48 protein-coding genes and 6 pseudogenes (1 of these 54 cut by a window edge) are annotated in these 56,857 nt (G+C 71.0%); 26 read left to right on the plus strand and 28 right to left on the minus strand.

Going from position 1 to position 56,857, the window contains the following annotated elements:
- Positions 1-38: 38 nt before the first annotated feature.
- The 6 genes from QMK28_RS06260 to QMK28_RS06285 all read right to left on the minus strand — a co-directional run bounded on the left by QMK28_RS06260 (position 39) and on the right by QMK28_RS06285 (position 8,006).
- Positions 39-1,070, minus strand: coding sequence for a BMP family lipoprotein (locus QMK28_RS06260; RefSeq protein ID WP_326435990.1), 1,032 nt, complete (start codon positions 1,068-1,070; stop codon positions 39-41).
- Between the two features lie 143 nt (positions 1,071-1,213).
- Positions 1,214-2,440, minus strand: a complete 1,227-nt coding sequence (locus QMK28_RS06265) for an amidohydrolase (RefSeq protein WP_326436061.1) — start codon at positions 2,438-2,440, stop codon at positions 1,214-1,216.
- A 213-nt stretch (positions 2,441-2,653) separates the two neighbouring features.
- The gene (locus QMK28_RS06270) at positions 2,654-3,790 is read right to left on the minus strand and encodes a hypothetical protein (RefSeq protein WP_326436062.1); all 1,137 of its coding nucleotides are present in this window, start codon (positions 3,788-3,790) and stop codon (positions 2,654-2,656) included.
- A gap of 255 nt (positions 3,791-4,045) precedes the next feature.
- On the minus strand, positions 4,046-4,972 hold the full coding sequence (locus QMK28_RS06275; protein WP_326435991.1) for an N-acetylneuraminate synthase family protein: 927 nt from the start codon (positions 4,970-4,972) through the stop codon (positions 4,046-4,048).
- Positions 4,973-5,079: 107 nt separating this feature from the next.
- The gene (locus QMK28_RS06280; protein ID WP_326435992.1) at positions 5,080-6,498 is read right to left on the minus strand and encodes an acylneuraminate cytidylyltransferase; all 1,419 of its coding nucleotides are present in this window, start codon (positions 6,496-6,498) and stop codon (positions 5,080-5,082) included.
- Between the two features lie 167 nt (positions 6,499-6,665).
- Entirely contained in the window at positions 6,666-8,006 is a 1,341-nt protein-coding gene (locus QMK28_RS06285) for a DUF6716 putative glycosyltransferase (RefSeq protein WP_326435993.1), read from the minus strand.
- Positions 8,007-8,193: 187 nt separating this feature from the next.
- Between QMK28_RS06285 and QMK28_RS06290 the strand changes: the two genes are divergently transcribed.
- From QMK28_RS06290 to QMK28_RS06300, 3 genes are all read left to right on the plus strand, one after another.
- Positions 8,194-9,171, plus strand: coding sequence for a glycosyltransferase family 2 protein (locus QMK28_RS06290; protein ID WP_326435994.1), 978 nt, complete (start codon positions 8,194-8,196; stop codon positions 9,169-9,171).
- A gap of 161 nt (positions 9,172-9,332) precedes the next feature.
- Positions 9,333-10,811 (plus strand): polysialyltransferase family glycosyltransferase, encoded by a 1,479-nt coding sequence (locus QMK28_RS06295; RefSeq protein WP_326436063.1) that lies wholly within the window; start codon positions 9,333-9,335, stop codon positions 10,809-10,811.
- Positions 10,808-12,115, plus strand: coding sequence for an acyltransferase family protein (locus QMK28_RS06300; protein ID WP_326435995.1), 1,308 nt, complete (start codon positions 10,808-10,810; stop codon positions 12,113-12,115). Before QMK28_RS06295 ends, QMK28_RS06300 begins: the two co-directional genes overlap by 4 nt.
- Positions 12,116-12,136: 21 nt before the next feature.
- Here QMK28_RS06300 and QMK28_RS06305 read toward each other — a convergent pair whose 3' ends face one another.
- Together QMK28_RS06305 and QMK28_RS06310 are read right to left on the minus strand one after the other, a co-directional pair.
- Entirely contained in the window at positions 12,137-13,534 is a 1,398-nt protein-coding gene (locus tag QMK28_RS06305) for a GntT/GntP/DsdX family permease (RefSeq protein WP_326435996.1), read from the minus strand.
- Positions 13,535-13,646: 112 nt separating this feature from the next.
- Positions 13,647-14,177 (minus strand): gluconokinase, encoded by a 531-nt coding sequence (locus QMK28_RS06310; protein ID WP_326435997.1) that lies wholly within the window; start codon positions 14,175-14,177, stop codon positions 13,647-13,649.
- A gap of 147 nt (positions 14,178-14,324) precedes the next feature.
- Here QMK28_RS06310 and QMK28_RS06315 point away from each other — a divergent pair, with 147 nt between their 5' ends.
- Positions 14,325-15,026 carry a FadR/GntR family transcriptional regulator gene (locus QMK28_RS06315; protein ID WP_326435998.1) on the plus strand — a complete coding sequence of 234 codons (702 nt, stop codon included), beginning with the start codon at positions 14,325-14,327 and terminating at the stop codon, positions 15,024-15,026.
- A 30-nt stretch (positions 15,027-15,056) separates the two neighbouring features.
- Here the strand turns inward: QMK28_RS06315 and QMK28_RS06320 are convergent, their stop codons facing one another.
- Complete coding sequence (locus QMK28_RS06320) at positions 15,057-15,737, minus strand: TetR/AcrR family transcriptional regulator C-terminal domain-containing protein (RefSeq protein WP_326435999.1); 681 nt, start codon at positions 15,735-15,737, stop codon at positions 15,057-15,059.
- Positions 15,738-15,836: 99 nt separating this feature from the next.
- Here QMK28_RS06320 and QMK28_RS06325 point away from each other — a divergent pair.
- Positions 15,837-16,931 (plus strand): annotated as a pseudogene (locus tag QMK28_RS06325) (FAD-dependent monooxygenase); the annotation flags it as partial.
- A 43-nt stretch (positions 16,932-16,974) separates the two neighbouring features.
- Here the strand turns inward: QMK28_RS06325 and QMK28_RS06330 are convergent.
- Both QMK28_RS06330 and QMK28_RS06335 read right to left on the minus strand, forming a co-directional pair.
- Positions 16,975-17,523, minus strand: a pseudogene (locus tag QMK28_RS06330) (amidase family protein); the annotation flags it as partial.
- A gap of 197 nt (positions 17,524-17,720) precedes the next feature.
- Positions 17,721-19,328, minus strand: coding sequence for an acyl-CoA mutase large subunit family protein (locus QMK28_RS06335; protein ID WP_326436001.1), 1,608 nt, complete (start codon positions 19,326-19,328; stop codon positions 17,721-17,723).
- A gap of 277 nt (positions 19,329-19,605) precedes the next feature.
- On the opposite strand from QMK28_RS06335, the gene QMK28_RS06340 reads away from it, so the two are divergent.
- Positions 19,606-20,505, plus strand: coding sequence for a L,D-transpeptidase family protein (locus QMK28_RS06340; RefSeq protein ID WP_326436002.1), 900 nt, complete (start codon positions 19,606-19,608; stop codon positions 20,503-20,505).
- A gap of 325 nt (positions 20,506-20,830) precedes the next feature.
- On the opposite strand, the gene QMK28_RS06345 is transcribed toward QMK28_RS06340, so the two are convergent.
- The 4 genes from QMK28_RS06345 to QMK28_RS06360 all read right to left on the minus strand — a co-directional run bounded on the left by QMK28_RS06345 (position 20,831) and on the right by QMK28_RS06360 (position 25,561).
- Positions 20,831-22,027: a hypothetical protein gene (locus QMK28_RS06345; protein ID WP_326436003.1), complete on the minus strand. Its 1,197-nt coding sequence runs from the start codon at positions 22,025-22,027 to the stop codon at positions 20,831-20,833.
- Positions 22,027-22,746, minus strand: a complete 720-nt coding sequence (locus QMK28_RS06350) for an RNA polymerase sigma factor (protein ID WP_326436004.1) — start codon at positions 22,744-22,746, stop codon at positions 22,027-22,029. The genes QMK28_RS06345 and QMK28_RS06350 overlap by 1 nt, the downstream gene beginning before the upstream one ends.
- Before the next feature lie 379 nt (positions 22,747-23,125).
- Positions 23,126-23,671 carry a hypothetical protein gene (locus QMK28_RS06355; protein ID WP_326436005.1) on the minus strand — a complete coding sequence of 182 codons (546 nt, stop codon included), beginning with the start codon at positions 23,669-23,671 and terminating at the stop codon, positions 23,126-23,128.
- A 171-nt stretch (positions 23,672-23,842) separates the two neighbouring features.
- The gene (locus tag QMK28_RS06360; RefSeq protein ID WP_326436064.1) at positions 23,843-25,561 is read right to left on the minus strand and encodes a family 20 glycosylhydrolase; all 1,719 of its coding nucleotides are present in this window, start codon (positions 25,559-25,561) and stop codon (positions 23,843-23,845) included.
- A gap of 238 nt (positions 25,562-25,799) precedes the next feature.
- Here QMK28_RS06360 and QMK28_RS06365 point away from each other — a divergent pair, with 238 nt between their 5' ends.
- The 7 genes from QMK28_RS06365 (at position 25,800) to QMK28_RS06395 (ending at position 31,819) form a co-directional block, all read left to right on the plus strand.
- Positions 25,800-26,540, plus strand: a complete 741-nt coding sequence (locus QMK28_RS06365; protein WP_326436006.1) for a 2-oxo-4-hydroxy-4-carboxy-5-ureidoimidazoline decarboxylase — start codon at positions 25,800-25,802, stop codon at positions 26,538-26,540.
- Positions 26,541-26,894: 354 nt separating this feature from the next.
- A complete protein-coding gene (gene sdhC, locus QMK28_RS06370) occupies positions 26,895-27,275 on the plus strand; it encodes a succinate dehydrogenase, cytochrome b556 subunit (protein WP_326436007.1) in 381 nt (126 codons plus the stop codon).
- Positions 27,276-27,278: 3 nt separating this feature from the next.
- Complete coding sequence (locus QMK28_RS06375) at positions 27,279-27,773, plus strand: succinate dehydrogenase hydrophobic membrane anchor subunit (RefSeq protein ID WP_326436008.1); 495 nt, start codon at positions 27,279-27,281, stop codon at positions 27,771-27,773.
- A 21-nt stretch (positions 27,774-27,794) separates the two neighbouring features.
- The gene (gene sdhA / locus QMK28_RS06380) at positions 27,795-29,549 is read left to right on the plus strand and encodes a succinate dehydrogenase flavoprotein subunit (protein WP_326436009.1); all 1,755 of its coding nucleotides are present in this window, start codon (positions 27,795-27,797) and stop codon (positions 29,547-29,549) included.
- Entirely contained in the window at positions 29,549-30,322 is a 774-nt protein-coding gene (locus QMK28_RS06385; protein ID WP_326436010.1) for a succinate dehydrogenase iron-sulfur subunit, read from the plus strand. The genes sdhA and QMK28_RS06385 overlap by 1 nt, the downstream gene beginning before the upstream one ends.
- A gap of 316 nt (positions 30,323-30,638) precedes the next feature.
- Complete coding sequence (locus QMK28_RS06390; protein ID WP_326436011.1) at positions 30,639-31,199, plus strand: GNAT family N-acetyltransferase; 561 nt, start codon at positions 30,639-30,641, stop codon at positions 31,197-31,199.
- A gap of 95 nt (positions 31,200-31,294) precedes the next feature.
- Positions 31,295-31,819, plus strand: coding sequence for an HD domain-containing protein (locus QMK28_RS06395; RefSeq protein ID WP_326436012.1), 525 nt, complete (start codon positions 31,295-31,297; stop codon positions 31,817-31,819).
- Between the two features lie 22 nt (positions 31,820-31,841).
- Here QMK28_RS06395 and QMK28_RS06400 read toward each other — a convergent pair whose 3' ends face one another.
- Entirely contained in the window at positions 31,842-32,258 is a 417-nt protein-coding gene (locus QMK28_RS06400; protein ID WP_326436013.1) for a MerR family transcriptional regulator, read from the minus strand.
- A gap of 72 nt (positions 32,259-32,330) precedes the next feature.
- On the opposite strand from QMK28_RS06400, the gene QMK28_RS06405 reads away from it, so the two are divergent.
- The 4 genes from QMK28_RS06405 (at position 32,331) to QMK28_RS06420 (ending at position 35,146) form a co-directional block, all read left to right on the plus strand.
- Positions 32,331-33,179, plus strand: a complete 849-nt coding sequence (locus QMK28_RS06405) for an alpha/beta fold hydrolase (protein ID WP_326436014.1) — start codon at positions 32,331-32,333, stop codon at positions 33,177-33,179.
- A gap of 162 nt (positions 33,180-33,341) precedes the next feature.
- Positions 33,342-33,794, plus strand: coding sequence for a hypothetical protein (locus QMK28_RS06410; RefSeq protein ID WP_326436015.1), 453 nt, complete (start codon positions 33,342-33,344; stop codon positions 33,792-33,794).
- Between the two features lie 5 nt (positions 33,795-33,799).
- The gene (locus QMK28_RS06415; protein ID WP_326436016.1) at positions 33,800-34,390 is read left to right on the plus strand and encodes a thiol-disulfide oxidoreductase DCC family protein; all 591 of its coding nucleotides are present in this window, start codon (positions 33,800-33,802) and stop codon (positions 34,388-34,390) included.
- 9 nt (positions 34,391-34,399) lie between these two features.
- Entirely contained in the window at positions 34,400-35,146 is a 747-nt protein-coding gene (locus QMK28_RS06420) for a TetR family transcriptional regulator (protein WP_326436017.1), read from the plus strand.
- Positions 35,147-35,205: 59 nt separating this feature from the next.
- Here the strand turns inward: QMK28_RS06420 and QMK28_RS06425 are convergent, their stop codons facing one another.
- Entirely contained in the window at positions 35,206-36,531 is a 1,326-nt protein-coding gene (locus QMK28_RS06425) for a metallophosphoesterase (RefSeq protein ID WP_326436018.1), read from the minus strand.
- A gap of 210 nt (positions 36,532-36,741) precedes the next feature.
- A pseudogene (locus QMK28_RS06430) lies at positions 36,742-36,978 on the minus strand (SCO4848 family membrane protein); the annotation flags it as partial.
- Positions 36,979-37,153: 175 nt separating this feature from the next.
- On the opposite strand from QMK28_RS06430, the gene QMK28_RS06435 reads away from it, so the two are divergent.
- Positions 37,154-38,386, plus strand: a complete 1,233-nt coding sequence (locus tag QMK28_RS06435; protein WP_443050558.1) for a D-alanyl-D-alanine carboxypeptidase family protein — start codon at positions 37,154-37,156, stop codon at positions 38,384-38,386.
- A gap of 400 nt (positions 38,387-38,786) precedes the next feature.
- Here QMK28_RS06435 and QMK28_RS06440 read toward each other — a convergent pair.
- The 3 genes and pseudogenes from QMK28_RS06440 to trpS form a co-directional block, all read right to left on the minus strand.
- Positions 38,787-39,627, minus strand: a pseudogene (locus QMK28_RS06440) (YihY/virulence factor BrkB family protein); the annotation flags it as partial.
- 215 nt (positions 39,628-39,842) lie between these two features.
- On the minus strand, positions 39,843-40,466 hold the full coding sequence (locus QMK28_RS06445) for a 2'-5' RNA ligase family protein (RefSeq protein WP_326436020.1): 624 nt from the start codon (positions 40,464-40,466) through the stop codon (positions 39,843-39,845).
- A 202-nt stretch (positions 40,467-40,668) separates the two neighbouring features.
- Complete coding sequence (trpS, locus tag QMK28_RS06450; protein ID WP_326436021.1) at positions 40,669-41,682, minus strand: tryptophan--tRNA ligase; 1,014 nt, start codon at positions 41,680-41,682, stop codon at positions 40,669-40,671.
- A 307-nt stretch (positions 41,683-41,989) separates the two neighbouring features.
- Between trpS and rocD the strand changes: the two genes are divergently transcribed.
- From rocD to QMK28_RS06465, 3 genes and pseudogenes are all read left to right on the plus strand, one after another.
- Positions 41,990-43,192: an ornithine--oxo-acid transaminase gene (rocD, locus tag QMK28_RS06455; protein ID WP_326436022.1), complete on the plus strand. Its 1,203-nt coding sequence runs from the start codon at positions 41,990-41,992 to the stop codon at positions 43,190-43,192.
- Between the two features lie 142 nt (positions 43,193-43,334).
- Positions 43,335-44,150 (plus strand): annotated as a pseudogene (locus QMK28_RS06460) (hypothetical protein); the annotation flags it as partial.
- A 106-nt stretch (positions 44,151-44,256) separates the two neighbouring features.
- Positions 44,257-44,844, plus strand: a complete 588-nt coding sequence (locus QMK28_RS06465) for a carboxymuconolactone decarboxylase family protein (protein ID WP_326436023.1) — start codon at positions 44,257-44,259, stop codon at positions 44,842-44,844.
- A gap of 131 nt (positions 44,845-44,975) precedes the next feature.
- Here QMK28_RS06465 and QMK28_RS06470 read toward each other — a convergent pair whose 3' ends face one another.
- From QMK28_RS06470 to QMK28_RS06490, 5 genes are all read right to left on the minus strand, one after another.
- The gene (locus QMK28_RS06470) at positions 44,976-45,941 is read right to left on the minus strand and encodes an ABC transporter substrate-binding protein (protein WP_326436024.1); all 966 of its coding nucleotides are present in this window, start codon (positions 45,939-45,941) and stop codon (positions 44,976-44,978) included.
- 127 nt (positions 45,942-46,068) lie between these two features.
- Entirely contained in the window at positions 46,069-48,105 is a 2,037-nt protein-coding gene (locus QMK28_RS06475) for an ABC transporter permease subunit (RefSeq protein WP_326436025.1), read from the minus strand.
- Positions 48,102-49,178: a quaternary amine ABC transporter ATP-binding protein gene (locus QMK28_RS06480; protein WP_326436066.1), complete on the minus strand. Its 1,077-nt coding sequence runs from the start codon at positions 49,176-49,178 to the stop codon at positions 48,102-48,104. The genes QMK28_RS06475 and QMK28_RS06480 overlap by 4 nt, the downstream gene beginning before the upstream one ends.
- Before the next feature lie 293 nt (positions 49,179-49,471).
- A complete protein-coding gene (locus tag QMK28_RS06485; RefSeq protein ID WP_326436026.1) occupies positions 49,472-51,106 on the minus strand; it encodes a GMC family oxidoreductase in 1,635 nt (544 codons plus the stop codon).
- A gap of 107 nt (positions 51,107-51,213) precedes the next feature.
- Complete coding sequence (locus QMK28_RS06490) at positions 51,214-52,716, minus strand: aldehyde dehydrogenase family protein (protein ID WP_443050560.1); 1,503 nt, start codon at positions 52,714-52,716, stop codon at positions 51,214-51,216.
- 389 nt (positions 52,717-53,105) lie between these two features.
- Here QMK28_RS06490 and QMK28_RS06495 point away from each other — a divergent pair.
- A pseudogene (locus QMK28_RS06495) lies at positions 53,106-53,252 on the plus strand (Uma2 family endonuclease); the annotation flags it as partial.
- Positions 53,253-53,263: 11 nt separating this feature from the next.
- Here the strand turns inward: QMK28_RS06495 and QMK28_RS06500 are convergent.
- Together QMK28_RS06500 and QMK28_RS06505 are read right to left on the minus strand one after the other, a co-directional pair.
- The gene (locus QMK28_RS06500; protein WP_326436028.1) at positions 53,264-53,656 is read right to left on the minus strand and encodes an SET domain-containing protein; all 393 of its coding nucleotides are present in this window, start codon (positions 53,654-53,656) and stop codon (positions 53,264-53,266) included.
- Positions 53,657-53,676: 20 nt separating this feature from the next.
- On the minus strand, positions 53,677-53,940 hold the full coding sequence (locus tag QMK28_RS06505; protein ID WP_326436029.1) for a hypothetical protein: 264 nt from the start codon (positions 53,938-53,940) through the stop codon (positions 53,677-53,679).
- A 345-nt stretch (positions 53,941-54,285) separates the two neighbouring features.
- Between QMK28_RS06505 and QMK28_RS06510 the strand changes: the two genes are divergently transcribed.
- The 4 genes from QMK28_RS06510 to QMK28_RS06525 form a co-directional block, all read left to right on the plus strand.
- Positions 54,286-55,197, plus strand: a complete 912-nt coding sequence (locus QMK28_RS06510; protein ID WP_326436030.1) for a helix-turn-helix domain-containing protein — start codon at positions 54,286-54,288, stop codon at positions 55,195-55,197.
- A 67-nt stretch (positions 55,198-55,264) separates the two neighbouring features.
- Positions 55,265-56,053, plus strand: a complete 789-nt coding sequence (locus QMK28_RS06515; protein WP_326436031.1) for a TIGR04255 family protein — start codon at positions 55,265-55,267, stop codon at positions 56,051-56,053.
- Complete coding sequence (locus tag QMK28_RS06520; RefSeq protein ID WP_326436032.1) at positions 56,043-56,693, plus strand: hypothetical protein; 651 nt, start codon at positions 56,043-56,045, stop codon at positions 56,691-56,693. The genes QMK28_RS06515 and QMK28_RS06520 overlap by 11 nt, the downstream gene beginning before the upstream one ends.
- 3 nt (positions 56,694-56,696) lie before the next feature.
- Positions 56,697-56,857, plus strand: partial view of a hypothetical protein gene (locus QMK28_RS06525; RefSeq protein WP_326436033.1) — the beginning only. Its footprint extends 547 nt past the window's final position; only the first 161 of its 708 coding nucleotides appear in the window; the start codon lies at positions 56,697-56,699; its stop codon lies beyond the right edge, outside the window.

The raw sequence follows: 56,857 nt of genomic DNA on the forward strand, positions 1-56,857 counted from the left end.
CGCCCCCGCCCGCGCGGTCGGTCAGGGGCGCTGCGGGGTCACGGGGTGTCGCTGACCTTGACGTCGCCGTCCGCGATCTTCTTCTTGACCGCGTCGATCTTCGGCTTGATGTCGTCGATGAAGCCGCCCGAAGTGGAGAGGCTGACGCCGTCCTTGTCGAGGCTGTACGCGGTGGTGCCGGTGAGCGGCTTGTCGTCCTTGACGCTCTTGATCAGCTCGTACACCGCGACGTCGACGTTCTTCACGACCGAGGTGAGGATCGAGTTCTTGTACTTCGCCAGTGCCGTCTGGCGGTACTGGTCGGAGTCCACGCCGATCGCCCAGGCGCCCTTCTTGGCGGCCACGGCCTCGATCGAACCCGCACCGGACAGGCCCGCCGCGGTGTAGATCACGTCGTTGCCCTGGTCGAGCATTCCCTTGGCCTTCTCCTTCGCAGCGGCAGGGTCGTTGAAGCCCTTGTCGTTGTTCGGGTAGAGGTACTGGGAGGTGACCTTCGCCTTCGGGTCGGTCGCCTTGACGCCCTGCTCGAAGCCGGCCTGGAACTTCTGGATCAGGGCGTTGTTCACGCCGCCGATGAAGCCGACCTTGTGGCTCTTGGACTTGAGCGCGGCGGCGACGCCTGCGAGGTACGAGCCCTCGTGCTCCGCGAAGACCATGCTGTTGACGTTCTTGCCCGCGACCACCGAGTCGACGACGCCGAACGAGGTCTTCGGGAAGTCCTTGGCGACCTTGGCGACGGACTTGCCGTAGTTGAAGCCGACCCCGATGACCGGGTTGTAGCCGGCCTCGGCGAGGGAGGTGAGCCGCTGCTCGCGGTCCGCCTCGGTCTCGTTGTTGCGGGCGGTCATCATCTTGCCGCCGACCTTGAGCTCCTTCTCCGCCTTGTCGAGGCCACGGGCCGCCGACTCGTTGAAGGAGTGGTCACTACGGCCGCCCACGTCGAACGCGAGGCCGACGCCCTTGGACTTGCCGTCGGAGGAGTCGGTCGAACTCTCCCCACAGGCGGTTGCGGTGAATGCGAGAGCGGCGGTGGCGACACTCGCGGCTGCGATCTTGGATACCCGGCGCAAGAGGACTTCCCCTTCAATGAAAGCGCCTCTTACGGCGCTGGCTTCGCCGCATCGTAACGCGCGTAGATGTCAGATAAAGGGCTGCTCTGAAGCCGTTATCGGATCGACGCGAACCTGTCTTGACCGTGATCCCGACGGCGTCTTTACAGACGGTGGCCATCGAGCAACGCAGCGGCGGTGAAGAGCTCCACGCCCACCTTGATCGCGCCCTCGTCGACGTCGAAGTCACCGCAGTGCAGATCCCGCCGGGCCGCCTCGCCGACCGCGTGCACCGCTCGTACGCCGAGCCGGGCCATCGCGCCGGGGACGTGCTCCAGATACCAGGAGAAGTCCTCGCCGCCCAGGCTCTGCTCGGTGTCCTCGATCGAGTGCTGGCCGAGTCTGGCGGCCATCGCGTCGCGCAGCAGCTCGGTGGCGGCCGGCTCGTTGACCACCGGCGGGACGCCCCTGATGTAGTTGATCTGCGACTTCGCGCGGTGCAGCGTGGCGACCTCGTCGATCGCCGCGTGCACCAGATCGGGGGCGGCGCGCCAGGCGGGCAGGTCCAGGCAGCGGACCGTTCCGGACAGCTCGGCGTGCTGCGGGATCACATTGCAGGCGTGCCCGGCCTCCAGCCGCCCCCAGGTCAGGGCCAGCCCGGCGCGCGCGTCCACCCGGCGGGCGAGCAGCGCGGGCACCTCGGTCGCCACCTTGGCGGCGGCGGTCACCAGGTCGGTGGTCAGGTGGGGGCGCGCGGTGTGGCCGCCCGCGCCGTCCAGGGAGACTTCGAGCCGGTCGCACGCGGAGGTGATCGGACCGGGGCGCAGCCCGATCCGGCCGACCTCGACCCGGGGGTCGCAGTGCACCCCGACGATCCGGCCCACGCCTTCCAGCACCCCGGACTCGATCGCGTCGGGCGCACCTCCCGGCAGCACCTCCTCGGCCGGCTGGAAGATCAGCCGGACCGGCTGCGGCAGCAGGCCCTCGCGCGCCAGCCCGGCGAGGACCAGGCCCGCGCCGAGCACGACGGTGGTGTGCACGTCGTGGCCGCAGGCGTGCGCGCGGTTCGCGACGGTGGAGCGGTACGGGACGGACTTGGTGTCCGGGATGGGCAGCGCGTCGATGTCGGCCCGGAGGGCGAGCATGCCGCGGGCGGGGGTGGCTGGGATGGCGGGGACGGGCTCTCCCTCTCCTGCCGAGCCGGTGCCGATGTCGCAGATGAGGCCGGTGCCGATCGCGAGGACCCGGGGTTTGAGGCCCGCCCGCTCCAGCCTGGCCTTCAGGGCCGCGGTGGTGCGGAACTCGCAGTTGCCCAGCTCGGGGTGCATGTGCAGGTCCCGGCGGAACGAGATGAGTTCGGCGCGCAGCTCATCGGGCAGCGCGCCCGGCATTTCCGCGGCGCTGTCGTCGGCTTCGGTCTCGCGGGACGTCAATTGCTTCACCCTCTGAAGGGTAGAGCGCACCGGTGGGCAACCGGGCCTCGATCAATAAAACTTCAGCCCGTTAGGGGAAGGGAAAGTGGGTTGCGCGGCGCATGACCTCTCGCACAGATGGGTATGCGTGTCCGAATCGCCACTCTCTGTATGCGGCCCGCGCGCGGGCCTTCAGCTCGCCGAGGCCGGTACGGACGACAGCCGGGTGATGTCGCGGGCCGAGCCCGTGACGCCGGACAGGAACCCCTGGGCGCGGGGCGAGGCCGTGTCCGTCAGCCACTCGGGGTCGATGTCGCAGACGGCGACCTTGACCTCGGTGCCGGCGAGTGCCAGCGGCAGGGTGTGCACGACGGTGGACGGGAAGCTCAGGATCGTCCGGCCTATCGGGCCGCGCCGCGCGATGAGTTCGAGGGGCAGGTCGGGCCGCACGATCTCCAGCCCGGTGCGGGTGGTGATCCGGTGCAACTTGTCAGGGCTCTCCCTGCGGTGCGCGAAGTAGCGGGTCGCGCCGTGGTCGCGGGCCAGCGTGGCGACCGCGTCGAGGTAGTGGTCGAGATCGACGACTCCGGTCTCCACCAGCGAGGTGCCGACCAGGTCGGTGCCGCGGGTCAGCCGCGGCGGGCCGAACCGGGCGCGGGTCCAGGCGAAGTCGTTCGCGGTCACCTCTATACCGGGCGGCGGCTCGACGGGCATCGAGGTGAAGACCTCCCCCCGGTGGCGCGGCGTCGGGGTGAGCCGACGGCGCGCGATGGCGGACACCGGCGCGTACAGCAGTCCGAGCGCCCCCCGGCCGCCGCGCCCGACCCGGTGCCAGCGCACCAGCCGTTCGCCCTTGGCCAGTTGGGAGACGAACTCCATGGTGGCGGTGCCGTCGTCGACCACGACGAGGTCGTGCGCGGTGGTGAGGGTCAACAGGAGTTGAACGTAACGGGAGAACGGGTCGCCGATGACCACCCGGCGCGCACGGCGCAGGGCGGGCGTGAGCCCCTTTATCGTGCCCAGCGGCGCACTCGCTCCGCCGCGCGCCTCCTCCCAGCGGACCGTGATCCCCTCGTCCCTGGCGAGTTCCACCATGCGGCGGAGCTGGCCCCGGGTCATCGGGTCGTGCGGTGAGAGCACCACCACAGTGAGGTCCGCGCCGGTTCCGGTGCCGGTGCTGGTCCGCGCGGCGTCCGGCCCGTACACGTCCTCGCGGCTCGCCCGCTGGGCGTCCGCGTACGCCCACTCCAGGACGTTGAGCAGTTGCACCGGGCTCTCGACGAACGCGAGGGTGCCCCCCGCGGCCCGGGGCTCACCGCGCCCGGACAGTCCCCGGAAGCGGCGCGCGGCAGTCGATGAGAGCTGCTCGCGCGACGCTTCCGGGAGCGGGCCCGCGGGCCCGTCAGGTGTGCTCACCGAGATCCACCTCGTGTTCTCGTTCGTAGCCTTGTCTTTGCGGCCTTCGCCTTGTCTTCACAGCCCTGCCGGGTCGGACGCGGCGGATCGGACGCGGCCGGGTCTGACCGGATGCGACCGGACCCAGGTCGGTCCTGGGCGGACCGCCGCAGGTCTGACCGCAGCCGGTCAGACCGCCGCCGGCTCGCGGTCGTTGCCCTCGGCGACGACGCCGGCGACGCGGCGCAGCTTCTTCATCGGGCCGAGCTCGCTCTCGTAGACCTTCTTGACGCCGTCGCCCAGCGACTCCTCGACGACGCGGATGTCGCGGACGAGCCGGACCAGGCCCTGCGGCTCGACCGAGGCGGCCTGGTCGGAGCCCCACATGGCGCGGTCCAGGGTGATGTGCCGCTCGACGAAGGCGGCCCCGAGGGCGACCGCGGCGAGGGTGGTCTGCAGGCCGGTCTCGTGGCCGGAGTAGCCGATCGGGACGTTCGGGAACTCGGCCTGCAGGGTGTTGATCACGCGCAGGTTGAGCTCCTCGGCCTTCGCCGGGTACGTGCTGGTGGCGTGGCAGAGCAGGATGTTCTCGCTGCCCAGCACCTCGACCGCGTGCCGGATCTGCTTCGGGGTGGACATGCCGGTCGAGAGGATGACCGTACGGCCGGTGGCGCGCATGGCGCGCAGCAGCTCGTCGTCGGTGAGGGAAGCCGAGGCGACCTTGTAGCAGGGCACGTCGAACTTCTCCAGGAAGGCGACCGACTCGACGTCCCACGGGGAGGCGAACCAGGCGATGTCGCGCTTCTTGCAGTACTCGGCGATCGCGCGGTAGCCGTCCTCGTCGAACTCGACGCGGTGGCGGTAGTCGATGTACGTCATCCGGCCCCAGGGGGTGTCGCGCTCGATCTGCCACTGGTCGCGCGGGGTGCAGACCTCGGGGGTGCGCTTCTGGAACTTCACCGCGTCGCAGCCCGCGTCGGCGGCGGCGTCGATCAGCGCGAAGGCGTTCTCCAGGTCGCCGTTGTGGTTGATGCCGATCTCGCCGGTGATGTAGACGGGGTGGCCAGGACCCGCGGTCTTCGTGCCGAGGGTGCGCAGGCGGGTGGCGTTGCTCATCAGGGAGGTTCCTTTTCCTGGAGGTACTGGAGATATCCGGGTGGCGCTGGTGATGTGGGTTGGGTCGAGGGGTTCCGGGACGGGGCCGGGAAGCCGGCCCGGCCGGGCTACAGGGCGGGCCCGAGAATCCACGCGGCGATCTCGCGGATCGCGCCGTCGCCACCGGGAGTGGAGGTGACGGCGCGGGCGGCGCCGCGCACGATGTCGTGCGCGTCGGCGACCGCGACGGGCCAGCCCACGAGGCCGAAGCAGGGCAGGTCGTTGACGTCGTTGCCGACGTAGAGCACCCGCTCCGGCGCGATGCTCTGCTCCTCGCACCACTGCTTGAGTGCGAGGTCCTTGCGGTCGATGCCATGGAGCACGGGAACCCGCAGCTTGCGGGCGCGTGCGGCGACGACCGGGTTCTGTTCCGTGGACAGGATCAGCAGCGCCAGCTCCGCACGGCGGAGGGCTGCGATGCCGAGTCCGTCGCCGCGGTGCACGGCGACCATTTCCCGTCCATCGGAGTCGACCAGCACCCTGTCGTCGGTCTGGGTGCCGTCGAAGTCGATTACCACCGCGTCGATGTCGTCACGGGTGGGGAGCGCGCCGGGGCGCGGGGCGTCCAGCAGGGGCGCGAGGACGCGGGCGCGGGCCAGGTCGCCGGGCTCGTCGATCTCCAGGACCCTGGCCGGGTCGGTCCGTACGAGCTCGGTGCGGCCGAAGAAGCGGTGCCGCGCGTCGCGGAAGCCGTCGGCCCGCATCGCGTAGGCCGCGCCGGTCTCCAGGAGGTCCTGGGGGCGGTCCTGCCTGCGCGGGCGGTACGACTTGTCGTGGTTGACGCCCATGCCGCCGCTGACCGGCGCGACGGGTGCGACCGCTGCCGGGGCGGGCGCCGGGGCGGTTCCACTCGGCTCGGGGACGCTTCCGGCCGGGACGCTTCCACTCAGCGCGGGGACGGCGCTCAGGGCCGGGGCGATGTGCGCGGCCGGAGTGTGCGCTGCCGGGGCGAGGGCCTCGTCGGCGTTCAGGTCGTCCAGGCCGTCGTCCGCGTCGCGCCAGACGAAACCGTGGAAGGGGGCCACCGTCAGGGCCGTGTCGGCGCCGGCTTCGAGGACGGCGGCGGCCACCCCGTCGATGTCCTCGCGGACGATGAAGGGGCTGGTGCACTGCACCAGCAGGACGACGTCCATGACCGCGCCCTGCAGCGCCTCGTGGGCTTCCATGGCGTGCAGCACCGCGGCCTCACTGGTCGCCGTGTCCCCCGCGATGGCGGCGGGGCGCATGACCACATCGGCTCCCGCGCCGCGTGCGGCGGCGGCGATGCCGGGGTCGTCCGTGGAGACGACGACGTCCGTGACGAGCCGGGTAGCGCGGCATTCCCGTACGGCGCGCGCCACGAGCGGCACGCCCCCCACCGCGGCCAGGTTCTTGGCGGGCACGCCCTTCGACCCGCCGCGGGCCGGGATCACCGCGAGGACGCGGCCGGCCCTGGGTGCGGTGGCTGTCGGGACACTCCCTCGCCCGGAGGACTCCGTGCTGGACATGGCGGCTCCATCGGTAGGGGCGCTGAGCGCCGGCCGTGAACGTGCGGACTGTGCGGAACGTGCGGGCTGGGCGGACTGGACGGACTCCGCTACAGCGCCGCCGGGAGCGCGCGCTGCGGCGCCGGAAGCGGGCGCGCGCACGGCGGCGCCGGGCGCGGGGACGGCGCTCACAGCTCCCCCATCCGGCGGATGACGGGGGCCACGCGCTGGACGCCGTGCCGGTAGGTGCCGCGCGCCGCCTCCCGCAGGGCGTTGCGGACGGCCAGCCGGACCCCGGAGACCTCGGCGGCCGAGGTGTCCGAGCCGGGGCGCGGCGCGCCGTCCGGGCCGAGGCCGTGCCGGGCCAGTACGCCGGGGAGGTAGCCCGGCGCGGTGACGGGTGTGTAGTAGGGAGCCGGCGGCGGGAGTTCGGCGGCCGCGGCCAGTTCGGCGACCCGGTCGCGGGCCACGTCGAACGCCGTCTCGTATCCCCCGCTCTCCGAATGGGCCGCGACGCCCTGCCTGCTCAGCCATTCGGCGGCCGGGTGCGGCCGGTGCCCCGCGTCGAGCTGGTCCCAGGAGGCGAGGCAGCCGGAGCCGAGGAAGTGGTGGTTGCCGAGCGTCTCGCGCACGCCCAGGTCGGTCAGGACAGCGGTCGGGATGCCCCGGTGCAGCGATTCGAGGGCGGCTGTGGAGCTGACGGTGACCAGCAGGTCGGTGCGGTCGAGGACGTCGCCCATGTGTCCGTAGACCAGTCGGCAGTTGGCCGGCAGGCCGTCCGGCAGCTTGGCGGTGAGCTTCTGGTAGGGCAGTTCCTCGATGTGCGTGGTGTGCTCGCCGGGCTTGCTGCGCAGCTTGATCAGGACTTCCCGGTCCGGGTGCCGGCGGGCGTGCTCGACGGCCCGGCGCAGCAGGTACGTACGGTCGGCGCGGCGGTCCGGCACGGAGGGCTGGGCGGCGAAGACGACGGTGTGCGGACGGCCCTCGCGCGCCCCCTCGTCGTACGGCGCGCCCCCCAGGAAGGGCAGCGCGCACTCGACGACGCTCTCCGTCCCGGCCCCTACACCCGCGTAGACCTCGCGGAAGCGGTCCGCGTCGTGCCGGCTGTTGGCGAGCACCAGGTCCGCGCCGTGCCGCAGCAGCAGCCCGTCGGCGAGTTTTTCGTAGACGACCCCTACATAGCCGGTCGCGACGACGGGCCGCCGCCCGGCGGCCTCCCGCCAGGCGTGTCCCAGCCCGTGCAGCATCGCCTGGACGGCGCCGCCGACACAGGAGAGCACGAGCAGGTCGCAGTTCGTCCGGTCCAGGGACCGGACGAACTCGACGCCTGTGACCTCGCGCAGAGAGTCCGCCCCCACCCCGACCTCGTCGAGTTGGCGGACCGTTGGCGTGGCGCGGCCGCGTAGGAGGTACCCGTCGAGCCGGGCCCCCGGTGCGAGGCGGCGCGCGGTGAGCGCACCCCATTTCCACCGGGTGTCCGAATCGGCGAGTACGGCTACTCGCAGCTGAGAAGTGGTACGTGATGGCACATCGAAGACGCTAGAAAGCGATTCCGAGTGACGGCCCAACTCAGCCGCAACAGCGGGTTAACAACAGGTCGACGATTAACGATTCGAGCCATCGGAAGGGCTGGTTAACCATTCCGCCATTCGTCGTTCACCCACGAGACCCCTACCGGCCAAGACGAATCACGGCCGGACACCTAACGTCACCCAGGTGGTTAAGCTCTCCGTCATCGTGCCGTTCTACAACGTGCAGACATACGCCCCTGACACGCTCAGAAGCCTGCGTGCGAACGCGCGACAGGACTTCGAATTCATTCTCGTCGACGACTGTTCGACCGACGGGACTCCGGAGATTCTGGACCGCGCCGCGCGGGACCTGCCGGGCGCCGTCGTCGTACGGCACGAACAGAACGGCGGTCTCGCCACCGCCCGTAATACCGGCCTCGACGCGGCTCGCGGCGAATACATCACCTTCCTCGACGGCGACGACTGGCTCGCGCCCGGATATTACCGGGAACTCCTCTCTTCCATAGAGGAGTTGGGGTGCGACTTCGTGCGCACGGACCATGTCCAGTGCATCGGCAGGACCCGTACGATCCACCGCGTCCCGCACGGCAGGCGCGGGGTCGTGATGCGGCCGCGCGAGGTGATCCTGCCCGCCGACCGCAGCACCCCCGTCGACTACGCCTACGCCTGGGCCGGCATCTACCACCGCCGGCTGCTGGACGACGGGCTGCTGCACTTCCGGCACGGCCTGCGCACCGCCGAGGACCGGCCGTGGATCTGGCGGCTGCACCGCGAGGCGGAATCCTTCGCCGTCGTCGGGCTGCTCGGCGTCTTCTACCGGCGCGGGGTGGCATCCTCGCTGACCCAGATCGGGGATGTGCGCCAACTCGATTTCATTCGCGCCTTCGATCAGGTGATCGAGGAAACCGCGCGGGACGTGGACGCCGATCAATTGCTGCCCAAGGCCATCCGCACCTACTGCGCGATCATTTCCCACCATCTCGGCAGCACGGAGAGGTTTGAACCAGCCGTGGCACGTAAGTTGCGCGCGATGAGCGCGGCCGCCCTGAAGCGAATGCCACAGGGCGTACTCAATGACGCGCTCGATTCCATGGACCTGGAACGCGCCGTGCGGCTGCGCCGCCTGCGCCGCCGTCCGACCACCGGCGAGGTGGCGGCCTGATGACCGCCCGCGCGCCCGACCCAGCACCCGGCTCCACGCCCGACTCCACGCCCGATCCCGCACACGGCACCGCGAATAACAGCACCCCGAACAGCGGCGCCCCGGACGACACCCCGGGCGGTGGCGCACAGGACGCGCCGCGCGCCCTCCCGCGCGCCACCCTGCGCGGGCGCGGGCGCACCCAGATCTTCTTCGCCTCGACCCTCTACGGCGTGGCGACGCTCGCCGCAGCCCTCGACGCGGACTGCTTCCCGGCGGCCGACCGTCGGCTGCTGCTGGTCAGCAACAACTCCACGACGCCCGAGACGACGCCCGGCCTGGAGGAGATGCCCGGCTTCGAGCGGCTGCGTCCGCGCTTCGACCGGGTGTTGTCCTGGAACGAGACGATCAGCCCCTTCCACCCCGGCGGCTGGGGCCCGCGCCTCAACGACGCCCCGCTGTGGGAGCGGCACCTGCGGCTGCTCTGGGGCCTGGGCGACGACGAGATCGAGATCGCCGTCGAATCCATCCAGGTCAACCCGGCACTCGCCCTCGTCCAGCTCTTCCCCTCCGCACCCATCGACGTCTACGCCGACGGCCTGATGAGCTACGGGCCGACCCGCAACAAACTCGACCCGCTGGTCGGCACCCGCATCCGCCGCCTGCTGCACCTCGACCTCGTACCGGGGTTGCGCCCCCTGCTGCTCACCGAGTTCGGCGTCGAGGCGCAGATCGTGCCCACCGAACGCTTCACGGCGGTGCTGGCCGAACTGGCGGAGCTGCCCGAAGCGCCTGAATCGCGCGAAACGCAGGAATTGCCGGAAACGCGGGAAGCGGACGCGCCGGCGGGGGCAGCCGGGGCGGACCGGGCAGCACGCCCCGACGCCGGCTACCCGGACCTCCCGGAGATCGACTCGCCCGCGCTGCTCATGGGCCAGTACCTCTCCGCGCTCGACATCCTGAGCGCCGAGGAGGAGGAGCGGCTGCATGTCACGATGCTGCGCGGCGCGGTCGACCTCGGCCACCGCCGGATCGTCTTCAAGCCGCACCCCACCGCCCCCGCCCGCTGGTCGCGGATGCTGGAGCAGGAGGCCGTGACGCTGGGGGTCGAGCTGACCGTCGTCGACTCCCCCGTGCTCGCCGAAGTGCTCTACCAAAGGATGCGGCCCGCCCTGGTGGTCGGCTGCTTCTCCACCGCGCTGCTGACCGCGACCACGCTCTACGCCCTGCCGGTCGCCAGCACCGGCACCGGACTGCTGCTGGAGCGGCTCAGCCCGTACCAGAACAGCAACCGCGTCCCGGTCACCATCGTGGACGCGCTGCTCCCGCAGCTGGACGACCGTGCGGCCGTCCAGAGCTGGACCGGGGAGACCGTGGCGCAGACGGGCCGGCAGCTGTCCGGCCTGATCGCCGCCGTCGGCTTCGCGATGCAGCCGCAGATCTACCCGAACCTGCGTCCCGCCGCCGAGCGCTATCTCACCACCAGCCTCGACGCCCGCACCTGGCACTACTTCAAGCGCCGCAGGCTCACCGCACTCGCCCTGCCCGGCGCGGTCCCCTCGCAGCTGGCCTTCCTGCCGCGCAACGCCACCGTCCGCCGGGTCGCCCGGCGTGCGCGCGCCGTACAGCGCACTCTCAAGAAGAGGGCCGCTTTCGGATGACGGTCGGCAACACCGCGCTCCAGCCGCCGCCCGAACCGGACGTTTCCGGACCGCAAGGCCCCTGTGACACCCGCGCTCCCCTGTCCACCCGTACCGCTGTGAACAGCCGCGATTCCCCCACCGGCGGCACAGGAACGGCTACCGCCACCGACCCCGCCACCGACCCCGCCACCGACCAGCACAGTGACCGCGCGCAGCTCACTCCCGGGGCGCCCGGGACCCGCCGCACGCCCCCCGTCCGGCTCCGCGCGCTGGACGGGCTCCGGCTCCTCGCCGCCCTCATGGTGGCCGCGTACCACTACGGGGGCCGCGACGGGGAGATCAGCGAAGCCTGGGGCTCCTCCCCCGGCCGGCAGTTCCCCTCCCTCTCCCAGCTCTTCGCCTACGGCTGCCTCGGCGTCCAGATCTTCTTCATCATCAGCGGCTTCGTGATCTGCATGAGCGGCTGGGGCCGGCCGCTGCGCCACTTCTTCGCGTCCCGCGTCTCGCGCCTCTTCCCCGCCTACTGGGCGGCGGTCATCCTGGTCACAGCCGTCTTCGCGCTGCCCTGGATCGCGTACGAAGCGGTGTCGCCCAGCGACGCGCTCGTCAACCTGACGATGCTCCAACAGCCGCTGGGCGTGGACCGGGTGCTGGGCGTGTGCTGGACGCTCTGGGCGGAGGTGCGCTTCTACGCCCTGTTCGCGCTCTTCGTCGTGCTCCCCGGCGCGAGCCGGCAGCGCGTCGTGCTCTTCTGCGCCCTGTGGACGCTGGGCGCGGCCATCGCCGCGACCGCGGACCTGCCGGTCCTCGACATCGTCCTGATGCCGGAGTACGCCCCGTTCTTCATCGGCGGCGTCGGCCTCTACCTGATCCACCGGTTCGGCCATGACGTGACCGCGTGGGGCATCGTCGGCTTCAGCTGGCTGCTCGGCCAGCATTACGCGGTGGACCGGCTCTGGCACCCGCCGGACCCGGACTACTTCTCCTACCGCTCCTCGCTCACCATCGTCGCCGTGGTCACCCTGGGCTTCGCGGCCGTCGCCGCCGTGGCCCTCGGCAAGCTGCGGTGGGCCGACTGGCGCTGGCTGACGGTCGCGGGGGCCCTGACCTACCCGTTCTATCTGGTGCACGAGCACCTGGGCTGGGTGACGGTCGCAGTACTGCACCGCGGCCTCGGCCTGCCCGCCTGGCTGGTCTTCCCGCTGACGATCGGCACGATGCTGCTGCTCGCCTGGCTGCTGCACCGCTTCGTGGAGCGGCCCCTGGCGCCGAAGGTCAGGAACGGGCTGCTGCGTTCGGCGAAGACGAGCGGTTCTGGGTAACGGGGGCTGCCCCGGCTGGAGCTAGAGGATGAGCGAAAGCAGCAGGACGAAGACCAGCGAGACCACCGAGATGATCGTCTCCATCACCGACCACGTCTTGATCGTCTGCCCGACGTCCATCCCGAAGTACTCCTTGACCAGCCAGAAGCCCGCGTCGTTGACATGGCTGAAGAACAGCGAACCCGCACCGACCGCGAGGACCAGCAGCGCGACATGGGTCGTGCTCATGTCGGCGGCGAGCGGCGCGACGAGTCCGGCGGCCGAGATGGTGGCCACCGTCGCCGAGCCCGTGGCGAGCCGGATGCCGACCGCGATCAGCCAGGCCAGCAGCAGCGGGGAGACGGCCCAGCTCTCGGAGAAGTCCAGGATCATCTGGCCCACGCCGACATCGATCAGCGTCTGCTTGAAGCCGCCGCCGGCGCCGACGATCAGCAGGATGCCGGCGATCGGGACGAAGGACTTCTCGACGGTGATCGCGAGCCGGTCCTTGCGGAAGCCGGCCGCCCTGCCGAGGGTGAACATGGCGACGATCACGGCGGCGAGCAGCGCGATCAGCGGCGATCCGATGACGTCCGTGACCCGCTGAACGGTGTTCTTCGGGTCATCGATAACGATGTCGACGAGAGCCTTGGCGAGCATCAACACGACCGGCAGCAGCACCGTCGAGACGGTGGCGGCGAAGCTCGGGCGGTGCTTGAGGTCCTCCGAGGGGCGCTCGGGGACCAGGCCCTCCGGCGGGGCGATGTCCACCCAGCGGGCCGCGACGCGCCCGAAGAGCGGTCCGGCGATGATCGCGGTCGGCACCGCGATCAGCACGCCCAGCGCCAGCGTGACGCCCAGGTTGGCGTCGACCGCGGAGATCGCGGCGAGCGGGCCGGGGTGCGGCGGCACCAGGCCGTGCATGACGGACAGGCCCGCCAGCGCGGGGATGCCGACGCGCATCAGCGAGTAGTTGCCGCGCTTGGCGACCAGCAGGACGACCGGAATCATCAGCACGATGCCGACTTCGAAGAACAGCGGCAGACCGATGATGCCCGCGATCAGCACCATCGCCCAGGGCATCGTCCGGTCGGATGCCTTGGCGAGGATGGTGTCGACGATCTGGTCCGCGCCGCCGGAGTCGGCGAGCAGCTTCCCGAGGATCGCGCCGAGCGCGATGAGCACGCCGACGCCGGCGACCGTGGAGCCGAGGCCGCCGGTGAAGCTCGCGATGACCTTGTCCAGCGGCGCGGACGCGACGGCTCCGAGCGCCAGCGAGCCGATGGTCAGGGAGAGAAAGGCGTGCAGCTTGAACTTGGTGATGAGAAGAACGATGACGGCGATACCGACGAGGACGGCGATACCGAGCTGCGCATGACCTGCCGAAGTGATCGGTTCGGCGGTGTCCGCTGCCAGCATCTCGACGCTGAGACGTGTCACGGCGGGTTCCTTAGTACGGGAAGGAGCACGGGAAGGAGTACGGGAATGCGGGGGCGCGCGGGGGCGCGTGTGCGGGGGTGAGCGGCGCGGAAGCGCGCGGTACGGGGACCGGCTACGCCGGGCGGGCGGACGGCTCGGGGTCAAGCCGGCGCAGCGCGGCGACAGCGCGCTCGGCGATCTCCTCGGGGGTGCCCGTCACGTCCACGGCCACGCCCGCCTCGTCCGGCCCGAGCGGCTGGAGCGTGGCGAATTGCGAGTTCAGCAGGGCGGACGGCATGAAGTGGCCCTTGCGCTCCGCCATCCGGCCGGCGATCAGTTCCCGGTCGCCGGTGAGGTGGAGGAAGAGCAGGTCAGGGGCGGCGGCGCGGAGCCGGTCGCGGTAGATCCGCTTGAGCGCGGAACTGCTCGCCACACCGCCTTGCCCGGCCCGGTTGTGCGCCCAGGCGCCGATGGCGTCGAGCCAGGGCTCCCGGTCGGTGTCGTCCAGCGGGATGCCCGCCGACATCTTCGCGATGTTCGCCGGGGGGTGGAAGTCGTCGCCTTCGGCATACGGGACTCCGAGTTCGGCCGCCACCAGCGGACCGATCGTGGTCTTGCCGGTGCCGGCGACTCCCATCACCACGATGACGTGGGGGGTACTCATCGCTACCTCGCTGTCTTCGTTGACATCGGTGTTTCGTTGACATCGGTGTGTCGCCCCACTGAAACCTATTGAGTACGACGTGTTCAAGAGGCTGTGACGCAAACGTCATACTTAATATTTCCCAGCGGCGGACCATAGGGTGAGGCCATGACAATCCAGCGGCAAGGACTCCACGCGCGCGTGCTGGAATCCCTCGGGCCCTCGATCACCGCCGGCGAGTACCCACCGGGGACCGTTCTGCGCACCGACGAGCTCGAACAGCGCTTCGAGGTCTCGCGCACGGTCATCCGCGAGGCGATCCGCGTCCTGGAGTCCATGCACCTGGTCGAGTCCCGGCGGCGGGTCGGCGTGACCGTCCGCCCCACCGAGGAGTGGAACGTCTACGACCCGCAGGTCATCCGCTGGCGGCTGGCCGGCGCCGACCGGCCCCGGCAGCTCCGCTCGCTGACGACGCTGCGCTCGGCGGTCGAACCCGTCGCGGCCGGCCTGGCCGCCGAGCTCGCCACCCCGCAGCAGTGCGCCGACCTCACCGAACACGCGCTGGGCATGGTGTCCACGTCACGCGGACAGCAGTTGGAGGCGTACCTGCGCCACGACATCAAGTTCCACCGGGTGATCCTGCGGGCGTCCGGCAACGAGATGTTCGCGCGGCTCGGCGATGTCGTCGCCGAGGTACTGAGCGGCCGAACCGAACACCACGTCATGTTCACCGACCCGGACCCGGCCGCCGTCACCCTGCATGTGCGGGTCGCGGAGGCGATCCGGTCGCGGGACGCGGAGCGCGCGGAGCGGCTGACCCGCGAGATCGCGGTCGGGGCGCTGCACGAACTCGACGTCCTGGCCCCGTAGGGCCGCCGGCCGGCACTGTAGGGCCGCTCGCTAACGGGGGGCCAAGGTCGCCGCGATGCCCGCGACGACGACCCGCAGCCCTTCCGCGAACCCCTCGTCGTACCCCGCGAACAGCTGCCGCCCCGCCCCGGCGAGCAGCGGATACCCGGCGAGCCGCAGCTCGCGCTCCTCCAGGTCGATCCCCGGGGCGTCGCTGCCGGGGAGCGGCTTCGAGGACTGCTCTTCGATGACGAAGCCGATGGTGTAGCTGTACGCCGTCGACCAGGCGCGGACCGACGCCTCGGGCGTGAAACCGGCGTCGGTGAGCATCCGCAGATAGGCGTTCATCGGCTCGGCGTAGCTGTTGCCGGTGAAATGCGTTCCGCTGTAGACCCGAGCGCCGTCCCGGTACTGGAGCAGGTTACGGCGCATCGTGTGCAGCATCGCGGTGAAGACGCGCTGCCAGTCCTGCCCGGCGGCGGCAGGGTCCGCCGCTTCGCCCGCACCGGTCAAGGACTCCGGAACGCCCGCGTCGGCCGTCATGCGGCGCAGCATCTCGGTCGCCATCTCGTCGAGCAGCGCCTGCTTGTTCTTGAAGTGCCAGTAGAGCGCCGGGGCCTGCACGTTGAGCTCCTTGGCGATACGACGCAGGGACAGCCCTTCGAGGCCCACCTCGTTCAGCAGCCGCAGCGCGGTGTCCGCCACCTGCGCCCGGTCCAGTCGTGTCGCCATGCGGCCATCCTCCCAGTCGGCGTCCGACGCTTGACTATTTAACACCGTTAAGGAGACTCTGGAGACATCGGGCTTAACAACGTTAAGGAGCAGGGAGGGATGACAACTGCGACAACCCCCTCGACCGGGGCAGACACGACTGCCACGACTGCCACGCCTGGCGCGCCGGACACGACCGCTCCGGCGGGCGCGCCGGCCGTGCTGATCGTCGGCGCCGGGCCCACCGGGCTGACGCTGGCCTGCGACCTCGCCCGCAGGGGCGTCCCGTTCCGGCTGGTGGACGCGGCGGCGGGCGGCTTCCCCGGCTCACGCGGCAAGGGCATCCAGCCGCGCACCCAGGAGGTCTTCGACGACCTCGGCCTGATCGAGGCGGTGCGCGCGGCGGGCTGCCCGCTGCCGATGATGCGCGGCTGGAAGGACGGCAGGACGACCGGCGACTGGTACATGAACGAGCGCGGCGAACCGACGCCCGGCATCCCGTACGCCGAGGGGTGGATGGTCCCGCAGTCCCGCACCCAGGAGATCCTGCGCGAGCGGCTGGCGGCGTTGGGCGGGGCGGTCGAGTTCGGCACCGCGCTGAGCGGATTCGCCCAGGACGGGACGGCGGTCACGGCCGCCCTGACCCACGCCGGCGCCGCCGGAACCGCGCGGTTCCGCTACCTGGTCGCGGCGGACGGCGGGCGCAGCACCGTACGCAGGGTCCTCGGCACCCCCTTCACCGGGCAGACCGTGGACACCCAGCCGATGCTGGTCGCGGACCTCGACATGCCCGGACTCCCGCGTACGCACTGGCATGTCTGGCCGGAGGCTCCTGGCGGCGCGGTCATGCTGTGCCCGCTGCCCGGCACCGAGGCGTTCCAGCTGTTCGCGCGCTTCGACGGCGACGCCGAGCCCGACCCGGATCCGGCGGCCGTACGGGCCCTGGTCGCGGAGCGGGTCGGGCTGCGGGCGGGGACGGTGCACTGGTCGTCGCCGTTCCGGGTGCGCGCGGCGATGGCCGAGCGCTTCCGCGACGGCCGGGTCTTCCTGGCGGGCGACGCGGCGCACATCCACTCCCCGGCCGGCGGCCAGGGCCTCAACACCAGCGTGCAGGACGCGTACAACCTGGGCTGGAAGCTCGGCCAGGTGCTGCTGCACGGCGCGCCGGAGGGCCTGCTGGACTCGTACGAGAGCGAGCGGATGCCGGTCGCGGCGGACGTGCTGGGCCTCAGCACCCGGCTGCACCGGGGGAACAACGAAGATGCGTCCAGGCGGCGGGGATGCGGACCGAACCGGCGCCGTCGGAGCCGAGGGCGGCCGGTACGAGTCCGGCGGCGACGGCCGCCGCCGCGCCGCCCGAGGAGCCGCCCGGCGTGTGCCCGTGGTGCCAGGGGTTACGGGTGTCGCCGAAGGCCGGCCCTTCGGTGAAGGGCCACTGGCCGATCTCCGGGCTGTTGGTCTTGCCGACGATGACCGCTCCGGCGGCCCGCAGCCTGCGGACGGCCTCGCCGTCCGCGGTCTTCGGCGGGAACGCCCCGGTGCAGCCGAAGGCCGTCGGTTCGCCCGCCACATCCGTGTCGTCCTTGACGGCGATCGGCACGCCGAGCAGCGGCGACCGCTCGCCGGCCGCCAACCGCCGGTCCGCCGCGTCCGCTTCGTCGAGCGCGGCCTCGACCCGCACCCGGCGGAAGGCGTTGAGCGTCGGCTGGGCGGCCTCGATGCGCGACAGCGCCCGCTCGACGAGTTCCCGCGAGGACACCTCGCCGTCCGCCAGCGCCTTGGCCTGGCCGTTCAATCCCCTGGTCATCGTGTGCCCCCCCTTGCCTCGATGCTCTCTCCGGGCCGCTGAGGCCCGCTCAGCCACACCCAGCCCCGCTCGGCCACGCGCCGGCGGGACGGCGCACTCCCCGCGCCACACCCTCGCGCCGCGCGCCGGGCGCGAGCGCCCCGAGCCACCCCGCCACGCGCGCCCTCCGCGCCCGCCCCCTGCGCCCACCCGACGCGTCAGAACACGTCGGTCGGCACATACGTCCCCCACACCTCCCGCAGCGCGCCGCACACTTCGCCGACCGTCGCCCGCGCGGCCAGCGCGTCCTTCATCGGGTAGAGGACGTTGGCGCTCTCCCCGTCGCTCTCCGCCGCCTTCTTCAGCTCGGCCAGGGCCGCGTCCACCGCCTCCTGGTCGCGCTCGGCGCGCAGCGTCGCGAGCCGGGCGGCCTGCTGCGCCTCGATGGCCGGGTCGACGCGCAGCGGCTCGTAGGGCTCCTCCTCGTCCAGCCGGTAGCGGTTGATGCCGACGACGACGCGCTCGCCCGCGTCCGTCTCCAGCGCGATGCGGTAAGCGCTGCGCTCGATCTCGCCCTTCTGGAAGCCGCGTTCGATGGCGTTGACCGCGCCGCCCATGTCCTCGACCCTGGTCATCAGCGCGACGGCCGCCGCTTCGACCTCGTCGGTCATCGACTCCACGACGTACGAGCCCGCGAAGGGGTCGACAGTCGCCGTCACATCGGTCTCGTAGGCGAGCACCTGCTGCGTCCGGAGCGCGAGCCGCGCGGACTTGTCGGTGGGCAGCGCGATGGCCTCGTCGTAGGAGTTGGTGTGCAGCGACTGGGTTCCGCCGAGGACGGCGGCGAGGCCCTGTACCGCGACGCGCACCAGGTTGATCTCGGGCTGCTGGGCGGTGAGTTGCACGCCCGCGGTCTGGGTGTGGAAGCGCAGCATCAGCGACTTGGGGTTTTGCGCGCCGAACTCGTCGCGCATCACCCGGGCCCAGATCCGGCGCGCGGCGCGGAACTTGGCGACCTCTTCGAGGATGGTGGTGCGCGAGACGAAGAAGAAGCTCAGCCGGGGCGCGAAGTCGTCGACGTCCATGCCGGCCGCGACGGCGGTGCGGACGTACTCGATGCCGTCGGCGAGGGTGAACGCGATCTCCTGCGCGGGTGTGGCCCCGGCTTCCGCCATGTGGTAGCCGGAGATCGAGATGGTGTTCCACTTCGGGATCTCGGCCTTGCAGTACTTGAAGATGTCGGCGATCAGCCGCAGCGAGGGCTTGGGCGGGAAGATGTACGTGCCGCGGGCGATGTACTCCTTGAGCACGTCGTTCTGGATGGTGCCGGTGAGCTTGCCGGCCGGTACGCCCTGCTCCTCGGCGACGAGTTGGTACATGAGCAGCAGCAGCGCGGCGGGCGCGTTGATCGTCATCGAGGTGGAGACCTTGTCCAGCGGGATGCCGCCGAACAGAATCCGCATGTCGTCGATCGAATCGATGGCGACCCCGACCTTGCCGACTTCGCCGGAGGCGATGGCCGCGTCCGAGTCGTGGCCCATCTGGGTCGGCAGGTCGAAGGCGACCGACAGACCCATGGTTCCGTTGGCGATCAGCTGCTGGTAGCGCGCGTTCGACTCGACGGCGGTGCCGAAGCCCGCGTACTGCCGCATCGTCCAGGGGCGGCCGGTGTACATCGACGGGTACACGCCCCGCGTGTAGGGGTACGCCCCGGGCTCGCCCAGCTTCTCTTCGGGGTCCCAGCCGGCGAGCGCGTCGGGGCCGTAGACCGGCTCGACGGGGAACCCCGACTCGGTGGATCGGCCACTGCCCGGTTCGCGCGCCATCGTTCCATCCTCCGGTGTATCGCCGCCGCCGTGTCCCCTGCGGGACCGGTCCGCCCCGGAACCGTTCCGGAAACAGGAACCGTTCCGGGACCCGGCCGACGTGTTACTGACAAGTAGTCGGTCAACCTGGCCACGGACTGTAGCGGCGGGCGGGCACGCCGTGGAGACCGGCGCGCTGGGACCTTGCTCACAGCATGACTCGCCGCCCCCGAGGTTCGCCGGACGGCGGCGCCGGGAAGCACTGGGAGGGGAACAACAGCGATCCGGGGGCACCGTCATGAGGCAGCAGTCCACGCGTGGGTCCGCGAAGGAACCGTCCGGCATACGCACAGCGACCGCCGCGGTCGCGCTCTTGGCCGTACTGGCGCTGGTCGCGGGCTGCGAGACGCAGGTGACGGCGGCGAGCGGCTCGCCCACTCCGGCGCGTACGCCGACGAGTGCGCCCCCGTCGCACGCCAGGAGCGCGACACCGAAGCCCACGCCCAGCCGCGAGCGGCCCACCACCCACTCCGCGCCCCCGCCGCGCTCGAAGCCGTCCCCGCGCCCCGCGCCGGCCGTCATGGCGACCGGCGCGCGCAGCGAACAGGTCCGCGAGCTACAGGCCCGGCTGCGTCAGCTGAGCCTCTTCGACCGCAATCCGACGGGCTTCTACGGCTCGATCACCGCCGCCGCGGTCTCCTCCTTCCAGCGCGACCGCGGCCTGCCGCGCAGCGGGCGGACCGACGCCGCCACCTGGCGCACACTGCGCGGCCTGACGAAGCAGCCGTCCCGCGCGGCCCTGCGCCCGCCGACCAGCCTGCCCGTCACCAAGCCCGACCCGCGCTGCCTGCACGGCCGCGTGCTGTGCGTCAGCAAGAACAGCCGCACCCTTTCCTGGATGAAGAACGGCAGGACGGTCTCGTCGATGGACGTGCGCTTCGGCTCGCAGTACACGCCGACCCGCGAGGGCGCCTTCCAGGTGGACTTCAAGAGCCGCCACCACGTCTCGACGCTCTACGACACCCCGATGCCGTACGCGATGTTCTTCAGCGGCGGCCAGGCGGTGCACTACTCGGCGGACTTCGCGGCCCGTGGCTACAACGGCGCCTCGCACGGCTGCGTCAACGTCCGGGACCTCGGCAAGATCTCCGCGCTGTTCCAGCAGGTACGGGCCGGGGACAAGGTCGTCGTGTACTGAGCCCGGCCGGGGGCCGGGTCGGGCCGGGAAACCCGGCGGAGAAAGAGGCGCGGGCAGGGCCGGGGGAACGTACCCCGCCCGCGCCATACGCGCGAGCCCGAAGGTACGGGGGGAACCCCGGGCTCAGCGCTGCCGATGACCAGTCGGCACATTCCCTTCAGCGCCGGGGCCGCCAAAAACGTCACACCTGAGGACGAAGAGTTGGTTCATCGATCAACTTCACACGGGGAATCGCGCTCCGCCCGCGTGCCCGAGCGGTCTCGATCACGGCTCGGGGCTCAGCGCGCAGGCCTTGTTCTCAGGGCTCAGGTACGGCACTCAGGGCTCAGCAGAGCGCTGTGGCGTGGCCTGCGTGAGTGACCCGGGTGACGCCATGAGTCGCGGGAGCCGCCGGAGTGCCGCTCGGGGGAAGGGCCGTCGCGGAAGCCGTGGGCGAGGCCGGAGCGGAACCGCCCGAGCCGCCCGAACCCCCGGAGCCGGAGCCGCCCGAGCCGCCGCTGTCACCCCCGCCGTCACCGCCGCCCGGCAAATGCCCGCCGTCTCCGTGGCCCCCGTCTCCGCCGCTTCCGCCGCCGCTGTCCGCGCTGCCGCCGCCACCGCCGGCGACCCGGCCGCAGAACCGGCGCACTCCGTCCGAGCCGCCCGCCAGCCGCTCAAGTCTTCGCTTCGCCTTCGGCTCGACCGAGCTTCCGTCTTCGTACGTCCCGGTCGGGTACGCGCGGCACAGCTCCAGCACCAACTGGCGTCGTTTCGCCTTGTCCGCACCACCCCAGGACGGGCCGTCGCCCTTGTCCCAGTCTCGCCCGGCGTCCCCGTCGTCGTGCTTCCCGCCGTCCGGCGAGGCGCTCGCGCCGGGAGCGCCGCCGGCCGTGTCCCGGTCCTGATCCTGCTCGTCGTCCCGGTCGCTGTCCGGTCCGGCGGAGCCCGACGGGCTGCGGGAGGGTTCGGCGGGCGGCGGCTCGTCGTCCGGCCCCTGCTTCGAGGCCGACGGTCCGGGAGAGCCCGCGACGGAGACGCTCGACGCGGGCCCGGGGTCGCCGCCCCGGTGGGTGAACGGGGTCGGCAGCACGCCGGTCCCGGCCGCGACCGCGACGCCACCGAGCGCGCACCCGGCCAGCACCACCGCGAAACCGACCCGGAAGGGGCGGCCGATGCCCCGGACGCGCTCCTCGGCGCGCGCGAACCGGCGCCCGGCGCGCGACTGCTCCGCGCGCGCCGTCCGGAACGCGGCGAGTGCGCCCGCTTCGCCCGGGAGCTCACCCGCCCCCACCAGGTCTCCGGCGCACACCGAGGCGTCCGGGCGGCAGGAGCCGGTCCGTCCGTCCGGTCCACGCGCGTCACGTCCGGCGGGTCCGCCCGCGCTGTCCACGGCGGGAAGGGGCGCGGCGGAGGCCGCGGAGGCGGCTCTCAGCGCGGCCGAGAGCCGTTCGGCCCCGGCCAGGCCAGGCCCGTCGACCGGCTCACCACGCAGCAAGCACTCCGCAACATCCTCATCCAGCCAGCTGTACCGGTCGTCGGCCATCACATGTCCTTCTGCGTCCGCGCAACGGATTCCGTCACACCGGCCGATGTCACAGTGATCGAAGTAGTCGTCCGGGGGGCACGCCGCGCGGGCACCGCCGGGGCGCCGCCCACAGCCGCGTCGCCGTCTGTCTCCCATGCCCCGTCCACGGTCTCCACGTCGAGCAGATCCGCCAGTTTCCGCAGGCCACGGTGGGCCGCGGTGCGCACCGCGCCGGGCCGCTTGCCGAGTACGCCGGCCGCGCTCTTCGCGTCGAGCCCGACGACCACCCGCAGCACGACGGCCTCGGCCTGGTCCTGCGGGAGCTGGGCGATGAGCGCGAGCGTGCGGCCGGTGCCGAGCGCCTCCATGGCCTCGCCCGCCGTATCCGACGCGCCCGCCTTGTCGGTCAGCTCGGACTCGTCGCCGCCGATGGCCGGGCGCCGCCCGCGCATCCGTATGTGGTCGAGCGCGCGGTTGCGCGCTATGCGCGCCGCCCAGCCCCGGAAGCGGTCGGCGTCGCCGTGGAAGCGGCCGAGGTCGCGCGTTATCTGCAGCCAGGCTTCGGAGGCGATGTCCTCGGCGTCCGGTTCGCCCACCAACGTCCTGACATATCCGATCAGGCGGGGATGTACGGCGCGGTAGACCGCTCGAAAAGCGGTCTCATCGCCGTCTTGCGCCGCATTCAGCGCGGCGGTCAGCTCCGCGTCGTCCCCCTGCACGCCCTCATCCTGCCCCATGGGTCGGCCACCCGGTTCAGCGGCCACCAGCGTGCCCGCTCCGGCGCGGAAGCAGCACGCTACGGTCTGCGGCGCGCTCACGTCCATGTCCGTACGCCGTGCGACCCCGGAGCCACCAGCCGCCACGGCCGGTGTGACACAAAACGCGTCCCCGGCGCTGTAGTGAATACGTGGTCGTTCGCGGCCCCGTACCGGACGACGGCCGGGGTCTCTCCTGTGGGGGGTGGCGACCCCGGCCGTCCTTCGTTCGGACGCGGCGGACACGTCTGAAACGTCCGACACATCGGACACGTCGAACACGAAGGACGGCGCAGCGCCGCCGCCGGGCCCGCGCTCGGACCTCCGGTCCCGCCGCTCAGACCGCCCCTCGGGCCACCTCTCAGACCGTCTCCTGCGCCGCGCGCCCGCGCTCCCGGCGCGAGACGGCGGCGCCGAGCACCCGCTTGCCCTCGTTGGAGAGGTCGAGAACCGTACGCAGAGCGCCGCCGCTGCTGGCGTCCAGCGTTTCCAGCGCCGCCAGTATCCGTAGCTGCCGACGGAGTTCGCAGTCCGCCAGCGGCGTGATGTCCGGATTATCGCCGTCCAGCAACCGGTGCAGGTCGAGTGCGGCCGTCGAGCACGCGACCGCCCAGGCGCGGAGATCCGGCAGAGCGCGGGCAACGGCTACCAGCGCGACCGTGTCCAGGTCCGGATCCGGGTCCAGCGGGCCAGCGCCGAGTACCGCCCGGAGCGCGCGCAGGGGCGCCTCCTCCAGAGCGTCCGCGTCCCTGTCAGCGCCCCTGTCTGCGGCCCTGTCAGCGCCCTCCGCCGCGGCTTCGTTCCCCGCGCCCCCCGCGGTCGGCGGCAAGCAACGGTCCAGGCAGGCCACCGCGCTGATGGCCAGACCTCGTTCATCGGCTCGACCGAGCAGTTCTTCGAGGCTCATGACATCTCCACCCGCGTGCGTCGGCGCCCGCACACTGCGGGGCCTGTGCTCTGACAGCGCCCCGACGGCCCAGATCGTCACACCACTCACCCGGCGCGCACGCACTTCGCGCACGCCCCACCTGAAGCGTCAGCGCCCCGCGCGCACCGGGACCGCGCGCGCCGCGCCGCGCTACCCCCGCTCCGTGGCGCGGGCGAGCCCGGTGAACTCCGACCAGCTCAGAGCCGGTTCGCCCGGCTCCCACAGCTTCTGCGCGAGCGCCCGCAGCGGCATCCGGATGCCACGCGTCACCTGGTCCTGGGTCTGGGCGCCCGCAATGTCGCACCAGACCGCGAACCGGCCGCCGAGCACCCGGTCGGGCCCTGCCATCGAGGCGGGCACCGGCTTGCTGCCGCGCAGGACGGCCGGCGTCCACTGCCGGTAGATCCGCTCGCCCGTCGGATAGCGGAAGGTGTTGGGTTCGCCGAGGACGTAGTAGAGGTACGCGTCGTTGAGGTTGACCACCTTGCGGCCCTCGCGGAGGTACTCCTGGGGCTCGCGCGCGCCGAGTTCCTTGCCCGTCCAGTACTCGACCTCACGGTCCCGGTGCGCGGCCACCACCCCGCCGCGGAAGAAGCCGTCGTTCCACGCCTTGGGCCGCCGGTCCAGCTTGCGCAGCACGTCGGAGCGGTCGTTGAGCCAGCCGGTCGCGAGGTCCTGGACCTTGGCCTTCGGGCCGTACTTCGCGCGGGCCGCGGCTGCGAGCCGGGGGAAGGACGCTTCGGGGTTCTTGACGGTCAGCGCCTGGTACTCGTCGCCGCCCAGATGCCCGTACGCCTCCTGGCCCGGCAGCCCGGGGAAGAGCGGCGCGTACTCGCGCAGCAAGTCGTCGACGATCCGCGCGGCCTCGGGCCGGGCGATGTCGACGGCGCCGCGCACGGCGGAGCCGGAGGTGTTCTTGAGTTGCAGCCGCGGGTGCGCCCGGATGACGGCGCCGAGGTGGCCAGGCGAGTCGATCTCCGGGATGACGGCGATGTGCAGGCCGCGCGCGAGCGAGACGATGCGGCGCAGCTCGGCCTTGCTGAGGTGCTGCTCGGAGACGATCTCCGGGTGCGAGGAGCTCTCCAGCCGGAATCCCTGGTCGTCGGAGAAGTGCAGTTGCAGTTGGTTGAGCTTGAGGTCGGCCATCTCCCGCACCCGGGCTTCGATCCAGCCGGCCGTGAAGTGCTTGCGCGCGATGTCGAGCGACAGGCCGCGCTGCGGGCGGTCCGGACGGTCGCGGATCGTCCCGGCGCGCAGCTTGCCGTCCGCGCGGACGGCCTGGAGCACGGTCCGGGTGCCATAGAAGACCCCCGCTTGGTCCGAACCGGTGATGCGGACCGTTCCGTCGCGCACCGTCAGCTCGTACGCCTCGCGCCCGCCGGACCGGCCGGGGTCGATGGCGAGCTGCACATCGCCGCGCTCGGCCGGGCCGGCCGCGTGGCCCGCGTCCAGTTCCTTGGCGAGCAGCCGGGCCTCGTCGGCGAGCGGGCCGTCCGGGTCGGCGATGACGCGGGTGCCGGCGGCGGGCCGCCACTCCGCTCCGCCGGACCAGGTGTCCGCCGGGGCGGGCGCGAAGGCCCGTACGGACGGGATGGTGCGCGGCGCGGCGGGGAAGGCGGGCTTGGGGGCCGAGGCGGTGCGTCCGCTGCCGCTGCCCTGCCCGCCCCGCCCGTCCGGGCTCTGGGCGGCGGGGCTCTGCGCATCCGGGCTGCGGGCGTCCGAACCGCGGGTGTCGGGCGGGTGGGCCTGGGAGCCGTCCGAGCAGCCGGTGAAGACGAGCAGCGCGACAACGGTGGCCGACGTCGTGAGACCCCGCACGGACAGCCCCGCCGGCAGCCCACCCTCCCTCCGCGGCCGATCGGCCCGCATCCACCGCGTAACCCTCGTTGACCACAGCGCGTTGAGCAGCAATCGCAGCATCGGCATATGCCTCCTGTTCGGGCGAAGGTAGTGCCCAGGACCGGTCTTTTCGTCCACCGCACGCGCGAAAACTCTCTCGACCGGGTGAAATACGCGCATCCGTCGGGCCACGGCGAAGAAGCATCGTTACGGTTGCGACTCGTTCGCACCCGCTGCCCCGTCAATCTCTTCTGATCAATCTCTCCTGTTGGAGGAGTTCCCGCTGTCCAGCGACAGTCCGGCCGTGCACGGCGCCCCGGAGGAGAACGTCACCCGATCGGCCGCCCCCACCCGGATCCACGGCCCGTATTCCGCCTCGCCCGGGATCGCGCCGACGACGGCGTCCGAGGCGAGATCCAGGACGCGACCCGAGGCCGGAGCGGAGACGCTGACCGAGACCGGCACCGGGACCGAGACCGGCATCGGCCCCGGCAACGGCCCCGGGATCACCCCCGAGACCGCGCCCGGGCTCTCCGGCCTCGACCGGTTGAACTCGGCTCCCGCCGGCGCCGTCGAAGCGGCCCTGCACGCCTGCTGCGGCAGCCGCCGCTGGGCCCGGCGGCTGACCGTGCACCGCCCGTACCCCGACCTCGACGCGCTGCTCGCCGCGGCCGACGAGGCGAGCTACGACCTCGGCCCCGCCGACCTGGCCGAGGCGCTCGCCGACGAATCGGCCGTCCAGCAGCCGCCGCCCGGCACCCGCCGGGTGGGCACGCTCGCCGCGCACACCGCGCTGCGGGCCGCGCACGCCGCGTACGAGAGCCGGTTCGGCCATGTCTTCGTCATCTGCGTGGACTCGTTCCGCCCGACCGAGGTGCTCGGCCATGTGCTGGCGGGCATCCGGGCCCGGCTGGGGAACGACCGCGACGAGGAGCGGGCCGTCAGCGCCGACGAAATGCGCCGGATCGCGCGTGGCAGGCTGACCCATCTCGTGGCGAACCGTCCATGAAGCCCAGATTCCGGCGCACGGCAGACTGACCCGCCTTTACGGCAAACTGTCCGCGAACCACCGATTACGGCGCGCGGCGACTGACCCACCCCGCGACGCCCACCCTGCACTGACCCACCTCGCGCTGCCCCACCTTGTGGTGAATCATCCGGGAAGCCCCGATTCCGGTTGTCCTGATAGCCCAACCGTGCCTCTTTGATCACACCAGGCCGCCCCCGGGCAAACGAACCGACAACACGTCGCTACGATGGCCAGGGCCGGTGGACCGTACCCGGCCGGGCCCGACCGACACCGCGGATTCTTTCCAGTAGAGGATGGCGGCAGGCCCCAATCCCCGCTCCCGGAGGGTTTTCCGTGCCGGCTGGAACGCTGTACCGCGGCCGGGAAGGCATGTGGTCGTGGGTGGCTCATCGAGTCACTGGCGTCCTCATTTTCTTCTTCCTGTTCGTGCACGTCCTCGACACCGCTCTCGTCCGCGTCTCCCCCGAGGCGTACGACGATGTCGTCGCGACGTACAAGACGCCCCTCGTCAACCTGATGGAGTACGGCCTGGTGGCCGCCATCCTGTTCCACGCGCTCAACGGCCTGCGGGTCGTAGCCGTGGACTTCTGGTCGAAGGGCCCGAAGTACCAGAAGCAGCTGCTCTGGACCGTTGTCGGCATTTGGGCCGTGCTGATGGCGGGGGCTTTCTACCCGATCCTGTCGCACACCCTGCGCACTCTGTTCGGGAGCTGAGCCATGTCTGCAGAGACTTCTTCACCCGCGGGCTCCGCCGCGGACGCCACCGTGACCGATTCGGCGCCGCGGTACGACGTGGACCACCCGGCTCCGTTCATCGAGCCGCCCCGCGCCCGTACCCAGCGCACGCCGAAGGCGACCCGTACCAACTTCGAGCTGTACGGCTGGCTGTTCATGCGGCTGTCCGGCATCGTGCTGGTCGTCCTGGTCCTCGGCCACCTGCTGATCCAGCTCGTCCTCGACGGCGGTGTGACCAAGATCGGCTTCGCCTTCGTGGCCGGCCGCTGGGCCTCGCCGTTCTGGCAGGGCTGGGACCTGTTGATGCTGTGGCTCGCGATGCTGCACGGCGCGAACGGCCTGCGCACGGTCATCAATGACTACGCCGAGCGGCCCAATACCCGCTTCTGGCTGAAGACGCTGCTGTTCACGGCCACGGTGTTCACCGTGCTCCTCGGCACGCTGGTGATCTTCACCTTCGACCCGAACATCCGCTAGAGCCCGGGGCTGACGCCAGACATGAAGATCCACAAGTACGACACCGTCATCGTCGGCGCCGGTGGCGCCGGCATGCGCGCGGCCATCGAGTCGACCAAGCGCAGCCGCACCGCCGTCCTGACGAAGCTGTACCCGACGCGCTCCCACACCGGCGCCGCGCAGGGCGGCATGGCCGCCGCCCTCGCGAACGTCGAGGAGGACAACTGGGAGTGGCACACCTTCGACACGATCAAGGGCGGCGACTACCTGGTCGACCAGGACGCCGCCGAGATCCTCGCGAAGGAGGCCATCGACTCCGTTCTCGACCTGGAGAAGATGGGCCTGCCGTTCAACCGCACGCCGGACGGCACCATCGACCAGCGCCGGTTCGGCGGCCACAGCCGCAACCACGGCGAGGCCCCGGTCCGCCGGTCCTGTTACGCCTCGGACCGCACCGGCCACATGATCCTCCAGACGCTGTATCAGAACTGCGTCAAGGAGGGCGTGGAGTTCTACAACGAGTTCTACGTGCTGGACCTGCTGCTCACCGAGGTCGACGGGGTCAAGAAGACCGCCGGCGTCGTCGCGTACGAGCTGGCGACCGGCGAGATCCACGTCTTCCAGGCGAAGGCCGTCATCTTCGCCTCCGGCGGTACCGGCAAGTTCTTCAAGGTGACGTCGAACGCGCACACCCTGACCGGTGACGGCCAGGCCGTGGCGTACCGCCGCGGGCTGCCGCTGGAGGACATGGAGTTCTTCCAGTTCCACCCGACGGGCATCTGGCGGATGGGCATCCTGCTCACCGAGGGCGCGCGCGGCGAGGGCGGCATCCTGCGCAACAAGGACGGCGAGCGCTTCATGGAGAAGTACGCGCCCGTCATGAAGGACCTCGCGTCGCGCGACGTGGTGTCCCGCTCGATCTACACCGAGATCCGCGAGGGCCGTGGCTGCGGACCCGAGGGCGACCACGTCTACCTCGACCTCACCCACCTGCCGCCGGAGCAGTTGGACGCCAAGCTGCCGGACATCACCGAGTTCGCGCGGACCTACCTCGGCATCGAGCCCTACACGGACCCGATCCCGATCCAGCCGACCGCGCACTACGCCATGGGCGGCATCCCCACCAACGTCCAGGGCGAGGTGCTCTCGGACAACACCACGGTCGTGCCGGGCCTGTACGCGGCCGGCGAGGTCGCCTGTGTCTCCGTGCACGGCGCCAACCGGCTGGGCACCAACTCGCTGCTGGACATCAACGTCTTCGGCAAGCGGGCCGGCATCGCCGCCGCCGAGTACTCGGCGAAGCACGACTACGTCGAGCTGCCCGAGGACCCGGCCGCCATGGTCGTCTCCCAGGTCGAGCGGCTGCGCGACTCCACCGGAACCGAGCGGGTCGCCGACATCCGCAAGGAGCTCCAGGAGTGCATGGACGCCAATGTGATGGTGTTCCGTACCGAGCAGACGATCAAGACGGCCGTCGAGACGATCGGCGCCCTGCGCGAGCGCTACCTGACCGTGTCCGTGCAGGACAAGGGCAAGCGCTTCAACACCGACCTGCTGGAGGCCGTCGAGCTGGGCAACCTGCTCGACCTGGCCGAGGTCATGGCGGTGTCCGCGCTCGCCCGCAAGGAGTCCCGCGGCGGTCACTACCGCGAGGACTTCCCGACCCGCGACGACGTCAACTTCATGCGGCACACCATGGCGTACCGCGAGACGAGCGCCGACGGCACCGAGTCGATCCGGCTCGATTACAAGCCGGTCGTCACGACCCGCTACCAGCCGATGGAGCGTAAGTACTGATGAGCACCCCGACGCTTGAGAAGCGCTCGAACGCACTGGACTCCGCCGAGGACTCCGCAGCGCACACCATCACCGTCACGTTCCGGATCCGCCGGTTCAACCCGGAGGTCTCGGACGAGTCGCGCTGGGAGGACTTCCAGCTCGACATCGATCCCAAGGAGCGCGTCCTCGACGCCCTCCACAAGATCAAGTGGGACGTGGACGGCACTCTGACCTTCCGGCGCTCCTGCGCGCACGGCATCTGCGGCTCCGACGCGATGCGGATCAACGGCCGCAACCGGCTGGCGTGCAAGACGCTGATCAAGGACATCAACCCGGACAAGCCGATCACGGTCGAGGCCATCAAGGGCCTCACGGTTCTCAAGGACCTCGTGGTCGACATGGACCCGTTCTTCCAGGCCTTCCGCGACGTGATGCCCTTCCTGATCACGACCGGCAACGAGCCGACCCGCGAGCGCCTCCAGTCCTCCGAGGACCGCGAGCGCTTCGACGACACCACCAAGTGCATCCTGTGCGCCGCGTGCACCTCCTCGTGCCCGGTGTTCTGGAACGACGGCCAGTACTTCGGCCCGGCGGCGATCGTCAACGCGCACCGCTTCATCTTCGACTCGCGCGACGAGGGCGGTGAGCAGCGGCTGGAGATCCTGAACGACAAGGACGGCGTCTGGCGCTGCCGCACCACCTTCAACTGCACCGACGCATGCCCGCGTGGCATCGAGGTCACCAAGGCGATCCAGGAAGTCAAGCGGGCGCTGATCACCCGCCGCTTCTGACGTCTCGCGACGCCGGTAGGACAGTTCGGCGGTGGCAGGGCGGTGCGGTGCCGGTACGGCCGGCCGCGCGGCGTCTGTACGGCCGAGGGCCGCCGGGTCTGTACGGCCGAAAGGTCGGTTCCCGTACGTTTTACGCGTACGGGGGCCGGCCTTTCGCTGGTTCCTGGGGGGCTTGCGGGCGGGGCCCGTGCGCGGATTTGCGAGCGGCCTTGCGCGGGTTTGCGAGCGGCCTTGCGCGCGGTGTCGCACGCCGGCTCGCGCGCGGCCTGTCTGCGCGGCTTCTGCGCGGCTTCCGCGCGGCCCTTAAGCTGACGGGATGATCACTGGTTCCGTCGCCGTAACCGATGACGTACTGCTCAGACCGGCGACCCCGGGGGATGCCGCAGCTCTGAGCCGGAGCTATCTCCGCAACCGCGACCACCTCCAGCCCTGGGAACCCCGCCGTCCCGAGGAGTTCTACACCGCCAGGGGGCAGGCCGACTGGCTGCGCGCGCAGTTGCAACAGCAGCGCCAGGGCCGGCTGATGCCCTGGCTGCTCACCGACGGGGACCGCGTCGTCGGCGCGGTGACGCTCTCCAACATCGCGCTGGGCCCCTTTCGCAGCGCCAACCTCGGCTACTGGGTGGACGCGGAGTACACCGGCCGGGGCATCGCCACGACAGCGGTACGGCTCGCCTACCGGGCGGCGGACGAACAGCTGGGACTGCATCGTGTCCAGGCCGGAACGGTCGTCGACAACCAGCCTTCCCAGCGGGTGCTGTCCAAGTGCGGCTTCGAGCTGATCGGCGCCGCCAGGAACTACCTGCACATCAACGGGGCCTGGCGCGACCATTTGCTCTTCCAGCGCGTCCTGCACGACCGGCGACCGCCGACCTGAGCTGTCTGTAGGTCTTCGCGGGTCCCCTCGGCGTCCTCCCGGGTGGACACTGAGGCTGTCCGCCGAGCAGCCTGTCCACCGAAAAGGAGGCCGCCATGCATCGCCGGCTCACCCTCGCCGAGACCGACGCCCTCGCCGCCGAGGCGCACGCAGGCCAGACCGACCGGATAGGCGTGCCGTACGTCGAGCATGTGCGGGCCGTCGCCCGCGGTCTCGCGCCCATCAGCGAACGCCTCGCCCAGGCGGGTCTGTTGCACGACGTGGTCGAGGACACCGAATGGACCCTGGACGGCCTGCTGGCGGCGGGCGTCCCGGCCGAGGTGGTCGCACTGGTCGACGCCGTGACCAACAGGCCGGGCGTGCCATACGAGGCCATGATCCGTTCGATCGTCGAAGCCGCCGAGGCCGGTGACGAGGAGGTGGCCCTCCTCAAGATCGCCGACAACGCGCACAACTCCCACCCCGACCGCACCGCCGCCCTGCCCGCCGGGGACCGCAAGCGGCTGGAGGCGAAGTACCGGGCGGCCCGCCGGCTGCTCTGGCCGACGGTCGGCCGGGACCAGTTGGAAGCGGTGGTGCGGCGCGTCAACCCGTCACTGTTGGACCGGTCGGGAGACTGACTGCAAGCGGTGGTGCGGCGCGTCAACCCGTCGCTGCTCGACTGGTCGGGAGGCTGAGTACGAACTCGCCGCCGACCGATCGCGAGCGCTCCTCGGTGGCCGCGCTGTAACCGGCCAGCACCTCGCGGCTGCGAAGGAGCTCCGCGATGTCCGCGTCCGTCCGGGACAACTGCTCGCGCAGCGTGTCGCGTACCGCGTCGCACGGCACCAGCCCGAGGCCGGTGCCGGGCGGAGCGCACGGCAGCAGCCCGCGGATGACGTCGGTGGACAGCCCGGCGGCCAGCAGACCGCGGATGCGGGCGACGAGCTCAGGGGCTTCCGGGCCGTAGCGGCGGTAGTCATTACTGTCCCGCTCGGCGCGTAGCAGGCCCTGTTCCTCGTAGTAGCGCAGCAGCCGGGTGCTGACGCCGCTCAAGCGAGCCAATTGACCGATCCGCATCGCGTCCCCCTCGTACGGGCTTGACCTTCGGACTTGACCTTCACACTGATGTGAAGTGCCAACCTCTGCGCCATGACACAGATTCCCGCAGCCCCGGCCACTGTTCCCGCCGCTGGCGCCCCGACCGCCCCGACCGCCCACGCCGGCACCCCGGCGCTCGCCACCACCGTCACCGGCTCCGGCCCCGGCATCCTGCTCGCGCACGGTGCGGGCGGCAGTATCGAGGGCAACTACGGGCCGCTCGTCCCGGCCCTGGCGGATGGCCACACGGTCGTCGCCCCCGACTACCCCGGCTCCGGCGCGACCCCGCGCTCGTCCGGGCCGCTCACTCTCGACGGGCTGGCCGACGCGCTGGTCGAGTCGGCGACGGCCGCCGGGGTGGAGACCTTCACCCTCGTCGGCTTCTCCCTCGGCACGGCAGTGTCCGTACGAGCCGCGGCGCGCCACCCGGAGCGGGTGCGCGGGCTGGTGCTCACCGCCGGGCTGGCCCGGCCCGACCACCGGACGCGGACCTCGCTCACGCTGTGGCAGGACTTCCTGGCGTGCGAGGACTTCGAGGGTTTCGCCCGCTTCATCGCCCTCGCCGGGTTCGGCGAGGACTTCCTCAACGCGCTGCCGGACGAGGTGTTCGAGTCGCTCCTGACGGATATCGCGGCGGGCGTCCCGGCCGGGGCGGCGGAGCAGGCGGCGCTGGTCGCCGAGGTGGACACGACGGCCGACCTCGCGGGGATATCGGCGCCGACTCTGATCATCGCCCCCACCCAGGACACCCTGGTCTCCCCCGCCAACTCGCGCTTCCTGGCGGACGGAATCCCCGGGGCCGCGTACGCCGAGATCGCGACCGGGCATGTGGCGATGGCGGAGCGGCCCGCGGAGTGGCAGGCGCTGGTGGCGGACTTCCTCGCGAAGCACTCGCTCTGAGGCCGAGCGCACGCCCCCGGCGCGCGATCCCGGCGCACGACTTGAGACCCAGCGCACGGCTGGGTCCCCACTCCCCCCACTCCACACTCTTGAACATGTTCAAAAAAGGGCCTACAGTCAGCCGTGCAATCAACTTTTGAACACGTTCAAGAAGGAGTGGGGATGGACCTCACAGTCGTCGCCTATGTCATCTACCTGATCATCAGCATCAGCCTGACGCTCTGGGTGGCCCGCACCCTCAGCCGCAACGGCCGGATCTTCCTGGCCGACGTCCTGCACGGCAACGAGAAGCTCGCCGACGCCGTCAACCACCTCCTGGTGGTCGGCTTCTACCTGATCAACCTCGGCTTCGTCGCCCTGCACCTGAAGGCGACCAACGCGGTGCTCGACGCCCGCGAACTCGTGGAGGCCCTCTCAGTGAAGCTCGGCGTCGTCCTGCTGGTGCTCGGGGTGCTGCACCTGGGCAACGTCTTCGTCCTCAACAAGATCCGTCGCAGGGGCCTGATGGAGCGCGAGCAGACTCCGCCCATGGCCCCGCAGCAGTGGCTCACCCCAGGAGCCCCCGGAGCCCCCGGAGCGCAGGGTGGCGCGGCAGGCGCCGGGGCCGGGGCGTGAGCGCCGTGGCCACCGGAGCAGCCGCGGCCGACCGGGGCGCTCTCGCCCCGGTCCGCCGGCTCACCGTGCTGTACGACCCGAACTGCCCGCTCTGCGCCTTCGTACGGGACTGGCTCGCCGGACAGCGTCAGCTCGTCCCCCTCGACCTGGTGCCCGTCGGATCGGCCGAGGCGCACCGGCGCTTCCCCGGCTTCGACCACTCCTCGGCCGAACGCGAGATCACGGTGATCGGGGACGGCGGCCAGGTCTACCGGGCGTCCGCCGCCTGGGTGGTGTGCCTCTGGGCGCTGGCCGAGTACCGGCCCCTCTCCCACCGGCTCAGCACCCCGGCCGGCGCCCCGCTCGCCCGCGCCGCCGTGCTCGCGGCGGCCAAGTACCGCGAGGCCGCCAACCGGGGCGGCAACCGGGCCGTCGCCGGGGGCGCGGCCCGTGACCCCCGCCGCGGCGGCCCTCCCGGCGGCTGGGCTCCGATCGTTGACCGGGACGGCAGCACGGGCGTCCGCACCAACGGCCAGCATGTCGGCTGCACGGACGACCGCACCAGCGGCTGCGGCACCGACGGCCGCACCGCACCCGCCCCCCATCGGCCCCATTAGGCTCATCCCGTGGACGACGCAGTACCGACCGACAGTCAGAGCAACAAGCGGCAGCAACCCTCCAAGAGCGAGCAGACACGGACGCTCATCCTTGAGACCGCTCTGCGCCTCTTCCAGGAGCGCGGCTACGACAAGACCACCATGCGGAGCATCGCCAAGGAGGCCGGGGTCTCCGTCGGCAACGCGTACTACTACTACGGCTCCAAGGAACACCTCGTGCAGGGGTTCTACGACCGGATCGCCACCGAGCACACGGCGGCGGTCCGCCCGGTGCTCGCCGAGGAGACGGACCTCGCGGCGCGGCTTCGCGGCGTACTCCTCGCGTGGCTCGACCTGGCCGCGCCGTACCACGAGTTCGCCGGCCAGTTCTTCAAGAACGCCGCCGACCCGGACAGCCCGCTCAGCCCCTTCTCGGACGAGTCGCACGGGGCCCGTGACACCGCGATCGGCATCCACCGGCAGGTGCTGGCCGGGGCGCGCGTCACAGCGGATCCGGAGCTGACCGAACTGCTGCCCCAGTTGCTCTGGCTCTACCAGATGGGGCTCGTCCTGTACTGGGTCCACGACCGCTCCCCCGACAGCGCGCGCAGCCGCCGCCTGGTGGAGCGCACGGCCCCGCTGGTCGGCCGGGCCGTCTCGCTCTCGCGGTTCAGGGTGCTGCGCCCGCTGGTGCGCGAGATCAACGACCTGCTCACCGAATTCCTGCCGACGGCCGCGGGAGCGGCCGGATCCGCTCAGGCGCGCAAACGCGCGTGAGCGCCCCCGCATACCGCCCCACGCGCCCCTGAAGCGGCGCCCCCGGCAGTGGCGCCCGCTCAGGCCCGCAGGGACGCCAGCTCGACGATCGTGACGTCCGGCGGCGCGCCGACCCGTACCGGCGGGCCCCAGGCCCCCGCGCCGCGTGTGACGTACAGCTGGGTGTCGCCGTAGCGCTCCATCCCGGCGACGGTCGGGTTGGCCAGCTCCGCGACGTAGTTGCCGGGCCACACCTGCCCGCCGTGGGTGTGGCCGGACAGCTGGAGGTCGACGCCGTGCTTGACCGCTTCGTGGATCATCACCGGCTGGTGCGCGAGGAGCACCGACGCGCGCGCCGGATCGCGATCCCCCAGCGCGCGCCCGTAGTCGGGCCCCAGATCCTCGCCCCGGCTGCCCTCGCCCTCGCCGGAGATGTCGTTGACTCCGGCCAGATCAAAGCCGGGCAGCTCGGTGCGGGCGTTCTCCAGCGGGTGGACGCCCAGTTCACGGACCTTGTCGACCCACTCGCGCGCACCGGAGAAGTACTCGTGATTGCCGGTGACGAAATATGAGCCGTGCCGGGCCCGCAGCCGGCGCAGCGGCTCGGCGGCCGGGCCGAGGTCCTCGACGCTGCCGTCGGCCAGGTCGCCGACGATCGCGATCAGGTCGGGGTTGGTGCGGTTGATCGTTTCCACGATGCGCTGTGTGTGGGCGCGGCCGAGGATCGGCCCGAGGTGGATGTCGCTGACGACCGCGATCCGGAAGCCGTGCGACCTGACGGGCAGTTTGGCGAGCGGGACGGTGATCCGCTTCACCGTCGGGCCGCGCATCACGGTGTACGTGCCGTAGCCGACCGTCCCCAGGGCCGCCGCGGTCGCGCCGATGGCGGCCGTACGGGCGACGAACAACCGCCGTGAGGTGGTCGCCGGGTCGCTCCGCGGCTCGTTTTCGCCGACAGTGCCGCCGGGGCCCGCTGCCGCCGTTTCCGGTGCGCCCGCGTACGGCGCTGTCGCGTCCGCCGCCCGCGTGTCCGGCACCGTCACGACCGCCGGGGGCGCTTGTGGGGAGCTCGCGCGGACGGCCGCGCGCCGGGTGAGCAGCCGTGTCAACACGGGCCGCACCACCTCGCCGACCAGCACCGCGAGCGTCAGATACAGCAGTACAGCCAGCCACAGGAATCCCGGCCAGGCGAGCGCCTGTTGCACGCCGAAGGGCGCGCCGGCCCTCTCCGAGGTCACCGCGCCGAAGGTGAGCAGGGGCAGCACGAAAACCGCCACCGTGCCCGCCCGGCGCGCCCGGCCGCCGGGTGCGCTGATGTCGCGCACCAGTCGCCGCCACAGATACCAGTGGACGCAGACCAGCAGGCCGACGATGACCAGCACGATCAGAATCGTGACCAGGATCATTACCCCGTACCGACCTTATCCGGCAGAGCCTGCGGAGCCGACAGTGTCGGCGGAACCAGTGGACCTGGCCGCGTCGGCGGAGCCAGTCGGGCCAGCGGACTTGTCAGCGTCGGCGCTACCGGTCGGACCGGTCGAACCGATCGGACCAGTGGGCTCGTCCGTGGGCTTGTCGGCACCCGCGGAACCGGTGGGGCTGGTGGATTCCGTGGATTGACCACGCAATGCGCGCACTCCACGGAACCCGACCACCCCCACACCCGTCCCCAAGAGAAACGAGGCAATCGCGAGCAGCAGGTGAACCCAGAAGTACGCGGTCGGGTCGCCGGAGTCGTCAAAGGCGAGCCCGCTGCCGTCCTGCCAAAGGTTCTTTACGAAAGTGATCCAAATGAACCAGCTCCACACCCCGAAGGCGAGCAGGAACCAGGAGACGGGGCGGCTGAGCTTCATGGAACCCAGTATGGCCGCCGGGAGCCTTCGGCCCGCGGCAGGGGCACTTGTGGGTGGGGCAGCGTTCTCGTCGGCCGGCTCGCCGGGTACGTTCACGAGCGTGCCCACCTCTCCTTCCGCAGCGCCCGCCCCGAAGCGGCGCGCTGCCGCGGTCCTGACGACCGCCTCGCTGCTGATGCCCTGTCTGCTGCTGGCAGCCCCTGTCGCGCACGCCGACGACGAACCCGGAGGCAAGCGCAAGCAGCCGCGGCCACCTGCCAAGATGTCCGCCGTGGGCGGGGAACGGCTCGGCCGCCCGGGTACGCAGACGCAGCTCTCGGCCGGCGCGCCCGCGCTGCCGAAGAAGCTGACCGGCCGCTCGTGGATCGTCGCGGACGCCGAGTCCGGTGACGTCCTGGCGGCGCACAACGCGCACTGGCAGCTTGCCCCCGCCAGCACCCTGAAGATGCTGTTCGCGGACACCGTGCTGCCGAAGTTCCCCAAGACGAAGACCCACACGGTCGAGCCGTCGGACCTCGCGGGCATGGGCGCGGGCAGCAGCCTGGTCGGCATCAAGGAGAAGCAGAGCTACTCGGTGCACGACCTGTGGCTCGGCGTCTTCCTGCGGTCCGGGAACGACGCGGTGCACGTGCTCTCCGCGATGAACGGCGGCACCGCGAAGACCGTCCGGGAGATGCAGCAGCACGCGAACAAGCTGCGGGCGGGCGACACGCATGTCGTCACCCCCGACGGCTACGACGAGAAGGGCCAGGTCAGCAGCGCGTACGACCTCACGCTCTTCGCCCGCTCCGGGCTGCAGAACGCCGACTTCCGCGAGTACTGCTCGACGGCGAACGCGAAGTTCCCCGGCGAGCTGAAGAAGCCGAAGAAGGGCGACGACAAGCCGCCGAAGCGCGAGTCCTTCGAGATCCAGAACACCAACCGGCTGCTGACCGGGGACTTCGGGCTCGCCCCGTACAAGGGCATCGCCGGCGTCAAGAACGGGTTCACCTCGCACGCCGGCTCCACCTTCACCGGCGTCGCCCAGCGTGGTGACCGGGTGCTGCTGGTCACCGTCATGAACCCGAATTCCAAGGAGCGCAACGCCTCCTACCAGGAGACCGCGCGGCTCTTCGACTGGGGATTCAAGGCGGCCGGCTCGGTCGAGCCGGTCGGCGCCCTCGTCCCGCCGGAGGGCGCGGCAGGGGACACCGGACAGAGCGGCGGCACCGGCAAGGGCGGCGGCTCCGGCAAGGGCGGCGACGCGGAGCACCAGGCGTCGGTGAGCTCGTCCGACGGCGGCTCCGGCGGGATGTGGACGGCGCTCGGCGTCACTGGTGCCGCGCTGGTGGCAGTGGCCGCAGTGGCTTTCGCGGTGCGTCGTCGCTGGCCGCGTCCGCAGTCGGCGGGCCGTCGCCGCCGGGGCTGACGGCGTCGCGGTCGGGGCTGCCGCCATCCCGTTCGGCGGGGGCGCTCTCCCGTTCGGCGCGGGTGCCATCACCTTTCTGGGCGGGCGTCCTCACTTCCGGAGCGGGCCTCGTCCGGCGCGCGGGCCCCCTCCGGCGCGCGGGCCCCCTCCGGCGCGCGGGCGGCGCTTGCGCGCCCCATGCTCACGCCGTTGCCGCCGTTGCCGCCGTTGCCGCCGGATTCGCCGGATTCGCCGGATTCAGTGCTACTCGCGGGGATGCGGATGGCAGCGGCGGGGCGAGCCCCCATCTCCGCGCCGCTCTCACCGCCGTTCCCACCGCCGTTCTCCGCGTCGGCCATGACCTCGGCCTCGGCCAGCGTCGCGGCCTGCTCCGCGGTCTCGGAGAGGCTTCGCTCGTCGTGCCGCGCCGCCGTCCAGGCCGCGCAGAACAGCAGCAGCTTGGCTGTGAAGTTGATCCACAGCAGCAGCGCGATGGGCGTGCCGAACGCGCCGTACATGCTCTTCGACGCGACGCCTTGGAGATAGCCGCTGATCAGGATCTTGAGCACCTCGAAGCCGACCGCGCCGATCAAGCCCGCGACGATCAGCGCGCGGCGCGGCGGGGACACTCCGGGCAGCCACGTCAGTACGTACAGCAGCAGCAGGAAGTCGGCGCCGACCGCCGCCAGGAAGGCCGCCAGCCGCAGCAGCCAGCTGCCGACCCCGTTCTCGGGGATGCCGATGAGGTCCGCTGCCCAGCCGACCGCGCTGACGGCGAAGGCCGACACGCCCAGCGAGACCAGCGCGACCCCACCGAGGCCGAGCAGCACACCGCCGTCCTTGAGCTTGCGCAGCAGCGGGTTGCCGGGGGGCGCATCGCGCTCCCAGACCGCGCGCAGGCACTCGCGCAGCGACTCGACCCAGCCCATGCCGGTGAAGAGGAGCAGCGCTCCGGCGATGACGCCGACGGTGCCCGCGTTCTGGACGAGCCCGTCCAGATTGAGCTGGTCCGCGATGCCCGGCACCTGGTCGGCGATCTTCTTCTGCAGGTCGTCGAGCTGCCCCTGGGTGAGCAGCGCCGCGCCGATCGCCGCAGCGACCGTGATCAGCGGGAAGAGGGCCACGAAACTGGTGAAGGTGATCGCGGCGGCCAGCCGCGTCCAGCGCACGCGGTCCAGCCGCTCGTACGACCGCCACGCGTGGGTTCGCATCAACCGCGCGACAACAGGTCCGATCAAAGGCAGACGGGTCAACCAATCCATGGTCAACACCTACCCCTTCATCGAGGTTTTCGTCGTCATCTGTGGCTCTCCGTACCCTTCGGCGCGATCACGGTCGGTGACTGCCGCTGGGCGGCCGGCCGGAAGGCCAGGGTTCGCGTACCCCGAAATCGCAGACAAGTAGCCCAGACAGCGGACAGGCAGCCCAGGCAGGTAGCCGGAGCCGCGCTGATTACGCTGCTGAAGCCTGCGACCGGTCAGCTACGCGGCGCCGCGGCCCTCAGGGAAGGGCCGGGGGGCCTGGTCAGGGCTGAGTCCGCGGGTGTCTCCGCCTGGCGCGGCAGGTCCACGGTGGGACCGCCGCCGAAAGGGTATTCGCGCTCCAGCCGCCAGACGCCGTCCTCGCCCTGCTCGTACAGGGCGAAGCCGTTGGCCGTCCAGGCCGCCTCGAAGTCCGCCAGCTCCGCGTAGGCCCGGTCCATGGCCTCCTCGGCGATGCCGTGGGCGACGGTGACGTGCGGGTGGTACGGGAACTGCAATTCGCGCGCCACCGGCCCTGAGGCCTCTCTGACCCGCTTCTGGAGCCATGCGCAGGACGCCGCGCCTTCGGTGAGCTTCACGAAGACGACAGGCGACAGCGGGCGGAAGGTGTCGGTGCCCTCCAGTCGCATCGGGAACGGGAGCCCCGCGGCGGCGATCTCCGCCAGGTGCTGCTCGATGGCCGGCAGCGCCGCGACGTCGGCCTCGGTGGGCGGCAGCAGGGTGACGTGGGTGGGAATGCCGTGCGCGGCAGGGTCGCCGAAGCCTGCGCGGCGCTCCTGGAGGAAGCTGCCGTGCGGCTCCGGTACCGCGATCGACACGCCGAGCGTTACGGTCCCCACGTCGCCCTCCTCCGCTGTCCTGATGCTCCGGTGCGTCCTGGCGCGTACCGGTCCGTGGTGCGCACGCGGTGCGCTGATGTCAGTGTGCCGGGCGGGTCGCCCTCTGTGCGAGCTTCGCTGGTCCCCGGCCTGCGGGACCATGGCCCCGGCGTCCGGGGGCCTCCGGCACGTTTGGGGCCGGCGCCCCGCCCGGGGCCGTCGGCTAGTGCTTCGCGGGCAGGAAGCCCACCTTGTCGTAGGCCACCGCCAGGGTCTCCGCAGCGACGGCGCGGGCCTTCTCCGCGCCCTTGGCGAGGATCGAGTCCAGCGTCTCGGTGTCGTCCAGATATTCCTGGGTGCGCGACCGGAACGGTGTCACCCACTCCACCATGACTTCGGCGAGGTCGGTCTTCAGCGCACCGTAGCCCTTGCCCTCGTACTTATGCTCCAGTTCCGGGATTGCCGTGCCGGTGAGGGTGGAGTAGATGGTGAGCAGGTTGCTGACGCCGGGCTTCTCCTGCGCGTCGAAGCGGATCTCGGTCCCGGTGTCGGTCATCGCGCTCTTGATCTTCTTCGCCGACGCCTTGGGCTCGTCGAGGAGGTTGATCAGGCCCTTCGGCGAGGACGCCGACTTGCTCATCTTCGCGGTCGGGTCCTGCAGGTCGTAGATCTTCGCCGTCTCCTTGACGATGTGCGGCGAGGGGATCGTGAAGGTGCTGCCGAACCGGCTGTTGAAACGCTCGGCGAGGTCGCGCGTCAGCTCGATGTGCTGGCGCTGGTCCTCACCCACGGGGACCGAGTTCGCCTGGTAGAGCAGGATGTCGGCGACCTGGAGCACCGGGTAGGTGAAGAGGCCCACGGTGGCGCGGTCGGCGCCCTGCTTGGCGGTCTTGTCCTTGAACTGCGTCATCCGGGAGGCCTCGCCGAAGCCCGTGATGCAGTTCATCACCCAGCCGAGCTGCGCGTGCTCGGGCACATGGCTCTGGATGAAGAGCGTGCAGCGCTCCGGGTCCAGACCGGCCGCGAGCAGCTGGGCGGCGGCGAGCCGGGTGTTGGCGCGCAGCTCCGCCGGGTCCTGCGGCACGGTGATCGCGTGCAGGTCCACCACCATGTAGAACGCGTCGTGGGTTTCCTGCAGAGCCACGTACTGCCGGATCGCGCCGAGGTAGTTCCCGAGGTGGAACGAACCTGCGGTGGGCTGGATGCCGGAGAGGGCACGGGGACGTTCGAGGGCCATGGCAGCCATTCTCTCAGGTGCGGAACCGATCTTCGGCCCGCGGTGTATGAACAGTGTGCACAGTGCGCTCGGCGTGGCCGCTGCGCGCGGCGGTGGGGCGTGAGGCGGCGCTGACCGAGGCCGTTCTGCGGGTCCTGGCGGTTCAAGGCGGCCGGCTGAGACCCGGCCCAGAAAGACCCAGCCCGGAAAGACCAGCCCGGACACCGGTCCCCGCCGCAAGGTTTCTTCGCGTTCCCACCGAGCGACGATAGAAATAGGCAGCAAACCGCCCTGCCACCGAACCGCCCCGACACCGAACGGAGCACCCGTGACGAAAACGGCACGCAGCATCACCGCCGCCGAGGCCCACAGTGCGCACAACTACCACCCGCTCCCGCTCGTCGTCGCGTCCGCCGAGGGCGCGTGGATGACCGACGTCGAGGGTCGCCGCTACCTCGACATGCTCGCCGGGTATTCGGCGCTCAACTTCGGACACGGCAACCGGCGGCTGATCGACGCCGCGAAGGCCCAGTTGGACCGGGTGACGCTGACGTCCCGCGCCTTCCACCACGACCGTTTCGCCGACTTCTGCACCCAGCTCGCCGAGTTGTGCGGCATGGAGATGGTGCTGCCGATGAACACGGGCGCGGAGGCCGTCGAGACGGCGGTCAAGACCGCCCGGAAGTGGGGCTACCGCGTCAAGGGCGTCCCGGACGGCAAGGCGAAGATCATCGTCGCGGACAACAACTTCCACGGCCGGACCACGACCATCGTCAGCTTCTCGACCGACCCGGAGGCCCGCGCCGACTTCGGCCCGTACACGCCGGGCTTCGAGATCGTGCCGTACGGCGACCTGGCGGCGCTGGAAGCGGCCGTGGACGACAACACGGTGGCCGTCCTGCTGGAGCCGATCCAGGGCGAGGCCGGGGTCCTGGTGCCGCCGCCCGGCTATCTGGCCGGCGTCCGGCAGCTCACCAGCGACCGGAACGTGCTGTTCATCGCGGACGAGATCCAGTCCGGCCTCGGCCGCACCGGGAAGACCTTCGCGTGTGAGCACGAGGACGTCGTCCCGGACATGTACGTCCTGGGCAAGGCGCTCGGCGGCGGTGTCGTGCCGGTGTCCGCCGTGGTCTCCTCCGCGGCCGTGCTGGGCGTGTTCCGGGCCGGTGAGCACGGCTCGACCTTCGGCGGCAATCCACTCGCCTGCGCGGTCGCGCTGGAGGTCATCGCCATGCTGCGCGGCGGCGAGTTCCAGCAGCGCGCCACCGAGCTGGGCGACCACCTGCACCAGGAGCTGGGCCTGCTCGTCGGCGGCTCGGTCGAGGCGGTACGCGGCCGCGGCCTGTGGGCCGGCGTGGACATCGCGCCCGCGCTCGGCACCGGCCTGCAGGTCTCGGAGAAGCTGATGGACCGCGGTGTGCTGGTCAAGGACACCCACGGCAGCACCATCCGGATCGCCCCGCCGCTGGTCATCAGCAAGGAGGACCTGGACTGGGGGCTCGACCAGCTGCGCGCCGTCCTGGACAGCTGACCTGGAAAGCTGACCTGGACCGGGGGCTCGACCAGTCGCGCGCCGTCCAGGAGGGTGGGGATCGCCCCGGGGTGATCCCGGTGCGGTCTCCGGTGTGATCTCCGGCGTGCCGACGTTCTAGAGTCGATCCGTGCTCCTTGGGATGATTTGCGCGTTCGGCTCGGCGGTCTGCTTCGGCACCGCATCCGTCCTCCAGGCTGTCGCGGCGCGGGCCACCGCGCCCGGCACCGGCTCCGGGGTGGACCCGAAGCTGCTGCTCCGGGCGCTGCGCCAGTGGCGGTACACCGCCGGGCTCGCGCTGGACGGGTTCGGCTTCCTGCTGGAGCTGGTCGCGCTGCGCTCACTGCCCATCTACGCGGTGGGCGCGGCGCTGGCCGCGAGCCTCGCGGTGACCGCGGTGGTCGCCGCCCGGCTGCTCAAGGTCCGGCTCTCGCGCGCGGAGTGGACCGCGGTCGCCGTGGTGGTCGGCGGGCTGGCCCTGCTCGGCCTCGCCTCGGGTGAGGAGGGGCACCGCGCGGGCTCGACGGCGCTGCGGCTCGGGGTGCTGTGCGTGGCGGTCGCCGTGCTCGCGGCGGGCGCGCTCGCGGGCCGCCTCCCGGACCGGGCGAGGGCGGCTGCCCTCGGGTTCGGCGCGGGCTGCGGCTTCGGCGTCGTCGAGGTCGCGGTCCGGCTGATCGACGACCTGTCGCCCGCCGCCGTACTGGCCAACCCCGCCACGTACGCCCTGCTCATCGGCGGCGGTGCGGCCTTCCTGCTGCTCACCTCGGCCCTGCAACGCGGCTCGGTGACCGTCGCCACCGCCGGCATGGTCATCGGCGAGACCCTGGGCCCGGCCCTGGCGGGCGTCCTGTGGCTCGGCGACCGTACGCGCGAGGGGCTGGAGCCGCTGGCCTTCGTGGGCTTCGCGCTCGCCGTGGCCGGCGCGCTGGCGCTGGCCCGCTTCGGCGAGGCCCCGACGCCGGTCGAAGCCCCTGTCCCGGTCCCCGCCGCGCCGAAAATGGCCCACGATTCCGGGACGGAAATGGACCCTGCCCCCGGGCCGGCGGCGTCCTACCGTAGAAGCCATGACGACGGATCAGAACACGGGCCAGAACACGGCTCAGAGCACAACGGATCAGAGCACACACGGGCACAGCGGCCGGATCAACCTGTACAAGATCGCCCCTGACTTCTACAAGGCGATGATCAACCTCGACGCGGCGGCCAGGAAGGGCGTCGACCCGGTCTTGGCCGAGCTGGTCAAGATCCGGGCCTCGCAGATCAACCACTGCGCGTTCTGCATCGACATGCATGTGCAGGAGGCGCGGGCGGCGGGCGAGACCGAGGCGCGCGTCTATCTCCTCAACGCCTGGGAGGAGGCCCCCGGCCACTACACGGAGAAGGAGCAGGCGGCGCTCGCGCTCACCGAGGCGGTCACCGTCCTGACCGACGGCTTCGTGCCGGACGCGGTGTACGAGCGCGCGGCGAAGCACCTGGACGAGGCCGAGCTGGGCGGGGTCCTCAGCCTCATCGTCGTCATCAACTCATGGAACCGGATCAGCGTGGCGACCCGCACCACGCCGGGCCAGTTCAAGGCCGGCAAGGCTGCCAAGGCCGCGGAGGCCGACAAGCCCGCCAAGCCCGGCGAGGCCGCTGCGGCGAACCAGGCATGAACGGCGGGCGCGCCCCGCGCCCCCCACCACACGCAGCGCGCCCCCGGACACCTGGTGTCCGGGGGCGCGCCGATCTCCCGCAGTAATCCGCGGCGATCAGCAGCGAAGCGATCCGCAGCGATCAGCGAAAACTACTTCTTCTTCGGCATCCACTTCTTCCAGACGTCCGGGTTCTCCTTGACCCACTTCGCGGCAGCCGCGTCCGGGGACAGCTTCTCTCCCGCGATCATCTGAGCGACCTTGTTCTGGTCCTTGGTCGTCCACTGGAAGTTCTTCAGGAACGTCGCCGCGTTCCCGCCGTCCTTCGCGAAGTCGGCGTTGAAGTACTTCTGGAGCGGCGTGTTCGGGTAGCCGCACTTGATCGTCTTCTTGTCCGCGTCACACCCGTCGGTGTGCTTCGGGAGCTTGACCTCGACCAGCTTCACCTGGCTGTTGAGCCACTGCGGGTTCCACCAGTAGGTGATGAACGGCTTCTTGGCCTTGTAGTTCTGCTTGATCTCGGTGATCTGCGCGGCCTCGGAGCCGGCGTACTTCGTCTTGTAGTTCAGCTTGAGGTTCTTGATGATCGCGTCATCGTTGGTGACGTAGTCCGGCGAACCCTCAAGCAGGCCGCCCTTGCCGCCGCTCTCCGAGGTCTTGAAGTCGTCCGCGTACTTGTTGAGGTTCTTCCACTCGGTGACGTCCGGGTGCTTGTCCGCGAAGTACTTCGGGACGAACCAGCCGATGTGGCCGGTGACGCCGAGGTCGCCGCCCTTGACGACCGTCTTCTTGTCGGCGACGTACTGCTTCTCCTGCTTGGGGTGGCCCCAGTCCTCCAGGATGGCGTCCGTGTCGCCCTTGCTCAGTGCGTCCCAGGCGAGCACCTCGCCCATCTGCTGCGGCTTGACCTTGTAGTCGAGCTCCTTCTCCAGCAGGTGCGTCGCGACGGCGACGTTGGCTTCCGCGCCGACCCAGGACGGGACCGTCAGGTTCACGGTCTTGGAGCCGCCGACGTCCTTCTTGCCGGTCTCGGCTGCGCCGCACGCGCTGAGCGCGAGCAGGCAGAGGGCTCCGGTGGCGGCCACTGCAGTTCTACGGACCCGCGTGCTGTTACGCATGATGAGTTGTCTCTCTTCTCGGAACTTATGTGAATTTGTACGAACTTGAACAATCTTGCGTGAGATTGTGTGATTTAGCACGAGCTTGCGTGGGCTTGTGTGCACTTGTTTTCCGGTCCGCGCCCACTCACTGGTTCTTGCGCACCGCGCTGGTGGGCTGGGTGACCCGGTCCAGCATCAAACCGAGGCAGACGATGGCCACCCCGGCCGTCAGACCGACCCCGAGTTCGCCTCGGGACAGGCCCTTGACGACGTCGTAGCCGAGCGCGCCACCGCCGGTCATGCCGCCGACGACGACCACCGCGAGCACCAGCACCACGCCCTGGTTGACCGCGAGCAGCAGTGCCGGGCGGGCCAGCGGGAGCTGGACCTGGCGCAGTTGCTGCGCGCTGGTCGCACCCATGGAGCGGGCGGCCTCCAGCGCTGCCGGGTTGACCTCCTTGACCCCCTGGGTGGTGATCCGGACGACGGCGGGCAGCGCGTAGATGACGGCGGCGGCGATCGCGGCGGAGCGGCTGACGTTGAACAGCGCCACCACCGGGATCAGATAGACGAACTGCGGCATCGTCTGGAGCACGTCGAGCACCGGCCGCAGCCAGCGCTCGACCCAGCCGACGCGCGCCGCCACGATGCCGATGGCGAAGCCGAGCACCAGCGTCAGCGCGAGGCCCGCGAGCACCTGGGACAGCGTGTCCAGGGACTTCGGCCAGACGCCGAGCACGCCGACCGCCGCCATGGCGAGGGTCGCGGTGAGCGCGGTGCGCCAGGTGCCGACCAGCCAGGCCAGCGCCGCGACCACGAGCAGCAGCGACCACCAGGGCATGCCGGCCAGGCCGTCGCGCAGCGGGTTGAGGAACCACTCGGTGAAGTTCCCGGCCCAGACCTGGGTGCCGCCGAAGACGGGCACGTCCCGCTGGATGTGGTCGACCATCCACTCCTGGAACTTGTTCACCGGGGTGGAGATCTCGTACGTCCAGGCGGCGGGCCAGAGCTTGGCTCCGGCCGCCGCGCCGGCCACGACGGCCGCCACCGCGCCCACGACGACCAGGGCCCAGGCGCGCCAGCCGTGCAGCAGCCGGGCGGCGCCGGTGGAGTCGGCCGGGGCCGCGGCGCCGAGCCGCTCGCCTGCGGCCTCGGTCGTACGGTCCAGCCAGACGGCGATCAGCACGATCGGGACGCCGGCGGCGAGCGCCTGGCCGATGTCGACGGTGGACAGCGCCTGGTAGACCTCGTCACCCAGGCCGCCCGCGCCGATCAGCGAGGCGATGACGACCATCGACAGCGCCATCATGATCGTCTGGTTGAGGCCGAGCAGCATCTCCTTGCGGGCCAGCGGCAGCCGTGCGGTCCACAGCCGCTGCAAGGGGCTCGCGCCGAGCGAGGCCGAGGCTTCCAGCACGCCCGGGTCCGCGCCGCGCAGTCCCAGCGAGGTCAGCCGGGCCATCGGCGGCGCCGCGTAGATGACGGTCGAGAACAGCGCGGCCGGCGCGCCCGTGCCGAAGACCAGCACGAACGGCAGCAGGTACGCGAAGGCCGGCATGACCTGCATGGTGTCGAGCACCGGGCGCAGCGCCCGGTTGAACCGGTCGGACAGGCCGGCGGCCAGCCCGAGCAGTACGCCGAGCAGCGCGGCGACGGCGACCGAGACCACCATCAGCGCGAGGGTGTTCATGGCCGGCTCCCACATCCCGAGCAGCCCGCACATCGCGAAGGTGACAAGCGCGATGGCCGCCACCTTCACGCCCTTGCGGCCGAGGCCGCCGGCCCGCCAGGAGATCAGCACGGCGGCGACCGTCATGCCGATCCAGCCCAGCGAGTCGAGCCCGCTGTAGACGGCGTCGACGGCGTCGGTGGCCGTGTTGCTCAGGTGCAGCAGGAAGTACAGGAAGATCGGGCTGGTGTCGCGGTTGTCCAGAATCCACTGGTTGAGGTCGTCCAGCGGGCCCGATACGTCGATGCTGAGCGCGGCGGGCCAGCTGTCGTTGCCCCACACGATCGCGCCGATGGGCACCAGCACCAGTGCGGCGAAGGCGAGCAGCAGCAGTTTGCCGCCGACGCGGTGCCGCACCAGGGCCATGAACGGTCCGGACGGTCCTGAGCCGTCACCGGCTGTGCCGGGTGGCTCGCTGTTGTCGCTCTTGGCGACAGTGGCTGTGGCCGTCATGCGGCCACCGCCTCGTTATCCAGACCCGCCACAACGGCCAGCAGCCGCTGGTGGTCGACGATGCCCAGGCACCGGCCGTCCTCGACGACGCGTGCGGAACCGTTACTGCGGGCGACCGCCTCGATCGCGGCGGCGACGGTGGAGTCGGGGGTGACGGCGGGGCCGTTCTCGGCCTCGTCGCCGCGGGCGGGCCGCATGGCGGTGCGTACCGTCATGACCTGCTCGCGCGGCACGTCGCGGACGAAGTCGCGTACGTAGTCGTCGGCCGGCGAGCCGACGATCTCTTCCGGGGTGCCGAGCTGCACGATCTTGCCGTCGCGCATCAGCGCGATGCGGTCGCCGAGGCGCAGCGCCTCGTTGAGGTCGTGGGTGATGAAGACCATGGTGCGGCCCTCCTCGCGGTGCAGGCGGATGACTTCTTCCTGCATGTCGCGGCGGATGAGCGGGTCGAGCGCGCTGAACGGCTCGTCGAAGAGCAGCACCTCGGGGTCGACGGCGAGCGCGCGGGCCAGCCCGACGCGCTGCTGCTGACCGCCGGAGAGCTGGCCGGGACGGCGGCTCTCCAGGCCGGCGAGGCCGACCTTCTCCACGGTCTCGGACGCCTTCGCGCGGCGTTCGCTGCGGCCCATGCCCTGGATCTCCAGGCCGTACGCGACGTTGTCGAGCACGGAGCGGTGCGGCAGCAGGCCGAAGTGCTGGAAGACCATGGCGGCACGGTGCCGGCGCAGCTCGCGCAGCCGCGAGCGGTCCATGGCGCGTACGTCCTCGCCGTCCATCGTGATGTCGCCGCTGGTCGGCTCGATGAGCCGGGTCAGGCAGCGTACGAGGGTCGACTTGCCGGAGCCGGACAGGCCCATGACAACGAAGACTTCGCCCTGCTTGACGTCGAAGGAGACATCGCGGACGGCGGCGGTGCAGCCGGTCCGCTCGCGCAGTTCCGCGGCGGAGAGGTCGGCCACGTCGGGGTTGTTCGGGATGCGGTCGGCCTTCGGTCCGAAGACCTTCCACAGGTTGCGGACCGAGAAGACGATCTCTCGCTCGGCGTCGGCCTCAGCGGCGGCTTCGGCGGCGATCGCGTCGGGGCGGGCGTCGACGACGGCCGCGTCGGCGGCCAGCTCGGCGTCGGTCTTGGCGGCGCTCGCCGGGGCGGCCGGGGCGGCCGGTGCCTTCTTCAGGTCGGCGGCGGCCTTGACCGCGCCGGCGCGATCCGGGCCGGACGCGCTCTTCTTGACCTTCGCGGTGTCCGCGGCGGCGGGAGTATCCGTGCCGACGGGAGTATCGGCGACGGCAGGAGCATCCACGCCGTCCTCGGTGCGGGGCTCGGTGCGGGGCTCGGGTATGTCAGACGTGCCGTTGGCGGTAGCCATCAGGCATCACCTCCAGGGCTCGTGGCTGAACGAAGCTGTTCGGGTGTGCTTTCGCTGGTGCTGTCGCTTACACGTTCTGTTGCACATTCGGTTACACGTTCTGTCGCATATTCATTGGCGCTGCGGAGCAGTTCGGAAGCCTTCTCTCCGACCATCAGGACGCCGATCATGGGGTTCACCGACGGCATCGTCGGGAACACGGACGCGTCGGCGATGCGGATGCCGTCGAGGCCGCGGATCTTCAGATCCGGTCCCACCACGGCCAGTTCATCGGTGGAGGCACCCATTCGGCAGGTGCCCGCCGGGTGGTAGACGGTGTGCGCGACCTGCCGGGCGTAGGCCGAGATCTCCTCGTCGGAGGTGACTTCCGGCCCCGGGCAGACCTCGCGCTTGAGCCAGTGCGCGAGCGGCTCGGTCTTGGCGATCTCGCGGGCGATCTTGATGCCGTCGACCAGCGTCTTGCCGTCGTAGTCGTCCTCGTCCGTGAAGTACCGGAAGTCGAGGGCGGGCTTGACAGCCGGGTCGGCGCTGGTGAGGTAGAGCCGGCCGCGGCTGCGCGGCTTGGGGATGTTCGGGGTCATCGACACCCCGTGCTCCGGCTTCTTGTAGCCGATGCGCTCCGGGTTGTCGGTGAACGGGATCTGGTAGAAGTGGAACATCAGGTCCGGGCCGTGCGACTCGGGGTCGCGGCGGACGAAGAGTCCGGCGTCCGAGTCCATCGCGGAGTTCTCCGGAATCGGCCCGTCGGTCTCCCAGACGATGACCGACTCGGGGTGGTCGAGCAGGTTCTCGCCGACGCCCGGCAGGTCGTGCAGCACCGGGATGCCGAGCGCTTCGAGGTCCGCCTTCGGCCCGATGCCCGAGTGCATCAGCAGCCGCGGGGTGTCCACCGCGCCCGCGCAGACCAGGACCTCGCGGGACGCCTCGACGAGGATCTCCTCGCCGTCCTTGGTCCGTACGTGCACGCCGGTCGCCCGGGTGCCGTCCAGCTCCAGCTTGTGCGCCCAGGTCTCCAGCATGATGTGCAGGTTCGGGCGGTCGCCGGCCTCGATGTGCGGGTGCAGATAGGCGACCGACGCGGAGGAGCGCTTGTTGTTCTCCGGGTGGTACGCGAGGTCGAAGAAGCCGACGCCCTCGTGGAACGGCGCCTTGTTGAAGCCCTCGACGCGCGGCACGCCGATCGCCTCCTGCGCGGCGTCCACGAAGTCACGCGCGATGGCGTTCCGGTCCTTCTCGTCCACGGGGACGATGTTGTTGCGCAGCTTGCCGAAGTACGGCTCCATCGCCGCCGCGCCCCAGCCCTCGGCGCCCGCGTCCGCCCACTCGTCCCAGTCGCCCGGCAGCGGCTTGAACGAGATGAGCGTGTTGTGCGAGGAGCAGCCCCCGAGCACCCGGGCCCGGCTGTGCCGGATGTACGAGTTGCCGCGCGGCTGCGCCACCGTCGGGTAGTCGTAGTCCAGCTCGCCGCCGAGCAGACCGAGCCAGCGGCGCAGCGTGAGCACCTCGGGCCGGTCGATGTCGGAGGGGCCGCCCTCGATGACGGCCACGCGGATGTCCGGGTCCTCGGTGAGCCGGGAGGCGATCACCGATCCCGCGGTGCCACCGCCGATCACGACATAGTCGTACACGGGCATGGGGGTTGCTCCTCTGCTGCTACTGCTGCTGCTCTGCTGCTACCGCTGCCGTTGCCGCGACGGCAAAGTGCTTGACGTAATAGGGCGTTTCAGCCCGAAAGCGGCTATCAGCCCGCGAACCAGCGGACCGGGGCCGGGCGGAGGTTCTCGTAGACATGCTTGGACTCCCGGTACTCGGCCAGGCCGGCCGGGCCCAGCTCGCGGCCGACGCCGGACTTGCCGAAGCCGCCCCACTCCGCCTGCGGGAGGTACGGGTGGAAGTCGTTGATCCAGACCGTGCCGTGCCGCATCTGCCCGGCGAAGCGCCGGGCGCGGGCGGTGTCGGCGGACCAGACCGCGCCGGCGAGCCCGTACTCGGTGTCGTTGGCCAGCTCCAGCGCCTCGTCCTCGGTCAGGAACGTCTCGACCGTGAGGATCGGGCCGAAGGTCTCCTCGCGGACGACCTTCATCTTGCGGTGGCAGTTGTCCAGCACGGTCGGCGAGTAGAAGTAGCCGGTGGCCGGGCGGACGGCGGACGGCGCGGGGCGGGAGCCGCCGCTGCGCAGCTGAGCGCCTTCGACGAGGGCCGAGGCGACGTACGCCTCGGTCTTGGCGAGCTGCTGCGCCGAGACGAGCGGCCCGCACTCGACGCCTTCCTCGGTACCGCGGCCGAGCTTGATCTTCTCGGCGCGGCGGGCGAGTTCGGCGACGAAGCGGTCGCGCACGGACTCCTCGATGATGAGCCGCGCGCCGGCCGAGCAGACCTGGCCGCTGTGGATGAACGCGGCGTTCAGCGCCTGGTCGACGGCGGTGTCGAAGCCGTCCTCGGTCGCGCAGGAGTCGGCGAAGACGACGTTGGGGTTCTTGCCGCCGAGCTCCAGCGCGACCTTCTTGACGCCGGGCGCGGCGGCCTGGGCCACCTTGGTGCCGCTCGCGAGACCGCCGGTGAAGGAGACGAGGTCCACGTCCGGGTGCTCGGCCAGCCGGGCCCCGACGGGGTCGCCCGCGCCGGTCACCAGGTTGGCGACGCCGGCCGGCAGTCCGGCCTCGACCAGCAGCTTGATCAGGTGCACGGTGGTCAGCGGGGTGACCTCGCTGGGCTTGATCACGAAGGTGTTGCCCGCGGCGATCGCCGGGGCCACCTTCCAGCTGGCCTGCAACAGCGGGTAGTTCCACGGGGTGATCAACGCGCAGACGCCGACCGGCTCGTGCACGACGATGCTGTGCACGTCGGGCGAGCCCGCGTCCACGACCCGGCCGCCGCCCTCGTTGATCACGAGGTCGGCGAAGTAGCGGAAGGCGTTGGTGACGTCGTCGACGTCGATCCGGCCCTCTTCCAGGGTCTTGCCGGTGTCGTGGCTCTCGATCAGCCCGATCTCCTCGCGGTCCCGCTGCAGCAGGTCGGCGACCCGGCGCAGCAGCGCGGCCCGCTCGGCGACCGTGGTCTGCCGCCAGGGGCCGGAGTCGAACGCACGACGGGCCGCGGCGACCGCTGCGTCGGTGTCGTCCGCTCCGCCCTCGGCCACGACCGCGAGGGTCGTAGCGTCGGCGGGGTCGAGGACCTCCCGCTGCGCGCCGGATATGGCGGTTTGCCACACCCCGTCCACATGAATGGTCTCAACTGCCGACACGTCTGTTCTGCCTTCCATCAACCGAAATGCTGCACGCCAGCCTTGCTGGCAAATTGGACCCCTCCCCCGAAGCGGCCGACCTATGCCTAGAGACTGGCTGAAAGTGTTCTCTCTCACGCGATCGTTATGCGGTGCAATTCACTGGAATACGGGCGATAAGCCAACCAAAGGCCCGGATTCGGAGGGTTTGCGATCTTCGACTTCGGCGGCGGCCCGGTCGCCTCCGGCGCAGCACCCTTGCCCGGTTCCAGCCGTCCGCAGCGTTGGGGCGATGCCCAATGCGAGCCGGTTCCGGCTCATCGCGCAGCGCGTGGCCTGCCCCGGGTGCGTATCGTTGAAGAACGCGGCTGCACGTGTCACGCGGCAGCGGGGAGGAGCGCACGGTGACCATGGAACTGACCGGCAGGATCGAGATGGCCGAGAGCGACGAGCCGAACTTGGACGACCTGTTCGACCGGCTGGAGCGGATGCCCGTCCCCGAGGGCTACAAGGTCGAGATCGTCGAGGGGGCCGTCTACATGTCGCCGCAGCGGAATGCGCGGCAAGCTCACACCGGGAACCACAGCTCGTTCTTGCCGCCGTCGGTGTAGTCGACGGTGATCTCCCGCCCGGCCGCGATGTCCTCGACCGCCACGAATTCGACCACGCCCGCGTCGAAATCCTTGCGGTACCGCGCCAGGGGCGAGGCAGCGTGGTTGTACAGGCTGCCCCAGCCGAGCGCGATCGCGGCGGCTTCGCCGGCCCAGTTGAAGTAGTAGTTGAAGAGGTGGGTGCGGTCCAGCAGACCGCGCTCCGCAGCCGGGACGACCAGTACGGGACAGCGCTCGACCACCTCGCCGGCACGGAACGCACGCGTGGCGAAGACGCCCCGGCTGTGGATGTCGGAGGAGCGCATTTCCAGCCCGCCCATGGTCTCGCTCATGCTCGCGCTCGTGCTCATGCTCGCGCTCGTGCTCGCGCTCATGCCTTGACCGCCCGGTAGAAGCAGTCCGGCTCGCCCAGCATCCCCAGGTCGCCCCGCTCCCGGATTCTGGTCCGGTGGTACGGCGACAGGTCGGCCGCGCTGCCGACGACGCTCAGCTCCATCCCGGCGTCGGCGAACTGCCGCACGAGCAGCGCGGCGGGCACGATCAGCTTGCTGTACTCGACCTGACCCCGCAGCAGTGGGCGACGTTCGTCGAGTTCGCAGCCGGCCGACCCTCGGCGTGAGCCGTTAGAGCACAAAGCCGCAGGTCCTGCCGGGTCGGGGGTTTCCGCGACCCGGCGGGCCGCGACGCGCGGGGCCCCGACGCCTTAAAAAAGAACTGGGGAAAGAAACAACCAACCAACCCCACCAACTCCCCTTTGTCACTAGATCAGGTGACGAGGTGGCGGTTGTGCGGATTGGCGCGGTACGGTCGCGCCACAACCACACAAAGCGACGGCCCCCGGCGGGACAGCAATCCCGGACCGAGGGCCTGATCACAAGGAAGCAGCAACTTCCCGATGACGTCACCAAAGTCTAACGCGCGCGTTTCCGCACGCCCACGGCATCCGCACCCGCAGCCGCACCCGTCGGCCTCCGGGGTCGTGCACATCCGCCACCGCCACGAGTCGCACTTCACCGTGGTCGGCAATCACCTCGCCCAGCACCCGCACCTCTCCGCGACCGCCCTCGGCGTCGCCGTACGCATCCAGTCGCTGCCGGACGGGGCCAAGGTCGGCATCAAGGCCCTCGCCGACCACTTCAGCGAAGGCGAGGACCGCCTCGCCGCCGCCCTGAACGAACTGGAGGCGGCGGGCTACCTCCAGCGCTGCAAGGAACGGGCGGCGGGCCAGCGCATCGTGACCCGTACGACGTTCTACGAGCGGCCCGGCGAGGCCGCCCAACCACCCGTACGCCGCGTTCAGTTGACGAAGCGCACCGCGACCTTCCCCACCCGCCCGCACCCCACCCAGGAGCAGCGGCCCCAGCACCGCCCCACTCCCGAGCCGCCGAGGTACGAGCCGAAGCCGGAGCCGAAGCCAGAGCGGGGGCAGGAGCGCGGGCCGGAGCCAGAGCCGGGGCCGGGGCCGGGGCCGGAGCCGGAGCCGGGGCCGGAGCCGCGCCGCCCCGTGTCGCCCCTCTTCCGCCGGACCGCCGCCGATCTGCTGGCCGGTCTGCGCGGCGCGGACGCGCGGCTGACCGTGTCCGTACGGGACGTGGAGCGACTGACGCCCGCCGTCTGCGCGTGGCTGGAGCGCGGCGTACCGCCGGAGCAGGTGGCCCGTACGCTCTCCGGCGCACTGCCCGCCGGGGAGATCCGCTGGCCCGCCAGACTCCTGGCCCACCGGCTGTCCGCATGGCTCCCGCCCGCACTCCCGACGGCTCCCCCACCCTTCGCCCCAGCCACCGCACGCCCAGCCCCGCTCCGGAACTGCAACGGCTGCGACCGCGCCTTCAGAACCACCGACTCCGGTCCCGCCCGCTGCCGCGACTGCCGTACGCGGCCCGCGCCCTAGCAAGACCGCCCGACAGCCGGTTGCATGTCTGGTTGTCGTTTTGGTTTCCAGTCGCTACGTTGGCTTTATGGGGCCCCGTGAGATCTATTCGAATCCACCGTTGGCGCTGACCGTCGTGGAACTACGCCACACAGCGACATCCGCTCTGACAGACGCCGACCAGGCGTCCCTGAAGGCATGCCTTGCGGACAGCTTCCCGCTCGCCAAGCCCGCCCGCAGGGTGAATGTCACCATGTCGTCGGCAGGCATCAACCAGGAGCAGCTGCTCGACCCCAGGTACATGGCCCGCGACAACGCGACCGCCATCACCTACCGCACTGACGCCATCGTCGTTGAGACCACCCGTTACGAACGTCGAAGCAACCTCCGGGCGCTGCTGCGCCAAGCCGTCGAGGCGCGGCAGAAGGTCGCGCCGGCCGACGGCATCGAGCGCCTCGGCATCCGCTATATCAACGAAGTCCGCGCTCCCGGCGTCGAACGTTCCGGGGACTGGGCCAAGTGGATCACTCCCGCCCTCACCGGCATTGTCAGCCTGACGTCGGGCAGCGACCACAACGCGCAGTCCTGGCAGGGCATGGCGGTCTTCGGCGACACGTCCTCGGGTGCCGTGCTGCGGCACGGGATCTTCGACGGCTACGCGGTGGACCCAACCGGTGATCTACGACGCGCCACTCCTCCGCCCGGACCGTTCTACCTCGTCGACCTCGACTGTTACTGGGCGCCTGAGAGCGCCCCGCCGCTGGACTGGGAGAACATCGAGTCCCGCTTCGACGCCGCCGCACTCAGCGCGTACAGCCTGTTCGAACAGCTGATCACTGATGAATACCGACAGGAGGTGCTCCGCTGTGACTGGTGACATCCAGCGCGCAGCCCGTACGCCCACCGCGCCGACCGCTGGCCTCGTGGAACCGCATGAGCCCACTTCCACGTCCGCCAGCCAGCTGTTCGACCTGGCCGAGAGGGCCGGATCACTGCGCAGCACCACCAAGCACATCCACGAAAGCTCCAGCGAGCTCCACAAGGAAGTTCTCTTCCATTCCTGGCAGCGCGGCACCACCGAGCGGGGCAAGCTGGCGCCCAAGGTGCTGCTGGAGGAACTCGCAGATCTCGGCTTCGCCTGGCGCGACGTCGCCCGCATGCTCAGCGTCAGCGTCCCCGCCATTCAGAAGTGGCGCCGCGCAGGAAAGCCCAGCGGCGAGAACCGCGGGAGACTCGCCAACCTGCTCGCCCTGTGCGACGAAATCACCGAGCAGTACCACATCCAAGAAGTCGCCTCATGGTTTGAAATGCCGCTCACATCAGACGCACCCGTCACACCCATCGACCTCTACGCCGAGGAACGACCCGAACTCGTCCTCGAACACGCCAGCGGGCACAGTGACGTCGAGCAGATTCTCACCTCGTACGACCCCGAGTGGCGCGAGCGCTTCCGGTCCGACTTCGAGGTCTACCTCGACACGGACGGAGCCATGTCCATCCGCCCCAAGGGTGTATGACGAGTGGCACATGAGATGGAAAAGCCGGGAGATCCCGCGGACCTGTACCTCGCCCTGGGCGAGGACATCATTGCCGCACGTCCGATCCTCACCGGAGACGTCTTCGACGGTGTCGAGATCACAGACACGGACGGCACCTCAATCCGCCGCACGATCATGGTCCT

Origin of the sequence: Streptomyces sp. H27-D2, from assembly GCF_035828615.1 — a bacterium.
Classification (GTDB): Bacteria; Actinomycetota; Actinomycetes; order Streptomycetales; family Streptomycetaceae; genus Streptomyces.

Excerpts from the sequence above, each read along its gene's own strand:
- QMK28_RS06275 (WP_326435991.1), bottom strand. The coding sequence starts at position 4,972 with ATGAGCAACGCCACCCGCCTGCGCACCCTCGGCACGAAGACCGCGGGT.
- QMK28_RS06400 (WP_326436013.1), bottom strand. The coding sequence starts at position 32,258 with ATGCGGATCGGTCAATTGGCTCGCTTGAGCGGCGTCAGCACCCGGCTG.
- QMK28_RS06320 (WP_326435999.1), bottom strand. The coding sequence starts at position 15,737 with ATGGCGACACGACTGGACCGGGCGCAGGTGGCGGACACCGCGCTGCGG.
- QMK28_RS06465 (WP_326436023.1), top strand. The coding sequence starts at position 44,257 with ATGACGACGGATCAGAACACGGGCCAGAACACGGCTCAGAGCACAACG.
- QMK28_RS06390 (WP_326436011.1), top strand. The coding sequence starts at position 30,639 with ATGATCACTGGTTCCGTCGCCGTAACCGATGACGTACTGCTCAGACCG.
- QMK28_RS06425 (WP_326436018.1), bottom strand. The coding sequence starts at position 36,531 with ATGATCCTGGTCACGATTCTGATCGTGCTGGTCATCGTCGGCCTGCTG.
- QMK28_RS06470 (WP_326436024.1), bottom strand. The coding sequence starts at position 45,941 with ATGCGTAACAGCACGCGGGTCCGTAGAACTGCAGTGGCCGCCACCGGA.
- QMK28_RS06500 (WP_326436028.1), bottom strand. The coding sequence starts at position 53,656 with ATGAGCACGAGCGCGAGCATGAGCGAGACCATGGGCGGGCTGGAAATG.
- QMK28_RS06475 (WP_326436025.1), bottom strand. The coding sequence starts at position 48,105 with ATGACGGCCACAGCCACTGTCGCCAAGAGCGACAACAGCGAGCCACCC.
- QMK28_RS06385 (WP_326436010.1), top strand. The coding sequence starts at position 29,549 with ATGAGCACCCCGACGCTTGAGAAGCGCTCGAACGCACTGGACTCCGCC.
- QMK28_RS06395 (WP_326436012.1), top strand. The coding sequence starts at position 31,295 with ATGCATCGCCGGCTCACCCTCGCCGAGACCGACGCCCTCGCCGCCGAG.
- QMK28_RS06340 (WP_326436002.1), top strand. The coding sequence starts at position 19,606 with ATGAGGCAGCAGTCCACGCGTGGGTCCGCGAAGGAACCGTCCGGCATA.
- QMK28_RS06360 (WP_326436064.1), bottom strand. The coding sequence starts at position 25,561 with ATGCGGGCCGATCGGCCGCGGAGGGAGGGTGGGCTGCCGGCGGGGCTG.
- QMK28_RS06265 (WP_326436061.1), bottom strand. The coding sequence starts at position 2,440 with ATGCCGGGCGCGCTGCCCGATGAGCTGCGCGCCGAACTCATCTCGTTC.
- QMK28_RS06405 (WP_326436014.1), top strand. The coding sequence starts at position 32,331 with ATGACACAGATTCCCGCAGCCCCGGCCACTGTTCCCGCCGCTGGCGCC.
- QMK28_RS06485 (WP_326436026.1), bottom strand. The coding sequence starts at position 51,106 with ATGCCCGTGTACGACTATGTCGTGATCGGCGGTGGCACCGCGGGATCG.
- QMK28_RS06280 (WP_326435992.1), bottom strand. The coding sequence starts at position 6,498 with ATGTCCAGCACGGAGTCCTCCGGGCGAGGGAGTGTCCCGACAGCCACC.
- sdhA (WP_326436009.1), top strand. The coding sequence starts at position 27,795 with ATGAAGATCCACAAGTACGACACCGTCATCGTCGGCGCCGGTGGCGCC.
- QMK28_RS06515 (WP_326436031.1), top strand. The coding sequence starts at position 55,265 with ATGGGGCCCCGTGAGATCTATTCGAATCCACCGTTGGCGCTGACCGTC.
- QMK28_RS06435 (WP_443050558.1), top strand. The coding sequence starts at position 37,154 with ATGCCCTGTCTGCTGCTGGCAGCCCCTGTCGCGCACGCCGACGACGAA.
- trpS (WP_326436021.1), bottom strand. The coding sequence starts at position 41,682 with ATGGCCCTCGAACGTCCCCGTGCCCTCTCCGGCATCCAGCCCACCGCA.
- QMK28_RS06350 (WP_326436004.1), bottom strand. The coding sequence starts at position 22,746 with ATGGGGCAGGATGAGGGCGTGCAGGGGGACGACGCGGAGCTGACCGCC.
- QMK28_RS06355 (WP_326436005.1), bottom strand. The coding sequence starts at position 23,671 with ATGAGCCTCGAAGAACTGCTCGGTCGAGCCGATGAACGAGGTCTGGCC.
- QMK28_RS06315 (WP_326435998.1), top strand. The coding sequence starts at position 14,325 with ATGACAATCCAGCGGCAAGGACTCCACGCGCGCGTGCTGGAATCCCTC.
- QMK28_RS06335 (WP_326436001.1), bottom strand. The coding sequence starts at position 19,328 with ATGGCGCGCGAACCGGGCAGTGGCCGATCCACCGAGTCGGGGTTCCCC.
- QMK28_RS06300 (WP_326435995.1), top strand. The coding sequence starts at position 10,808 with ATGACGGTCGGCAACACCGCGCTCCAGCCGCCGCCCGAACCGGACGTT.
- QMK28_RS06375 (WP_326436008.1), top strand. The coding sequence starts at position 27,279 with ATGTCTGCAGAGACTTCTTCACCCGCGGGCTCCGCCGCGGACGCCACC.
- QMK28_RS06410 (WP_326436015.1), top strand. The coding sequence starts at position 33,342 with ATGGACCTCACAGTCGTCGCCTATGTCATCTACCTGATCATCAGCATC.
- QMK28_RS06310 (WP_326435997.1), bottom strand. The coding sequence starts at position 14,177 with ATGAGTACCCCCCACGTCATCGTGGTGATGGGAGTCGCCGGCACCGGC.
- QMK28_RS06345 (WP_326436003.1), bottom strand. The coding sequence starts at position 22,027 with ATGGCCGACGACCGGTACAGCTGGCTGGATGAGGATGTTGCGGAGTGC.